Raw genomic sequence first — 51,954 nt, 5'->3', positions numbered from 1 at the left:
ATTGAATCCTCCTGAAGATTGGTCAGAAGGTGTAAACCTTATTCAGGACGCGACACTGGCCAAAGAAAAGCCCGCTGAGGATCGCTCCTCAGCGGGCTTTTTCATTCGGTCACCGATCAAGGCGCGAACGGCATGACCCGCTTGTGATGGGTCTTGTTGTAGGTGCTGACGATGATGTCGAACGCTTCCTGACGCACCGGCTCGCCGTGCAGGAAGGCGTCGATCTCGGCGTAGGTCACGCCGTGGGAGGCTTCGTCCGGTTTGCCCGGCGACAGGTCTTCCAGATCCGCGGTCGGCACTTTTTCCACCAGCGATTCCGGTGCGCCAAAGCTGCGGGCAATCGCCCGGACCTGGTTTTTCACCAGACCGCTGAGCGGGGCCAGGTCGCAGGCGCCGTCACCGAACTTGGTGAAGAAGCCCATCACCGCTTCCGCCGCGTGGTCGGTGCCGATCACCAGACCGTGCGCGGCGCCGGCGATGGTGTACTGGGCGACCATGCGCATCCGCGCCTTGGTGTTGCCGAGCACGAAATCCACCGACACCGCATGTTTGCCTTCGAACGCCGCGACTTCCTTGGCCAGGGATTTGACCGCCGGGCCGATGTTCACGGTGTGGCGTTCGTCCGGCGCGATGAAATCCACCGAAGCCTGGGCGTCGTGCTCGTCGAACTGGGTTTCGTACGGCAGGCGCACGGCGATGAACTTGTAGGCGTCGTCGCCGGTGCGCTCGCGCAGTTCACGCATGGCGCGCTGGGCCAGGAGGCCGGCGGTCAGCGAGTCGACGCCGCCGCTGATGCCCAGCACCAGGGTCTTGAGGCCGGAATTGACCAGGCAATCCTGGATAAAGGTGATGCGCCGGGCGACTTCCGCTTCGAGGGCCTGATGCCCGGCGAATGGCGGTTGCACCTTGAGCTGTTCAGCAATCTCACGCTGTACGGCTTGCATGAATTCACTCCTTGCTAGATAGACTGGAATCGGCAGGAACCTGGAACACATGTCGCAAATAGGCGACGAAATTCGGGTCTTTGCAGTGGGTCTTGCCGGGCTCGTCGGAGATCTTCGCCACCGGCTGGCCGTTGCAGGCGGTCATTTTAAGCACGATGCTCATCGGTTCGACACCCGGAATGTCACAGGTCAGGTTGGTGCCGATGCCGAAGCTGACGTTGATCCGCCCGTGCAGCGCGCGGAAGATCTCCAGCGACTTGGGCAAGGTCAGACTGTCGGAGAACACCAGGGTCTTGCTCATCGGGTCGATGCCGAGCTTGTGATAGTGGGCGATGCATTTTTCGCCCCACTGCACCGGATCCCCTGAATCGTGGCGCAGACCATCGAAGAGCTTGGCGAAGAACAGGTCGAAGTCGCCGAGAAACGCGTCGGTGGTGATGCAATCGGTGAGAGCAATCCCCAGCAGGCCACGGTATTCGCGCACCCAGCAGTCGAGCGCGGCGATCTGGCTGTCGATCAAGCGTGGGCCGAGTTGCTGGTGGGCCATGATCCATTCATGGGCCATGGTACCCAGCGGTTTCATGTCCAGCTCGCGGGACAAGTGCACGTTGCTGGTGCCGACAAAGCGCCCGGGGAAATCGTGCTTCAGCACATTGACCACTTCTTCCTGCACGCGGTACGAAAAGCGCCGGCGGGTGCCGAAGTCGGCGACCTGCAATTGCGCCAGTTCGTCAGCCGAGGCGTTGGCGCTGAGCCAGTCGAACTTGCGATACAGCTGTTCCCGCGCCTGCACCAGTTCGATTTCCCGGTAGCGATAGCGGTTGCGCACTTCGCTGACGATCGCCAGCAGCGGCACTTCGTAGAGGATCACATGCAGCCACGGGCCACGCAGACGGATGAACAGTTCGCCGTTCTCGATGCCGGTGTGCAGGTAGCGCAGGTTGAAGCGGAACAGGCCGAGAAAGCGCAGGAAATCCGGTTTGAGGAAGGTGATGCGCTCGAGAAAACTCAACTGGTCGGCACTCAGGCTCAGCTCGGCCAGACGCTCGATCTGGTAGCGAATCTCGGCCAGATACGGCCGCAGATCCTCGCTGTTACGGCAACGAAACTCCCATTCGACTTCGACGTTGGGGTAGTTGTGCAGCACCGCCTGCATCATCGTCAGTTTGTAGAAGTCGGTGTCGAGCAGGTTCTGCACGATGCGATCGGCAAACACACTCTCGCTCATAAACGGGGTCTCCAGGTGCACCGCGCGGTTGCGCGGGATCAATCAATGACGCTAGTGGCGCATATCAGCGGTGGGGATTGCCAGCAATTTTTTAGATCACCGCAGAACCCTTGTGGGAGCGAGCCTGCTCGCGAAGGCGTCATTTCAGTCGACATTGACATTGAATGTGCCGGCCTCTTCGCGAGCAGGCTCGCTCCCACAGTTTTCAATCGGGTCAGGCATTCGGGCTGTCGATCTGCTCCAGCATCCACTTCACAAAATCCCGCACCTTCGGCACTTCCGCCGCATGCTCCGGGTAGGCCAGGTAATAGGCGTCGGAACTGGGCATTGCATGCTGCCAGGGAATGACCAGTTTGCCGTCGGCCAATTCCTCTTCCACCAGAAACCGTGGCAGCAGCGCCACACCGCAGCCGACCTGGGCGGCGCGGATGCACATGTAAAAGGTTTCGAAACGCGGGCCGTGGTAGCTGTGTTCGGTGTGGTAACCCTGACTGTCGAACCAGTCATGCCAGGCCTGTGGGCGCGAGGCATTTTGCAGCAGCACCAGATCGGTCAGTTGCGTCGGGTCGGTGAAGGGCTGATCCGGCAGGCTGCCGGGCGCACAGACCGGCACCAGCTCTTCGCCGAACAGCTTCAGGCATTCGGTGCCGGGGCGTGAGCCCTGACCGAAATAGAACGCCAGATCGCTGCGCCCCTGTAGCAAATCGTCGGCCTCCTGCTCGTTGCACAAGTCGAGATGGATCGACGGATGGCGCAGACGCCAGCCCTTCAGACGCGGTACCAGCCAGCGCGCGCCGAAGGTCGAAGGGGTAGAAACGCGCAGGACTTCGGTCTCGCCGCCGTAGGAGCGCAGGTAATGCGTGGACATTTCCACCTGAGTGAGGATTTTTCGGACTTCCACCAGGTACAAATCCCCGGCCGGGGTCATCTGCAAGCGACGACGCACCCGACGGAACAACAAGTGCTGCAACAATTCCTCAAGCTGCGCCACCTGTTTGCTGACCGCGCTCTGGGTCAGGTTCAGTTCTTCGGCGGCCCGGGTGAAGCTCAGGTGCCGGGTCACGGCTTCGAAGCACTGCAGTGCGGTGATCGACGGCAAGTGGCGTTTGTTCAGCATGGGTGATCCCTTTTTCTTGTCTTTCTGTGCGCAGCATGAATAAACGGAATGATATCTCGCGTAAAGGTCGTTTGTTGCCTTGCCTTCGGGAAGCTACAACTAAAGGCCTGCCCGGTCGTGAGTATTCGGCCGCACACATTCAGTTTTTCGCTTGAGGAGTGACCCATGGTTGCCGCATTGCTTGATCGTCTTGGTGTGAACCCGGCCCTGTACCAGAACGGCAAAGTGCCGGTGCATTCGCCCATCGATGGCAGCCGCATCGCCACCGTGAACTGGGAAGGCCCGGCCGAAGTCGAGCAGCACATCAGTCGCGCAGATCATGCTTTCGAGCTGTGGCGCAAGGTGCCGGCCCCGCGTCGCGGCGAACTGGTGCGTCAGTTCGGCGAAGTGCTGCGTGAGTACAAGGCTGACCTCGGCGAACTGGTGTCGTGGGAGGCGGGCAAGATCACTCAGGAAGGCCTCGGTGAAGTGCAGGAGATGATCGACATCTGCGACTTCGCCGTCGGCCTGTCGCGTCAGTTGTACGGTTTGACCATCGCCTCCGAGCGCCCGGGCCACCACATGCGTGAAACCTGGCATCCGCTGGGCGTGGTCGGCGTGATCAGCGCGTTCAACTTCCCGGTCGCGGTGTGGGCGTGGAACACTACGTTGGCGCTGGTCTGCGGTAACCCGGTGGTGTGGAAGCCGTCGGAGAAAACCCCGCTGACCGCACTGGCCTGTCAGGCGCTGTTCGATCGTGTGGTGAAGAATTTCACCGATGCGCCGGCGCACCTGTGCCAGGTGATCATCGGTGGCCGTGATGCTGGCGAAGCGCTGGTGGATGACCCGCGTATCGCGCTGATCAGCGCCACCGGCAGCACCCGCATGGGCCGCGAAGTGGCGCCGAAAGTCGCCGCACGTTTTGCTCGCAGCATTCTCGAACTGGGCGGCAACAACGCGATGATCCTCGGCCCGAGCGCCGACCTGGACATGGCTGTACGCGCCATTCTGTTCAGTGCGGTCGGCACCGCCGGGCAGCGTTGCACCACCCTGCGTCGGCTGATTGCCCATGAATCGGTGAAGGAAGAAATCGTCACCCGCCTCAAAGCCGCGTACGCCAAAGTGCGCATCGGTCATCCGCTGGAAGGCAATCTGGTCGGCCCGCTGATCGACAAACACAGCTTCGAAAACATGCAGGACGCGCTGGAGCAGGCACTGAGCGAGGGCGGTCGGGTGTTCGGCGGCAAGCGTCAGCTCGAAGATCAGTTTCCCAACGCCTACTACGTGTCGCCGGCCATTGTCGAAATGCCGGAGCAGAGCGATGTGGTTTGCAGCGAAACCTTTGCGCCGATCCTCTACGTGGTCGGCTACAGCGACTTCCAGGAAGCACTGCGCTTGAACAATGCGGTGCCGCAAGGCCTGTCGTCGTGCATCTTCACCACCGACGTGCGCGAGGCCGAGCAGTTCATGTCGGCGGTCGGCAGCGACTGTGGCATCGCCAACGTCAACATCGGCCCGAGCGGCGCGGAAATCGGCGGCGCGTTTGGTGGCGAGAAGGAGACCGGCGGCGGTCGTGAGTCGGGCTCCGACGCCTGGCGCGCCTACATGCGCCGCCAGACCAACACCGTGAACTACTCGCTGGAGTTGCCGCTGGCGCAGGGCATTACCTTCGACTGACAGGTGGAGATCCCTCCTTAGTGGGAGCGAGCCTGCTCGCGAATGTGGTGTGTCAGTCGGTATAGATGTTGGCTGATATACCGCTTTCGCGAGCAGGCTCGCTCCCACAGGGTACGCAGTGTTTGTTAGGTTTCTGTTGGAGTCTGGCAATGCCGTTACGCGAAGAATGTCTGTGGGAAAAACTCACGCCGCAGCGCCCGGATAACACCGCGCTCAAGAGTGAGGTCAAAGTCGATGTCTGCGTGATCGGCGCCGGGTTTACCGGGTTGTCGGCGGCGCTGCATCTGTTGGAAAAAGGCAAAAGCGTCTGCGTGCTCGAAGCGCATCGTGCCGGGCATGGCGGCTCCGGACGCAATGTCGGGCTGGTCAACGCCGGCATGTGGATCCCGCCGGATGAGATCGAGGCCGGATTCGGCGAAGCGGTCGGCAGTCAGCTCAACCGCATGCTCGGGGCGGCGCCGGCGCTGGTGTTCAGCCTTGTGGATAAATACAACATCGATTGCCAGTTGCGGCGCGAAGGCACCCTGCACATGGCGCACAACGCCAAGGGCGAGGCGGATCTGCGCAGTCGCGAGCAACAATGGAAGCGCCGCGGGGCGCCGGTCGAGCTGCTCACCGGCAAGGCCTGCGAGCAAGCCACCGGTACGCAGAAGATTGCCGCCGCACTTCTCGATCGCCGCGCCGGTACGCTCAACCCGATGGCCTATGTCACCGGCCTGGCCAACGCGGTGAAGGGCCTGGGCGGGCAGATGTTCGATCACTCGCCAGTGACCCGTCTCGAACGCGTGGGCCAGCTATGGTCGGTGCAGACCGAGCTAGGTTCGGTACTCGCCGAGCAAGTGGTGATCGCCTCCAACGCCTACACCGAGGGCGACTGGACCGAACTCAAGCGCAACTTCTTCCCCGGTTACTACTATCAGGTCGCTTCGGTGCCGCTGACCGAAGACGCCGCCCATGACATCCTCCCCGGCGGGCAGGGCTCGTGGGACACGCGCCAAGTGCTGAGCAGCATCCGTCGTGACAAAAACGGCCGGTTGTTGCTCGGCAGTCTGGGCAACGGCAATCAGAAGCCGACGTGGTTCCTCAAGGCCTGGGCCGACCGGGTGCAGCAACACTACTTCCCCAACTTGAAACCGGTGGAATGGGAATGCACCTGGACCGGGCGCATTGCCTTTACCCCCGATCACCTGATGCGGCTGTTCGAGCCGGCGCCGGGACTGGTGGCCGTCACCGGTTACAACGGTCGTGGCGTGACCACCGGCACTGTGGTCGGCAAAGCCTTCGCCGACTACCTGTGTGACGGAAATCCTCAAGCCCTGCCGATCCCCTTCGCACCGATGCAGCCCCTGGCCGGCGTCGGCCTGCGCAGTTGCCTGTACGAGGCCGGCTTCTCGCTGTATCACGCGGGCCAGTGCCTGCGCATCGTCATTTGAGTGTTGAAATATGTTGCCGGAAGCGGCGCTTTTCGGCGTAGCGACTAGCCTCTAATGGTGCGGGTTGTAGCAGTCCCGCACCAGCAGTGTGCAGTTCGGTGACGCGAGCTGTTACAGGCTGGTTGCACGTCGTTTGGTGCCGCGGTTGCAATGATGGCGCAAGCGGGTTGCGCCTCAGATTTAAAAAGGTTTCACCTTCCGCGGTTTAGACGGTTGCACGCCCAATGAAAATGGGAACGAAACAGTCGAAATAACAAGAAAGCAGCGACTTTTTGAAGAATAAAAAACCGATGGCACGGCGCTTGCTCAGAGCATTCAGTGAAGTGAAGTCGCAGTGCCAACTAAAAAAAACCTTGGAGCACCACCTCATGTCCCAGACGTTTTACAAGAAAGGCTTTCTGGCCCTCGCAGTAGCTACTGCGCTGGGTGTTTCTGCGTTTGCTCAAGCTGATGTGAAAATCGGTGTAGCGGGTCCAATGACTGGCGCCAACGCGGCATTTGGCGAGCAGTACATGAAGGGTGCACAGGCAGCGGCGGACGCGGTCAATGCGGCGGGCGGCGTCAACGGCGAGAAAATCGTACTGGTCAAGGGCGATGACGCCTGCGAACCGAAACAGGCAGTGACAGTCGCCAAGGATCTGGTCAACCAGAAGGTAGCCGGCGTGGTCGGTCACTTCTGCTCCTCTTCCACCATCCCCGCCTCGGAAATCTACGACGAAGCCGGCGTTATCGCGATCACTCCGGGTTCCACCAACCCGCAAGTGACCGAGCGCGGCCTGAGCGCCATGTTCCGTATGTGCGGGCGTGACGACCAGCAAGGCATCGTCGCGGGCGACTACATCGTCGACGTGCTCAAGGGCAAGAAAGTCGCCGTGCTGCACGACAAGGACACCTACGGTCAGGGCCTGGCCGATGCGACCAAGGCTCAACTGGAAAAACGTGGCGTGAAGCCGGTGCTGTATGAAGGCCTGACCCGTGGCGAGAAAGACTTCAGCGCCGTGGTCACCAAGATTCGTGCAGCCGGTGCCGACGTTGTCTACTTCGGCGGCCTGCACCCGGAAGCCGGCCCGCTGGTCAAGCAACTGCGTACCGAAGGCCTGAAAGACGTCAAGTTCATGTCTGACGACGGCATCGTCACCGACGAATTGGTGACCACCGCCGGTGGCCCGCAATACGTTGACGGCGTGCTGATGACCTTCGGCGCCGACCCACGTCTGCTGCCAGACAGCAAGACCGTGGTCGATGCGTTCCGCAAGGCCGGCACCGAACCTGAAGGCTACACCCTGTACGCCTACGCGTCGGTTCAGACCCTGGCGGCCGCCTTCAACGGCGCCAAGTCCAACAGTGGCGAAAAAGCCGCCGAGTGGCTCAAGGCCAACCCGGTGAAAACCGTCATGGGCGAGAAAGCCTGGGACAAGAAGGGCGACCTGAAAGTCTCTGACTACGTGGTTTACCAGTGGGACAAGGACGGCAAATACCATCAGCTGGAAAAACAGAAGTAAGGGCTGACGCGATCGGTTGATCCCCACTCATCCAATGTGGGAGCGAGCCTGCTCGCGAAGACGGAATGACTGCCAACACATGTGTTGAATGATCGACCGCTTTCGCGAGCAGGCTCGCTCCCACAGGGACGGTGTCGGTCGGATAGGCTGATCGTATCTGCATTGCTCCGACGTAAATCTGTATTTTTCCTAGAAGAGCCGCCCGCTCCGGTGGGCAGGTTCTCATTGCGTGAGATTGCGTTATGGATGGTATTTTCCTGCAGCAACTGGTCAACGGCCTGACCCTCGGGTCGGTCTATGGCCTGATCGCCATCGGCTACACAATGGTCTACGGCATCATCGGCATGATCAACTTCGCCCACGGCGAGGTTTACATGATTTCCGCGTACCTCGCGGCAATCAGTCTGGCTCTGCTGGCTTACTTCGGTATCGAATCCTTCCCGCTGTTGATGCTTGGCACGCTGGTTTTCACTATCGTCGTCACCGGCGTCTATGGCTGGGTAATCGAACGCGTCGCTTACAAACCTCTGCGCAACTCCACCCGACTGGCACCGCTGATCAGCGCCATCGGTATCTCGCTGATCCTGCAAAACTATGCCCAGATCAGCCAGGGCGCCCGTCAACAGGGTGTTCCGACGCTGCTCACCGGTGCCTGGCGCATCGACGTCGGCAGCGGTTTCGTCCAACTGACCTACACCAAGATCTTCATTCTGGTCGCCGCATTTGTCGGCATGGGCCTGCTGACCTACGTGATCAAGTACACCAAGCTCGGCCGCATGTGCCGCGCCACCCAGCAAGACCGCAAGATGGCTTCGATCCTCGGGATCAACACCGACCGGGTGATTTCCTACGTGTTCATCATCGGTGCAGCAATGGCGGCGCTGGCCGGCGTGCTGATCACCATGAACTACGGCACGTTCGACTTCTACGCAGGCTTCGTCATCGGCATCAAGGCGTTCACCGCCGCCGTGCTTGGCGGGATCGGCTCACTGCCCGGCGCGATGCTCGGCGGGATCATTCTCGGGATCTCCGAGTCGCTGTTCTCGGGCCTGGTCAACTCCGACTACAAAGACGTGTTCAGCTTCTCGCTGCTCGTACTTGTTCTGGTCTTCCGGCCTCAGGGCCTGTTGGGCCGTCCTCTTGTGTCGAAGGTGTAAGCGATGTCTTCAACCACTCAAAAAAATATCGATATCAAAAAAAGCCTGGTTGAGGCGATTCTGGCCGGCCTGATTGCCCTGATCGTGTTCGGCCCGATTGTCGGCGTCGTGCTCGAAGGCTACAGCTTCAACCTCGAACCAACCCGCGTGGCGTGGCTTATCGGCATCGTGATGATCGGCCGCTTTGCCTTGAGTCTGTTTCTGCAGACGCCCAAGGGCCTGAAGATTCTCGACGGATTCGAGAGCACCGGCTCCGGTGTGCATGTGCTGCCTGCCGATCACAAATCACGTCTGCGCTGGATCATTCCACTGCTGATCGTGCTCGCGGTCATCGTGCCGTTTGTCTCCAACTCGTACCTGCTGGGCGTGGTCATCCTCGGGCTGATCTACGTGCTGCTGGGCCTGGGGCTGAACATTGTGGTCGGTCTGGCCGGCCTGCTCGACCTCGGTTACGTGGCGTTCTACGCCATCGGCGCCTACGGTCTGGCGCTCGGTTATCAATACCTCGGGCTGGGCTTCTGGACCGTGCTGCCACTGGCGGCAATCACTGCCGGTTTGGCCGGCTGCATCCTCGGTTTTCCGGTGCTGCGTCTGCACGGCGACTATCTGGCGATCGTGACTCTGGGCTTCGGTGAAATCATCCGCCTGATCCTCAACAACTGGCTGTCGCTGACCGGCGGGCCGAACGGCATGCCGGCGCCACTGCCGACCTTCTTCGGTCTGGAATTCGGCAAGCGGGCCAAGGATGGCGGGGTGCCGTTCCACGAGTTCTTCGGCATCGCCTACAACCCGGACGTGAAGTATTACTTCATCTACACGGTGTTGTTCCTGGTGGTACTGGCCGTGCTGTACATCAAGCATCGTCTGGTGAAGATGCCGGTGGGTCGCGCCTGGGAAGCGCTACGCGAAGATGAAATCGCCTGCCGCTCGATGGGCCTCAACCACGTACTGGTCAAGCTTTCGGCGTTCACCATCGGTGCATCGACCGCGGGCCTGGCCGGGGTGTTTTTCGCCACCTACCAGGGCTTCGTCAACCCGACCTCGTTCACCTTCTTCGAATCGGCGCTGATCCTCGCCATCGTCGTGCTCGGCGGCATGGGCTCGACCATCGGCGTGGTGATTGCGGCATTCGTGTTGACGGTTGCTCCGGAACTGCTGCGCGGCTTCGCTGAATACCGCGTGCTGCTGTTCGGCATCCTGATGGTGTTGATGATGATCTGGCGACCTCGCGGGCTGATTCGCATCAGCCGTACCGGGGTCACTCCACGCAAAGGTGCCATTCACTATGAGAGGACTGCGTCATGAGTGAAGTCGTACTCTCTGTGGAAAAACTGATGATGCACTTCGGTGGCATCAAGGCTCTGAGCGATGTCAGCCTCAAGGTCAAACGCAACTCGATCTTCGCCCTGATCGGCCCCAACGGCGCCGGCAAGACCACGGTGTTCAACTGCCTGACCGGGTTCTACAAGGCCTCCGGCGGCAAGATCGAACTCAACGTGCGCGGCAAGCAGACCAACGTCATCCAGCTGCTGGGCGAGTCTTTCAAACCGACCGACTTCGTCTCGCCGAAAAGCTTCCTCAGTCGCCTGTACTACAAGATGTTCGGCGGCACCCATTTGGTGAACCGCGCCGGCCTGGCCCGGACATTCCAGAACATTCGCCTGTTCAAGGAAATGTCGGTGCTGGAGAACCTGCTGGTGGCCCAGCACATGTGGGTCAACCGCAACATGCTCGCCGGCATCCTCAACACCAAGGGCTACCGCAAGGCCGAAAGTGATGCGCTGGACTGCGCGTTCTACTGGCTGGAAGTGGTGGATCTGGTGGACTGCGCCAACCGTCTGGCCGGTGAACTGTCCTACGGCCAGCAACGCCGTCTGGAGATCGCCCGGGCCATGTGCACGCGGCCGCAGATCATCTGCCTCGACGAACCGGCCGCCGGCCTCAACCCTCAGGAAACCGAAGCGCTGAGCGCGATGATCCGGCTGCTGCGCGACGAGCACGATCTGACCGTGGTGCTGATCGAACACGACATGGGCATGGTAATGAGCATTTCCGACCACATCGTGGTACTGGATCACGGCGTGGTCATCGCCGAAGGCGGTCCCGAGGCGATCCGCAACGATCCGAAAGTGATTGCCGCCTACCTGGGCGCCGACGAAGAGGAGCTGGTATGAGCAAACCGATCCTCGAACTCAAAGACCTAGACGTGTTCTACGGCCCGATCCAGGCCCTCAAGGGCGTGTCGCTGCAGATCAACGAAGGCGAGACCGTCAGCCTGATCGGCTCCAACGGCGCGGGTAAATCGACGCTGCTGATGTCGATCTTCGGCCAGCCGCGCGCGGCGGGTGGGCAGATCCTCTATCAAGGCGTCGACATCACCCACAAGTCCTCGCACTACATCGCCTCCAACGGCATCGCGCAGTCGCCGGAAGGGCGGCGGGTGTTCCCCGACATGACCGTCGAGGAAAACCTGCTGATGGGCACCATCCCGATTGGTGACAAGTACGCCAAGGAGGATATGCAGCGCATGTTCGAGCTGTTCCCGCGGCTCGAAGAGCGTCGCACTCAACGGGCGATGACCATGTCCGGCGGCGAGCAGCAAATGCTCGCTATCGCCCGCGCCCTGATGAGTCGGCCGAAGCTGTTGTTGCTTGATGAGCCGAGCCTGGGCCTGGCGCCGATCGTGGTGAAACAGATCTTCGCCACCCTGCGTGAACTGGCGAAAACCGGCATGACCATTTTCCTCGTCGAGCAGAACGCCAACCATGCGTTGAAGCTGTCGGATCGGGCGTACGTGATGGTCAACGGCGAGATTCGCCTGACCGGTACCGGCAAGGAGTTATTGGTGAACGAGGAGGTGCGTAACGCCTATCTGGGCGGGCACTGATTCTACTTGAGTTGTCCACAAAGCCCCGCGACGAAAGTCCCGGGGCTTTTTCATTCCTCAAATTCACCAAGGCCCCTGTGGGAGCTGGCTTGCCAGCGAAAGCGGTTTGCCATTCAGCAATGATGTTGGCAGTGACTCCGCCATCGCTGGCAAGCCAGCTCCCACAAGTAAGTTGTGACCTTCGGCAGAATTGTGGAAAACAAATTCCCATAGCTGCCAAAGCGCGACATATAGACGCTGCAAATGGCTGTTTTTCCACAGTTTTGACTTGTCCCCGTTTACTGTGGAGCTGGCTGTGAATAACGTGGGAGTAGCTGGCTGAAGCCCTTGTTTTCCGTGGCTTGCAGGCTGGTGATCGCTTTTTGATCAGGCGTTTTTGCTGGAGCTGAAGACGCTGTTGTCAACCTTTTTCTAGGCTGTTCTGTAGAAACAATTACGTGTGAGCAAGCCTGTGGATAAGTCTGTGACTAAACTCTGGAAAGACTCCGCTGAGGGCCGTAATTACTGGCCTCGCGCAATCACTGCGCTGGCCGGTCGGTCGTGCAAAATGCCATCTCCGGCACAACAGCGGCTTCAGGGTCAAGCAAAAAACTTTCTGTTTCCCGCGCAAAGCCTTGTATGGCGCGGCTTTGCGCGTTTCCACTTGCCCCCGGAAACTGTGGAAGGGACTGTGGATAACGTGCGTGCACATGGCTACAGGCCAAGCCACATACGGTGTAGCGACGATTGATCAAATTTTGATCGGAAGATGTCCCGGTGCGGGTGTTGCTCGTAAATGCCGGGCCGGGCATGCTGGCTGCTGATTTTCTATTCCAATGGCTGCGCTGGCGGCCGACGCAAGGAGAACACGATGTCCAACACCCTGTTTATTACCGGCGCAACCTCCGGTTTTGGTGAAGCCTGTGCCCGTCGTTTCGCCGAGGCTGGCTGGAAACTGGTGTTGACCGGCCGTCGTGCAGAACGTCTCGATGCGCTGTGCGCCGAGTTGTCGAAGCAGACTGAAGTGCATGGTCTGGTGCTCGACGTGCGTGACCGCAAGGCGATGGAAGAGGCAATTGCCAATCTGCCGCCGTCGTTCGCCAAGCTGCGTGGCCTGATCAACAACGCCGGGCTGGCGCTGGGCGTCGATCCGGCGCCCAAATGCGACCTCGACGACTGGGACACTATGGTCGACACCAACGTCAAAGGCCTGATGTACAGCACTCGTCTGCTGCTGCCGCGTTTGATCGCTCACGGCCGTGGCGCCGGTATCGTCAACCTCGGCTCCATCGCCGGCAACTACCCGTACCCGGGCAGCCACGTGTATGGCGCGACCAAGGCGTTCGTTAAGCAATTCTCGCTGAACCTGCGCTGCGACCTGCAGGGCACCGGCGTGCGCGTCAGCAACATCGAGCCGGGTCTGTGCGAAAGCGAGTTCTCGCTGGTGCGCTTTGCCGGTGACCAGGAACGCTACAACGCCACTTACGCCGGTGCCGAGCCGATCCAGCCGCAGGACATCGCCGAGACCATCTTCTGGGTGCTCAACGCCCCGGCGCACATCAACATCAACAGCCTGGAACTGATGCCGGTGAGTCAGACCTGGGCCGGGTTTGCGATCGAGCGTAACAAGGCGTAAGACCGCATAATGGCCATCGCTGGCAAGCCAGCTCCCACAGGATCGTCGGTATACATAAATCTTGTAATCGACTCGGTACCTGTGGGAGCTGGCTTGCCAGCGATGAGGCCGTAACAGGCAAAACATGGCGATAAGGTAAACTCTCTCCTCAACAACCCCACCGCACCCTGCGGTTTTCAAGGTTTTCGAGGAGTTAAAGTGAGTAACCGAGGTGAGCAGTCACTGCTCAAACAATCGACCATCCTGATGTTCGCGGTGTCGATTGCCGGGATCGTCACCGGTTTTGTTTCAGGTTCGCAATCCATCCTTTTCGATGGTTTTTTCTCGCTGATCGCAACGTTCATCAAAGTGCTGATGCTGATCACCGCCCGGCTGATCGCCAAAGAAAGCAATCACCGCTTCCAGTTCGGTTTCTGGCATCTCGAGCCGATGGTGCTGCTGATCGAAGGCAGCTTCCTGCTGTTGATCGCGATCTATGCCTTTCTCAATGGTGTGTTCGGCATCATCAACGGCGGCCGCGACATCGAGCTGGGGCTGGTGATCATTTATGCGGCGGTGTTCACCGTCGTCGAGTTCGCCTACTTCTTCTACGTGCGTCGGCGCAATCGCAAGCTCAAATCGAGCCTGATCCAGTTCGACAACATCAGCTGGCTGGTGGACGCGATGCTTTCGGTCGGCCTGTTGATCAGTTTTCTCGCCGCGTTGCTGCTCAAGGCCCAGGGCTTTGACGAGTGGGCGAAATTTGTCGACCCGCTGATCCTGATCGTGCTGGCGCTGACCATGTTGCCACCGGCGCTCAAGATCCTCGGCCCGGCACTGCGTGATGTACTGGGTATTGCCCCGGACACCCTGGATGATCAGGTGCGTCAGGTCATGGAAGCGGCGAAGGTCGAGCATGGTTTCGATGATTACGTGACCTATGTGCAGAAGCACGGGCGGGCGCGGTTTATCGAGATTCATGTGGTGTTGCCGGCGGATTACCGGCTGCAAAGCGTGGGGCAACTGGATGCGTTGCGTGAGGAAATTTCGGCGCAGCTGGGCGAGCCGGATGCGGCACGCTGGTTGACGATCAGCTTTACCGGTGACAGGAAGTGGATTGCCTAGAGACCGTGTAACGGCTATTCGCGAGCAAGCCCGCTCCCACAGGGATCCGAGCTGTACACAAATTTTGTGTTCGCCGAAATTCCCCTGTGGGAGCGGGCTTGCTCGCGAAAGCTATTTTTCAATCAACGCAGATATTCAGCCAGCCCGCTGTAACAAGTCGCCAAGTGATAAGGCGTCGTCGAAGGCATGTCCTTGCGGCTGACCTCTCCCAGCTCATCTCGGCATTCATGCCACCCGCCCGCGTGCAGAAAACGCTGCTGCAGCGCCTGCAACTGGCGCAGCACGGTGCCTTCGCTGTTCGGGCGCAAGGTCAGGGCGCGCAGGTATTCCGCCTGCGCCCAGATGCGCTGAGTCGAATCTTTCGGGCGACCGTCCAGTTGCAGATCGAGCATCGCCCGCACCGCCCCTGAAGGCTGTTCAACACCGAATTGCTCGGTGAAAGCGAATGCCCGGTCCAGCGCTGCATGCAGTTTCGAACCACGCAGCAGGGCTGAAGACTCAAGCAGGAAATACCATTCGAACTGATGCCCTGGCTCGTACCAGTTATCCACAGCCCCCAGTGGTTTTTCCATCAACACGCCATGTTGCGGGTCGACGAACTGCTTGTGCATGGCTGTGCATAATTCGAGCAGCGCTTGCTGCGTCGGCGCGTCTTCGCGCACGGCGAGGGTGGCGAGAAATGCTTCGGCCAGGTGCATCAGCGGGTTCTGCAGTGGCCCGGTTTGCAGGGTGATCCAGTCGCGGTCCAGGCAGGCTTCGTACAGGCCATCACCGGTGGCGAAGCGCCGACCGATGATTTCCAGTGCGGCGTTCAGCGTGGATTCCACCAGCGGCTCCCGGGACTTGGCCCAGTAATGGGCGCAGGCGAACAGGATGAAGGCGTGGGTATAGAGGTCTTTGCGCTGATCCAGCGGCTTGCCTTGCGCGTCGATGCTGTAGAACCAGCCGCCGTGCTCGGCGTCGTGGAAATGCCGTTGCAGCGAGCGGAACAGCGCGGCGGCGCGCGCCTCGGCGTTATCCACAACCCCGATCAGGCTGGAAAACAGGTACAGCTGCCGTGCGCAGGCCATCGCCCGATAGCGTTGCGGTGGCAAAGGTTGATGCGCCGCGTCGAGTGCCTCGTAGGGCAGCGCCATGTCGGCGTTCCAGCCCGGGCCTTGCCAAAGCGGCACGATCACGTTCAGAAAGTGCTGTTGCACGTTGCTGAACAGGGCGGTCAATTCGGGCAGAGAGGTGGAGCGGCAAGCATGGGGCATTGGCGGACGTCGTCACGGCTGGGGCGATTGCGCGACATGGTAGCAGAGCGGCGGGCCTTAGAGACGCGGAGTCTGTCAGTCCGCCTTCGCGAGCAGGCTCGCTCCCACAGTGGATTTGCAGCGTACACAAAACCTGTGGGAGCGAGCCTGCTCGCGAAGAGGCCAGTGGCAGGCGCTAGAGAATCAACCGGCCAGCAACCACGCGCCAGTCACAGCCGAAGCGGCACCCGCCACGCGCACCAGAGGCGCAGCAGCCTGAGGCAGAAAACGAACCACCGCATAACCCGCCGCATGCAGGGCAGCAGTCGCCGCCACGAAGCCGGCGGCATACGCCCAAGGGCTGCTCATGTCCGGCAGCTCCAGGCCATGCGCCACGCCATGGAACAGCGCAAACAACGCCGTTGCCGCCACCGCCATCACCAGCGGTGGGCGCACCGCCAGTGCCACTGCCAGACCCAGCGCCAGCACCGAAGCGGCGATCCCGCTTTCCAGCGCCGGCAGCTCCAGCCCTTCAAAGCCGAGCATGCCGCCGATCAGCATGGTGCCGACGAATGTGCACGGTAGCGCCCAGCGCGCCGCGCCTTGTTGCTGCGCGGCCCACAGGCCGACCGCGACCATCGCCAGCAAGTGGTCGAGGCCGCCGATCGGGTGGCTGATGCCGGCGACCAGACCGCTGTCGCCGTGGCCCGGGTGGGCGAAGGCCAGGGCTGGGGTCAGCAGCAGCGCCACAGCGCCGAGAATGCGTTTGAGTGTCATGGGTAAGCTTCCTTGTTGGTCAATAAGTCAGGCGGCGTTCAGCAGGCCCTGGCGCTCGATGAAGGCGATGATTTCTTCCAGGCCCAGGCCGGTTTTCTGGTTGCTGAAGACGAATGGCTTGCCGTTGCGCATGTGCTGGGTGTCGCTCTCCATCATTTCCAGCGAAGCACCGACCAGCGGCGCCAGGTCGATCTTGTTGATCACCAGCAGATCGGACTTGCAGATCCCCGGGCCGCCCTTGCGCGGCAGCTTGTCGCCGGCGGAGACGTCGATCACGTAGATGGTCAGGTCTGACAGCTCCGGGCTGAAGGTTGCCGACAGGTTGTCGCCACCGGATTCCACCAGAATCAGGTCCAGTCCCGGAAAGCGCCGGTTCAGTTGATCGACCGCTTCGAGGTTGATCGAGGCGTCCTCGCGGATTGCCGTGTGCGGGCAGCCACCGGTTTCCACGCCGATGATCCGCTCCGGGGCCAGCGCTTCGTTGCGCACCAGAAAGTCGGCGTCTTCGCGGGTGTAGATGTCGTTGGTGACGACGGCCAGGTTGTAGCGGTCGCGCAGCGCCAGGCACAGGGCCAGGGTCAATGCAGTCTTGCCGGAACCGACCGGGCCGCCGATGCCGACGCGCAGGGGTTGTGTGTTCATGTGCTTCTCCAAGATGACAGGCCCTAAGAGCGAAACAGACGGCTGTACTGGCGCTCATGCGCCATGCACGCCAGGGACAGGCCGAACGCGGCGCTGCCAATGTGTTCGGGATTGATGCGGGTGGCGTCCTGCTGCGCCTGTTGCAGCAACGGCAACAGTTCGCTGGTCAGGCGCTGGGCGGCTTGCTGGCCCAGCGGCAGGGTTTTCATCAGTACCGCGAGCTGGTTTTCCAGCCAGCTCCACAGCCACGCGGCGAGGGCGTCTTGCGGGCTGATGCCCCAGGCGCGCGCGGCGAGTGCCCAGCCGAGGGCCAAGTGCGGTTCGGCGCATTGCTCAAGAAAGCGGCGGGACGGCGCGTCGAGTTCCGGCAAACCGTTGAGCAATTGCTGCAGCGAGTAACCCATCTGCCGGCTCTCCAGATGTAACTCACGGGTCTCGCGGCTGGCGCGGTGGGTTTCGCAGAGATGCAGCAACTCGGGCCAGTTTTCCTCGGCCGCGGCCTGACAATGAGCCAGCAGCAGCGGCGCCTCGAAACGGGCGAGGTTGAGCAACAGTTGATCGCTGATCCAGCGCCGGGCGCTGTCCGGGTTGTTCACGCGGCCGTTATCCACCGCCATTTCCAGGCCTTGCGAATAGCTGTAGCCGCCAATCGGCAGTTGCGGACTGGCCAGGCGCAGCAGCGCCCAGGCCGGGTTCACAGACGTACGCCGAACTGATGGAGTTTGGGCGCGTAGTTGAAGTCTTCGTCGCCGTGTCGCGAATGATGATGGCCGCCGCCGTAGGCCCCGTGTTCCGGCTGGAACGGCGCTTCAATCGCTTCGACCTTCGCGCCGAGCTGTTCGAGCATGGCCTTGAGCACGTAATCGTCGAGCAGACGCAGCCAGCCATCGCCGACTTGCAAGGCGACGTGGCGATTGCCCAGATGATAGGCGGCGCGGGTCAGTTCGAAGGCATTGGCGCAGGTGACGTGCAGCAGTTGCTCGGGGCGGGCGCAGACGCGAACGATGCGGCCGTCCTCGGCCTGCAGGCATTCGCCGTCATATAACGGTGCCTGACCGCGCTCCAGAAACAACCCGACATCTTCGCCATCGGCACTGAAACAGCGCAGACGGCTTTTGCTCCGCGCTTCGAAGGTCAGGTGCAACTCGGCGGACCAGACAGGTTGAGGGTCGATTCTGCGATGAATCACCAGCATCGGAAAGCTTCCAGCAGTGGACTTGTAGGAGGGCTAGAGCAAGGGGCTTGCCAACCGGGCGAGATGTAGGAAATCCCTGTCGGAGCGTAGAGGATGTTTCAAGATGTTGCAGAATTTTGGAATGTTTTGGTGCGTGAAGATTTTTACATGCACCAATTTGTGGCTGTCACACAGAGCAATGTAGGAGTGAGCCTGCTCGCGATAGCGGTCTTCCAGTCAATTCTCGGCTGACTGAACGGACGCTATCGCGAGCAGGCTCACTCCTACAGGGGATTTGTGGGGTTTTGGGAAAGGGAATTACTCGGTACTGCCCAACCCTTGCCAGTGCTTGAGGCCGATAAAGATGAAGCGCAATTGCTGGGTGATCTTCGCCTGCGGCGTCAGATGCTCCGGCAGGGCCTCGGCGGGCGGGTCAATGATGTCCGGCAGAGTGGCGAACACCGATTTGACGATCAGGTCGGCGATTACGCTCAGGCCGGCCGCATCCAGATGTTGCAACTTGGGCATCAGCGTCAGATCGGCGGCGAGGTCGGCGCTAATGTTCTCGCGCAGACGACCAATCGCCTGACGCACCGGCTGCGAGCCGCCGTATTGCTCACGAGCGAGAAACAGGAACTGCGAACGGTTGGCGCTGACCACGTCGAGGAAGATCCGCACCGACGCATCGATGATCCCGCCCATGACGAATTCGTTGTGGCGCACCAGGCGGATGGTTTCGCGGAAGGTCTGGCCGACTTCACTGACCAGCACCAGACCCAACTCGTCCATGTCGGCAAAATGCCGATAGAAACCGGTGGGCACAATGCCGGCGGTCTTGGTCACTTCGCGCAGGCTCAGGCTGCCGAAACCTCGGCCGCTTTCCATCAAATGGCGGGCAGCGTCCATCAGGGCGTTGCGGGTCTGTTGTTTCTGTTCGGCGCGGGGCAGCATCGCAAAGGCGTTTTCTTGAGCGGGACAAGCGCCGCACTCTAGCAAATCGGCTTTGCTGGCGTCGAACGGCAGGGGGAAAAGTCAGCAGGAAAAAAGGTTTCGCAGATTGTCGGTACTGAAAAAGTCAAAAGCCCAATCCGGTGATTGGGCTTTTTTTCCAGGCCGCCATGGGCTTAGCTCAAAGCGCTGTTGCGTTCGATCACACGGTCACCACCGCCTTCGGCAACGGCTTGGCCCAGTGGGGTTTTATCGAAACCGTCTTCAGCCAGGGTCTGGCCTTGTGGAGTACGGTCGCTGCCATCGGAAGCCAGGGTCTGACCTTGTGGAGTTTTGTCATAGCCGTCTTCAACCAGACCTTTCTGTTCCAGGCGATCACGGCCGCCTTCTGCCACAGCTTGACCTTGTGGGGTCTTGTCGTAGCCATCTTCAACCAGACCTTTTTCTTCCAGACGATTACGACCGTTTTCAGCCAGGGTCTGACCTTGTGGGGTACGGTCGCTGCCGTCAGCCGCCACAGTCTGGCTGAACACCGAGTGGCTGGATTTCACTTGTGGGGTAGCCTGATCGGCAGCGGGCAGGGCGAAAGCAGTGCTGGCTAGCATCGACAGGGTAAGGCTGAGCAGTAATTGGCGTTTCATGATGGGTTGCTCCTTGGGAGGGCGATAAAGTGGGTACGAAGCCAATGCTACTCTCGATAAGTCGATATAAAAGTTCATAAACGCAATGGTAATAATCAACAGAATTGATTGTTCTGCGGAAGCGCTCTAGCTCGGGCATTTGCGGGCGGTGGTTTTGCACCGCAGTGGGTATTTTCGACTCACTCGCGCCTCGCAAATGTGCGGGCAGCGGTAACGCTGTTCGACCAATCGGTCAGCATTCGGGCGATTTTTTGCCGCGGAATCTATATTCCGATTAAACCTGCGCACTGTTTGCCAGTCGTAGAATTCATGAGGGCCGCTTTGGCCCGCCGTTTCAGCTGTGCGTCGCGAAATCGGCGTGCGGTCGTCATCAGGAGTTTTGTGCATGACGCGCACCGGAAAAATCTTCAGTTGGACCTTCGCCACTCTCGTACTGCTGCTGGCGGTACTGGTTCTGATCATCGTGTTCTTCGACTGGAACCGGATCAAACCGCCGCTCAACGCCAAAGTCTCGGAAGAATTGCATCGTCCGTTCGCCATCAATGGCAACCTCGCGGTGATCTGGCAGCGCGAGCCGGACGAGGGCGGCTGGCGGGCCTGGGTGCCGTGGCCGCACGTGGTAGCTGAAGACCTGACGCTGGGCAACCCGGATTGGTCGAAGCAGCCGCAGATGGTTACGCTCAAACGTGTGGAACTACGCATCTCGCCGCTGGCACTGCTGGCGCAACGGGTGACGATCCCGCGCATCGACCTGACCGAACCCAACGCGCAACTGCAACGCCTGGCCGATGGCCGCGCCAACTGGACCTTCAAGTTCGACCCGAAAGACCCGAATGCCGAACCGTCGAACTGGGTGGTGGACATCGGAGCCATTGGCTTCGACAAGGGCCACGTCACTCTGGATGACCAGACACTCAAGACTAATCTCGACGTGTTGATCGATCCGCTGGGCAAACCGATTCCGTTCAGCGATATCGTCGGCGCCAAAGCCGCGAAGACCGCCCAGGACAAGGGCGCCGCGCCGCAGGACTATGCGTTCGCGCTGAAGGTCAAAGGCCAATACCACGGCCAGAACCTTACCGGCCAGGGCAAGATCGGCGGGCTGCTGGCGTTGCAGGACGCGAACAAGCCATTCCCGCTGCAGGCTCAGGCGAAGATCGGCGCCACTAGCATCGAACTCGCTGGCACCTTGACCGACCCGCTCAACCTCGGCGCCCTCGATCTGCGTCTGAAACTGGCCGGCGCCAGCCTCGGCAACCTCTATCCACTGACCGGCGTGACCCTGCCGGACACGCCGCCGTACTCCACCGACGGCCATCTGATTGCCAAATTGCATGACGCCGCCGGTGCGAAATTCACCTATGAACAGTTCAACGGCAAGATCGGCGGCAGTGACATTCACGGCGATCTGACCTACGTCGCCAGCCAGCCTCGGCCCAAACTGAGCGGAGCGTTGCTGTCCAATCAATTGCTGTTTGCCGACCTCGCGCCGCTGATCGGCGCCGACTCCAATGACAAGCAAAAGGCCCGCGGCGGCGAGAGCAAGCAGCCGACCGACAAAGTGCTGCCGGTGGAAGAATTCAAGACCGACCGCTGGCGCGCGATGGATGCCGACGTCGAGTTCACCGGCAAGCGCATCGTCCACAGCGAAAAGCTGCCGTTCACCGACCTCTATACCCACCTGAAACTCAACGACGGCGAACTCAGCCTCGAGCCGCTGCGCTTCGGCGTGGCCGGCGGCAATCTGGACGCGCAGATCCGCCTCAACGGTCGCACCGAACCGCTGGAAGGCCGGGCCAAACTGACTGCGCGCGGCTTCAAGCTCAAGCAGTTGTTCCCGACCTTCGAACCGATGAAAACCAGCTTCGGTGAGCTCAACGGTGATGCTGATATCAGCGGTCGCGGCAACTCGGTGGCCAAGCTGCTCGGCGGCGCCAATGGCCAGTTGAAGATGCTGATCAACGACGGCGCGATCAGCCGTGAGCTGATGGAACTGGCGGGACTCAACGTCGGCAACTACGTGGTCGGCAAGATTTTTGGCGACAAGGAAGTGAAGATCAACTGCGCGGCGGCGGACTTCGACATCAAGACTGGCCTGGCGACCACGCGGCTGTTTGTGTTCGATACCGAGAACGCGATCATCTACATCGACGGCACCGCGAACATGGCCACCGAGCAATTGGACCTGACGGTGACACCGGAGTCCAAGGGCTGGCGTCTGATTTCGCTGCGTTCACCGCTGTACGTGCGCGGCAAGTTCATCAAGCCGGACGCCGGGGTCAAGGCCGTGCCGTTGATGCTACGCGGTGCGGGGATGGTTGCACTGGGCGTGATTGCTGCACCGGCGGCGGGGTTGTTGGCGCTGGTGGCGCCGAGCGGTGGGGAGCCGAACCAGTGTGCGCCTCTGCTTGAGCAGATGAAGGCGGGCAAGGCGCCAGTGACCGTCAAGCCAACAAAATGATCGGTGACTGACAGGGCCCCTTCGCGAGCAGGCTCGCTCCCACATTTGAAATAGATTCCAGTGTGGGAGCGAGCCTGCTCGCGAAGGCGTTTTTGGAGGGGTTACAAGTCTTTCAGGATGTCGGCCATGTCATCGGCATGCTCTTCTTCCTGCGCGAGGATGTCTTCGAAGATGCGCCGGGTGGTCGGGTCTTTCTCGCCGATGTACTGGATGATCTCGCGGTAGCTGTCGATGGCGATCCGTTCGGCCACCAGGTCTTCGTAGACCATTTCCTTCAAGGTGTTCCCGGCCACGTATTGGGCATGGGACATTTTCGACAGCAGGTCCGGATTGAACTCCGGCTCGCCGCCCAGTTGCACGATGCGCTCGGCCAGACGGTCGGCGTGTTGCGCTTCCTGGGTCGCGTGTTCGAGGAATTCTTCGGCGGCCACGTGGGCTTTGACGCCGTTGGCCATGAAGTAATGACGCTTGTAACGCAGCACGCAGACCAGCTCGGTGGCCAGCGACTCATTGAGCAAGCGCAGCACCTCGTCACGGTCGGCGCTGTAGCTTTCGGTTACCGCGCCGTTCTCGACGTGTTGTCGCGCACGTTCGCGCAGGGTTTTGACATCTGACAAGTGCAGGTCGTCGCTCATGTTGATCTCCAGGAGGCTAATCCAATGGCGCCACGCTCTACAGGCGTGATCGGTTACCCAAGTTGTGAGTCCTGAGCGACGCAAAAAGTTTTATGAGATTTCCGGCGACCTTGGTACCAGCCCGGACAACTGCGCTTCTTCGCGCAACCAGGCAAAGAACGCCCGCACCGGCGGATGCCGCTCCCGTCCCGGCACACACAGCGCGCTGTATCCGGCACCATCGACTTGCACCTGCCCCTTGTACGGCACCAGCAACCCACTGGCGACGCTCTGCGAGACCAGAATATTGCTCGCCAGCACTAGACCTTGCCCGGCAATCGCCGCTTGCAGAGCGTAATGCTCCTCATCGTATTCGCGGATCGCCGGATGCTGGTTCAGCCACGACTCGCCGGAGCGAGCGCACCACGCTTCCCAGCCATGGGCATACAGCTTCGAGTTGTGCCAGCGCACGCTGATCAGAGCTGGTGTGCGCCGGGCCGCCAGCGCCACCTGCTCCGGCGAGCCGTACACACCGAAGGACTCATCGAACAGGCACAGACCGTAGAGATTGGGGTAATCGTCGAGGCTGTAGCGCAGCACCAGATCGACGCTGGCGTCCTGATGCAGGTCGATGACTTCGCAGTGGGTATCGAGGCGCACGTTGATGTTCGGGTGTTGCGCATAAAACCTTCCGAGGCGCGGCACCAGCCACAGCGCGGCAAACGCGGCGGTGGTCGACAGTGTCAGGTTGCTGCCGCTGCGTTGCGGACGCAGGGTGTCGACGCTTTGCGCCACTTCCAGCAGCGCCCCGTGCAAGCTGCGAAACAGCCGCTCGCCCCCTTCGGTAAGGCGCACCTGACGCGGCAAACGCTCGAACAGCGCCACGCCGAGCCAGTCTTCCAGCGCTCGGATCTGATGGGAAATCGCCGTCGGTGTGACTGACAACTCTTCAGCAGCGGCCTTGAAGCTCAACAGCCGCGAAGCGGATTCGAAGGCGCGCAGGGCGGTCAGCGGCAACGAGGCGAACATTGAATACTCCATGGATGAAACAGATTCATCCCGAATGACTTTTGCTCATTTGAGACAGCGGTGGGTCTACGCCAATCTGGCGCTACACAGCCATTCAAGTCTAGTCCCAAGGAGATTCAGATGAGCAAAATTCTTGCGATCCATGCCAGCCCACGGGGTGACCGTTCGCATTCACGGCGTTTGGCGGAAAGCTTTCTCAGTGCCTGGCAATTACGTCATCCGCAGGCGCAGGTCACCCGTCGTGAAGTCGGAAGGGCGCTGATTCCAGCGGTCAACGAAGCGTTTGTGGCGGCGGCTTTTTACCCTGAACCCGAAGCACGGCCGTTGTCGATGCAGGCCGATCTGGCGCTCAGCGATCAACTGGTCGGCGAGTTGTTCGAACACGATCTGCTGCTGATTTCCACGCCGATGTACAACTTCAGCGTGCCCAGCGGCCTCAAGGCCTGGGTCGATCAAATCGTACGGTTGGGCCTGACGTTCGACCACACCCTGGACAACGGCGTGGCCCAGTACACGCCGCTGCTGCAAGGCAAGAAGGCCCTGATCGTCACCAGTCGCGGGGGTTTCGGCTTCGGCCCCGGTGGCGAACTGGAAGCGTTGAACCATGCCGATCCGTGGTTGCGCACCGCGCTGGGCTTTATCGGCATCAACGACGTCAACGTGGTCGCGGCCGAGGGCGAGGAATCGGCCGAGCGCACCTTCGCGGTATCAGTGGCCGAGGCCGAGCAGCGTTTGCTCGACCTCGCCCGGACGTTCTAAGTGGCCTGGCTGTGCCTGCTGATCGCCGCCGGCTTCGAGGTGACTTTCGCCATGGGCATGAAGTACGCCGAAGGCTTCACCCGCTTGTGGCCGTCGCTGATCACGGTGGTGGCGGCGATTGGCGGGATTTACTTCCTGACGTTGGCGATGCGCGAGTTGCCGGTGAGTATCGCCTATCCGATCTGGACGGCGATCGGCTCGCTGGGCACGGTGTTTCTCGGTTTTGCCCTGCTCGGCGAGAGCCTGACCCTGGTCAAACTGCTGTCGGTGGGGCTGATTGTGGCGGGGGTGGTGGGCCTGAAGTAGGCTGATGGTGCAGTTGTCATCATCAGGGAGGAGGCTTGGCGGGCGTTTTGCACGTCTGGCATCCACTCAGCGACCACAAGGATGTTTGCCCATGTCACAAGGTTCGGCGACACGTTATCCACTGGTGCTGGTGCCGGGCATGCTCGGGTTTATCCGGCTGGTGCTGTATCCGTACTGGTACGGGATCATCAAGGCGTTGCGCCGTGGCGGGGCGACGGTGATTGCGGTGCAGGTATCGCCGCTCAATTCCACCGAGGTGCGTGGCGAGCAGTTGCTGGCGCGCATCGACGAAATTCTGCGCGAGACCGGCGCCGCCAGGGTCAATCTGTTCGGCCACAGCCAGGGCTCGTTGACCGCGCGTTATGCCGCCGCCAAACGACCGGATCTGGTCGCGTCGGTAACGTCCGTGGCCGGGCCCAATCACGGTTCGGAACTGGCCGACTATCTGCAGAAACACTACCCGGCGAACAGCGCCAAGGGCCGCTTGCTTGAGGTGCTGTTGCGTTTTGTCGGCTGGCTGATGGCGTTGCTGGAAACCGGTTACCACGGGCCGAAACTGCCGGTGGACATCCACGCTTCGCATCAATCGCTGACCAGTGAAGGCGTGGCGCTGTTCAATCAGCGTTATCCACAGGGCCTGCCCGAGACATGGGGCGGTCACGGGCCGGAAGAGGTCAATGGCGTGCGGTATTACTCGTGGTCGGGGACGTTGCAACCGGGCAAGACCGATCGCGGCGGCAACCTGTTCGACGGCACCAACCGCAGCTGTCGCTTGTTCGCGAAAACCTTCGTGCGCGAGCCAGGGCAGTGTGACGGGATGGTCGGGCGCTACAGCTCACACCTCGGCACGGTGATTGGCGACGACTATCCGCTGGATCACTTCGACATCGTCAATCAGTCGCTGGGGCTGGTGGGCAAAGGGGCGGATCCGCTGCGGTTGTTTGTCGAGCATGCGGCGCGGCTAAAGGCTGCCGGGGTTTAACCTGCTTTTGTGGCGAGGGAGCTTGCTCCCGCTGGACTGCGCAGCAGGCCCCGGCTTTTAAAAGGGGCCGCTTCGCGCCCCAGCGGGAGCAAGCTCCCTCGCCACAGGAATTTGTCAGGCAACGCTGAGTTTGCGGCCCAGCACGGTGGTCCAGCGTTCGGAAAGAATCACCCCACCCAACGTCAACACCCCACCCACCAGGTGATACAGCGCCAGCTCTTCCTTCAACACCACCGCCGCAATCAGCGCGGTAATCAGCGGCAGCAGGTTAAAGAACAACGTCGTGCGGCTCGGTCCCAGGCGCTGCACCGCCTGCATCCACGCCAGCGGCGCGAGCATCGAGGCTAGCAGGCACGCGTACAGCACCAGCGGAATGTTCTGCGCGGTGAAGCCGGTTTTCGGCGAGGCGGCGTACAGCGGAAACAGCACCACAATCGCCACCAGCACTTGCAGGTACAACAACACCAGCGGCGGCAAACGCAGTTGCCATTTTTTCAGCAAGGTACTGTAGATCGCGTAGGCCAGGGTGGCGATCAGCATCATCGCGTCACCCAGGTTCACCCCGTGTTGCAGCAAGGCGCCGAGGCTGCCGGACGACACCACCACCAGCACGCCGGCGAATGACAGCACCGCGCCGAACAATGCGCCAGCGGTCAGGCGCTGGCCGAGGCTGATGATGGCCATGGCCAGCGACATCAGCGGCATCAGCGATAGAATGATGCCCATGTTGGTCGCCGTGGTCAGGGTCGCGGCGAAGTAGGCGAGGCTTTGATAGACCGCCATCCCGAGCACGCCGAGGATAAAGATCTTGCCCAGGTTCGGGCGGATCTGCGGCCAGTGCGCGATCACCGCTTTGAGCATGAACGGGGTGAACAGCAGCCCGGCCAGCAGCCAGCGGTAGAAACCGATCTCGGCGGGGAAGATCGCCCCGACCGCCAGTTTGTTGATCACGGTATTGCCGGCCCAGATGAAAATCGCCAGCAGGGGAAACGCGTATTGCATGGGGTTAAAACCAGTACGTTGATGAACGCTGATTATCCCTTGTCTGGATGTAGGCCTATACTGCGAAACGGCCAACCTGCCTCTGCAACCGGACAGCATGAACAGTAAACATATCGATCTGCTGGATTTCAGCGAACTGCCGTCGGCGGTGTACTTCCGCTACGCCGATTTCAACACCCATGAATATGCGGCGCCGCACCGCCATCCGTGGGGCACGCTGGAGTACGCGGCCCACGGCGTGCTGCACATGGACGTCGACGGCAGCCGCTTCATGTCGCCGCCGCACTACGCGGTGTGGGTGCCGCCGCAGGTCGAGCACAGTTTCTACAGCCATCAACCGGTCAACTACCGCGCGGTGTGCCTCGATCCGAAGGTCTGCGCCGATCTGCCACCGCGCGCCTGCACCCTGGCGATCAGCGACATCCTCAAGGCAATTCTCAAGGACTTCGCCGCCCGCGACGTGAAGATCCCCGAACTCGACGCTGACCAGCGTCTGGCCCAGGTGTTGGTCGATCAATTGCAACAGGCGCCGGTGCATGAATGTTATCTGCCGTATGCAAGCAATCCCGGGTTGCTGGCGATCCTCGACGCCTTGCAGGCTGATCCGGGCAATAACCTCCCGTTGGCGCACTGGGCGGCGCAAGTGCACGTCAGTGAACGCACGCTGGCCCGGCAGTTCGTGCGCGAACTGGGACTGAGTTTCGGCGAATGGCGTCAGCGCCTGCGTTATCTCGCGGCCATCGAGGCGCTGGAAGGTACCCGCAGCGTGCAGGAAATCGCCTTCGATCTCGGCTACAGCAGCGGCTCGGCGTTCATTGCCATGTTTGCCCGGCAGGCCGGGTGTACGCCGGAACAGTATCGGCGTAGCCACCTGGAAGGCAGGAAGGTGTAACAAGATTTGGCTACACTTCAGCGGAGGCCGCATCCATCGATGCGGCGACAAGGAGAAAACTCCATGAAGATGTTGCGTGTCCCTTTGTTGATGATCGGTCTGCTCCTGTGTTCCCAGGGTTTCGCCGCCACGGCGCAACAGAACAAAATGACCACCTGCAATGCTGACGCTACCGCCAAAAGCCTCAAGGGCGACGAGCGCAAGACTTTCATGAGCACCTGCCTCAAGGCTGCACCGGCCGCCAATGACGGCAAAGTGCTGACCCCTCAGCAGGAAAAAATGAAAACCTGCAACGCCGATGCGAAAACCAAGGCGCTGACCGGCGATGCGCGCAAGACCTTCATGAGTGATTGCCTGAAGAAAAAATAATCAGCAAGGATTGCGGTGAACGGGCCGGCCTCTTCGCGAGCAGGCTCGCTCCCACATTGAAATGCGTACCCCCTGTGGGAGCGAGCCTGCTCGCGAAGGGGCCATTGAGCACGACAATAGCCCCTGCATATCCCTAGTGCTCTCCCCGGATCGCTGGCAGACTGCCAATCCTTTTACGCCGTTCGTTTTGAGGCTGTATGCCAACGTTTTCTGAGCGTCATGTTGTGTTTTGGGTCAGTTGCATCATCATCTGCGGCGGCTTGCTGCTGGCATTGCCGCTGCGCTTGTTGCCCAGCCTGCTGGCTGGTTTGCTGGTGTTCGAGCTGGTCAACATGCTCACCCCGCAACTGCAACGGTTGATCGAAGGTCGGCGTGCGCGCTGGTTGGCGGTGGCGCTGCTGGGCACTTTGGTGGTCAGTGTGTTGGCGCTGATCTTTGCCGGTGCCATCAGTTTCCTGCTGCACGAAGCGGAAAATCCGGGCGCCTCGCTCGACAAATTCATGGGCGTGGTCGATCGCGCGCGTGGCCAACTGCCGCCGTTTCTCGACGCCTACCTGCCGGCCAGCGCAGCGGAATTTCGCGTGGCCATCGGCGAATGGGCGAGCAAGCACCTGTCCGAGCTGCAACTGGTGGGCAAGGACGCGGCGCATATGTTCGTCACCCTGCTGATCGGCATGGTCCTCGGCGCGATCATTGCCCTGCAGCGAGTACCGGATCTGACCAAACGCAAACCGCTGGCCGCCGCCCTGTTCGACCGTCTGCATCTGGTGGTTCAAGCCTTTCGAAACATCGTCTTCGCGCAGATCAAGATTTCCCTGCTGAACACGTTCTTCACCGCGATTTTCCTGGTGGTGGTCTTGCCGCTGTTCGGTATCAAGCTGCCGCTGACCAAGACCCTGATCGTCCTGACCTTTCTGCTCGGCCTGCTGCCGGTGATCGGCAACCTGATGTCGAACACGCTGATCACCATCGTCGGCCTGTCGCTGTCGATCTGGGTGGCGGTGGCGGCGCTGGGCTATCTGATCTTTATCCACAAGCTCGAATACTTCCTCAACGCGCGCATCGTCGGCGGGCAGATCAGTGCCAAGTCGTGGGAATTACTGCTGGCAATGCTGGTGTTCGAAGCCGCGTTCGGCCTGCCGGGAGTGGTGGCGGGGCCGATTTATTACGCGTACCTGAAGAGTGAGTTGAAGCTGGGCGGGATGGTTTGATCCAGAATTTGTAGTGTTTGAGCTGGCCTCTTCGCGAGCAGGATCGCTCCCACATTTTGAGCGCATTCCTTCAGTTGAAATGCGATCCACTGTGGGAGCGAGCCTGCTCGCGAATGGCGCACTGTCGATTCCGGATCAGGCCGTCGCGCCGTAGCGCTTCATCGCCTCGATCGCCAGACCGCTGCCGATGCTGCCAAAGATATTGCCTTCCACATGTCGCGCATTCGGCAGCATCGCCGAAACGCTGTTGCGCAATGCCGGAATGCCGCTAGAACCGCCGGTGAAGAACACCGTATCGACCTGCGCCACCGACACGTTGGCATCGTTCAACAGCTGCGTAACGCTGCCGCGCACGCGTTCAAGCAAGGCGTCGATCGACGATTCGAACAGCGCGCGGCTCAGTTCCACGCTCAGGCCCGGCTCAATCCGATCCAGCGGTACGTGGCGGCTGTCGGCGTGGGTCAGCTGGATCTTGGTTTCTTCGACTTCCATCGCCAGCCAGTGCCCGGCGCGCTGTTCGATCAGCTTGAACAACCGGTCGATGCCGCCGGTGTCCTCGATGTCGTAGCGCATGCTGCCCAGCGCCAGGGTGGATTTTTGCGAGTACACCGAGTTGATGGTGTGCCAGGTCGCCAGGTTCATGTGGTGGCTGGTCGGCATGTAGGCGCCGCTCTTCATCCGGCTGCCGTAGCCGAACAGCGGCATCAGGCCTTGCAGGCTCAGCTGTTTATCGAAATCGGTACCGCCGATGTGCACGCCGCCGGTGGCGAGGATGTCGTCGTGACGGTTGTCCATGCCGCGGCGCTCGGGCGACAGGCGCACCAGCGAGAAGTCCGAGGTACCACCGCCGATGTCGACGATCAGCACCAGCTCTTCTTTTTCGATGGTCGACTCGTAGTCGAATGCCGCGGCGATCGGTTCGTACTGGAACGACACGTCCTTGAAGCCGAGCTTGCGCGCCACTTCGACCAGGGTGTCTTCGGCTTCCTGGTCAGCCAGCGGGTCGTCATCGACGAAAAACACCGGACGCCCCAGCACCACTTGTTCGAACTCGCGACCGGCGGCCGTTTCGGCACGGCTCTTGAGCTGGCCGATGAACAGCCCCAACAGATCCTTGAACGGCATCGCCGTGCCGAGGACGCTGGTGTCGTGCTTGATCAGCTTGGAACCCAGCAGGCTCTTGAGCGAGCGCATCAGCCGGCCTTCGTAGCCTTCCAGGTATTCGTGCAGGGCCAGACGACCGTAAACCGGACGGCGCTCTTCGATGTTGAAGAAGACCACCGACGGCAGGGTGATCTTGTCGTCTTCCAGCGCGATCATCGTTTCCATGCCGGGGCGCAGCCAGCCGACGGTGGAGTTGGAGGTGCCGAAGTCGATGCCGCAGGCACGGGCTGGAGAGGCGTTGTTCATGTCTTTCGGGTTCCGGTCAAAAAACGGCCGCGCAGTGTATGTCAGTGCGCGGCAGATTCGAAGGCCGGTCATCTGCTATTTCACGACTAAGCTTCTTGAAAGTCGCAGCTTCGCCCCAAACTTGCTGGCATGGGCCGGCAGACATACCGGCGGTCGCAAGAACCGTCGTCCACTGCCGATAAACTTCTGCTGCGCCACCCGGTCACAAAGTTGAGATCGGTCAACCCGGCACGCGCGAATGAGCGCATGCTGGCCTCGGCGCGAAATCGATAACGGATGGTGATTCCTTCGATGGACTTCAAAGACTATTACAAGATACTCGGCGTGGAGCCGACAGCGGATGACAAGGCGATCAAGGCTGCCTATCGCAAGCTGGCGCGCAAATACCACCCCGATGTCAGCAAGGAAAAAGACGCCGAGGCCAAGTTCAAGGACGCCTCGGAAGCCTATGAAGCGCTGAAAAGCGCCGACAAACGCGCCGAATATGACGAGCTGCGCCGTTATGGCCAGCACGGTCAGCCGTTCCAGGGCCCGCCGGGCTGGCAGAGCCGTGGCGGTTTTGGCGGCGGCGGTGGCGACACCGGCGACTTTTCGGACTTCTTCAGTTCGATCTTCGGCAATCGCGGCGCCGGTTTCGGTGGCGACGGTCGGCAACAACGCAGTGCAGGGCGCCGAGGGCAAGACGTGGAAATGGAACTGCCGGTCTTCCTTGAGGAGACCCTGTCGGACGAGTCGAAGAAGGTCAGCTTTCAGGTCCCGCAATACAACGCCAACGGTCAGCACGTCAGCAATACCAGCAAGAGCCTGAACGTAAAGATCCCGGCGGGCGTCACCGACGGCGAGCGCATCCGCCTCAAAGGCCAGGGCGCACCGGGCATCGGTGGCGGGGCCAATGGCGATCTGTACCTGACCATTCGCTTTGCGCCGCACCCGAAATTCGATGTCGAAGGCGAAAACCTGATCATCACCTTGCCATTGGCACCGTGGGAGCTGGCGCTGGGCACCGAGGTGGCCGTGCCGACCCTGACCGGCAAGATCAACCTCAAGGTTCCGGCCGGCAGCCAGAATGGCCAGCGCATGCGCGCCAAGGGTCATGGCTTGAAAAACAAGGCCGGTGAGCGCGGTTATCTGTTCGTGCAGCTCAAGGCCGTGATGCCGAAAACCTCCGACGACGAGGTCAAGGCGCTGTGGCAGGAACTGGCGAAAAAAGCCGCGTTCAACCCGCGCGAGAACTTCTGAATCCGACGACGGAGTAGCCCATCATGAGCAGCCCCCTGATCGTTCAACTGGACATGGCAGAATTCTGTGAGGCGGCCGATCTGTCGGACGTCTACGTGATCGAAATCGTCGAACACGGCATCCTCGAACCTCAGGGCGCGCAGCCCCGGGAATGGCGGTTCACCGACTACGAGCTGAGCCTGGCCAAGCGCGCCGCGAAGTTGCGGCGCGAGCTGGAGCTGGAGTGGGAGGGCGTCGCCCTGGCACTGAATCTTTTGGAGGAAGTGCACGAGTTGCGGGCGGAGAACCGGATGCTCCGGCAGCGCTTGGGGCGCTTGGTGGTCGAATAGGTTTTCAGTGGTATGGGCCGGCCTCATCGCTGGCAAGCCAGCTCCCACAAGGAACTATGTCGTACACAAAGTTTGTATTCGACGCCGGACCTGTGGGAGCTGGCTTGCCAGCGATGAATTCAGCGCAGATTTTTCTGCTTAAACCTTTCTCGGCAATACCACACTGAACAACGTCCCGTCAGCCTCGCTCGAGCTGACATCGATCGTCCCGCCATGAGCGGTCACCACTTCCTTGACGATAAACAGACCCAACCCGAGGCTGGTCGACGGCTGCCCGAGTTCTTCGTCGGCGCTGCGCACCAGCGGGTCGAAAATCGTACCGATCGCCTCTTCGGAAATCGGTGTGCCGTAGTTGTGCACCGACAGGCACACGTGGTCGCCCTCGCCACGCAGATCGAGGGTCACGTCGCGCTGGCTGGTGCCGTGCTGCAAGGCGTTGCCGATCAGGTTTTGCAATAACTGGTCGATTCGCCCGGCGTCCCACACCCCGCGGGTGTCGCCGTGCACCGTGAGCTTGGGATCGGATAGCGGATTACCGGCGCAGGCTTCGGCGATCGCCGCTCGCGCCGCAACGGCCAGATCCATCGGTGCAGGCTCGATCGGCAAGCTACGGCCCAGGCGACTGCGCACCAGTTCCAGCAGATCGCTGACCATCGTCGCCATGTGCCGCGCGCCACGCTTGATGTGCTGGGCGCAGGCCAGGGCATCGCCTTCAAGGCTGGATTTGCGCAGCAGCAGTTCGGTGGACATGCTCACCGCCTGCAGCGGCGCACGCAGGTCATGGCCGAGGATGGCGAGGAAAATGTCCCGCGAGCGATTGACCTGCTCGGCGTAGGCCGCGGTGGATTCGGCGAGGGCTTCGTCGATGGCTTCGTTGAAACGGATCATGTCCTGAAAATAGGTCATGTCCGGCGATTCAAGGCTGTTGACCCACAGGCGGATCACGCAGGCACGCAAATGGCGGAATTCACTGGTCATCTGCACCAGGTCAAAACCGACGGTGTGGCGCAGTTCGCCATGGCTGGCGCCGGCCTCGTCCAGGCTCGGGGTCTTTTCCGGGCCTTCGCCCTTGGCTTTGGCAGCCTGTTCGGCGGGGCTTTGCGGCTTGTTCATGTCGCGGGCGGCGGCCCGCAGAATCTCGCTGGCGTGATCGCGCAGCGCAGTGGAATCCAGATAGTCGGCGGCCGGCGTGATGGTCGCGGCGAACTGTTCCCACTCATCGACGATAGGGTCGATATTGGCCACGATGAACTCGGAAAGACGCATGGGCAGTTCCTGAAAAAAGGCGGAGCGAATCGAATATTAGCCCCTTTGGCGGGAAATACACGACCGTTTGCACATCGGTTTTCCTGCCCCATGAAAAAGGCCCCCGGCCCGTGCGCAAGACGCGGGTCGGGGGCCTTTTGTCGTGTGTCAGAACAGGAAGTAACGCTGAGCCATCGGCAAGGTTTCCGCCGGCTCACACCAGAGCAGCACGCCGTCGGCCTTGACCTGATAGGTCTGCGGATCGACGTCGATGTTCGGCAGGTAATCGTTGTGGATCAGGTCGGTTTTCTGCACGTCGCGGCAGCCTTTGACCACGCCGATTTTCTTCTTCAGGCCCAATGCCTCGGGCAACCCCGCCTCCTGCGCGGCCTGACTGATGAACGTCAGGCTGGTGGCGTGCAGCGAGCCGCCGTAACTGGCGAACATCGGGCGGTAGTGCACCGGTTGCGGGGTTGGAATCGACGCGTTGGCGTCGCCCATCAGACTGGCGGCGATGGCGCCGCCCTTGAGGATCAGCGTCGGTTTCACACCGAAAAACGCCGGACGCCAGAGCACCAGGTCGGCCCATTTGCCGACTTCGATCGACCCCACTTCATGGCTGATGCCATGGGTGATCGCCGGGTTGATCGTGTACTTGGCGATGTAGCGCTTGGCGCGGAAGTTGTCGTTGCCTGCGCCGTCCTGGGTCAGCGGGCCGCGCTGCTTTTTCATCTTGTCGGCGGTCTGCCAGGTGCGCGTGATGACTTCGCCGACACGGCCCATGGCCTGGCTGTCCGAGCTGATCATCGAGAACGCGCCGAGGTCGTGGAGGATGTCTTCGGCGGCAATCGTCTCGCGGCGGATACGGCTTTCGGCGAACGCCACGTCCTCGGCAATGCTCGGGTCGAGGTGGTGGCAGACCATCAGCATGTCGAGGTGTTCGTCGATGGTGTTGCGGGTGAACGGTCGGGTCGGGTTGGTCGAGCTCGGCAGCACGTTAGGGAAACCGCAGGCCTTGATGATGTCCGGCGCATGGCCGCCGCCGGCACCTTCGGTGTGATAGGTGTGGATAGTGCGACCCTTGAACGCGCCGAGGGTGGTTTCGACGAAACCCGATTCGTTGAGGGTGTCGGTGTGGATCGCCACCTGCACGTCATACTGGTCGGCGACGCTCAGGCAGTTGTCGATGCTCGCCGGGGTGGTTCCCCAGTCCTCGTGCAGCTTGAGGCCGATAGCCCCGGCCTTGACCTGCTCGATCAGCGGCTCCGGCAGGCTGGCGTTGCCCTTGCCGGTGAGGCCGATGTTCATCGGGAACGCGTCGGCGGCCTGCAGCATCCGCGCCAGGTGCCACGGCCCGGAGGTGCAGGTGGTGGCGTTGGTGCCGGTGGCAGGCCCGGTGCCGCCGCCAATCATGGTGGTGACGCCGCTCATCAGCGCTTCTTCGATCTGCTGCGGGCAGATGAAGTGAATGTGCGTGTCGATGCCGCCGGCGGTGAGGATCATGCCTTCGCCGGCGATCACTTCGGTGCTGGCGCCGATGGCGATGGTCACGTTGGGCTGTACGTCCGGGTTACCGGCCTTGCCGATCGCGGCGATGCGCCCGTCCTTGAGGCCGACGTCGGCTTTGACGATACCCCAGTGGTCGATAATCAGCGCATTGGTGATCAGCGTGTCGACCACTTCGGCGGCGAGCAGCTGGCTCTGGCCCTGACCGTCGCGGATCACTTTGCCGCCGCCGAATTTGACTTCTTCGCCGTAGGTGGTGAAGTCCTTTTCGACTTCGATCCACAACTCGGTGTCCGCCAGGCGCACCTTGTCGCCGACGGTGGGGCCGAACATGTCGGCGTAGGCTTGACGCGAGATCTTCATGTGTTCGCCTTGGAATTCAATTGGTTTTGAGATCGTTCGCTGCGCTCACTTTCGCGAGCAGGCTCGCTCCCACAGGGGATCGGATTCCAGCTGGAGGAACTCGGTTTAATGTGGGAGCGGGCTTGCTCGCGAAGGGGCCAGAGCAGACACCGCATTACTTAGAGATCACCCATGACCCGCCCGGCAAAGCCGAACACCCGCCGATGCCCGGCGTACTCCACCAGCTCGACCTCGCGGCTCTGCCCCGGTTCGAAGCGCACCGCGGTGCCGGCCGGGATATTCAGGCGCATGCCACGGCTGGCCGCGCGATCAAAGGTCAGCGCGTCGTTGGTTTCGAAAAAGTGATAGTGCGAACCGACCTGAATCGGTCGGTCGCCGCTGTTGGCTACTTTCAGGCTGAGGGTGCGGCGGCCGACATTCAGTTCGATGTCGCCGGGCTGGATCTGGTACTGGCCGGGAATCATGGCCGGGCTCCTTGCAGAATCTTGTAGTAGAGGGCGGTCGGGCGATACGTGCCGTGCGGGTCGCAGGCGTAGTCGGGAATTTCGCCGGCGCGGGTGTAACCCAGGGCCTTGTAGAAATCTTCGGCGGGGGAGCCGGCCTCGGTGTCGAGGTAGAGCATGCCGCGCTTGTGCTTGGCCGCTTCGAGCTCCAGCGCATTCATCAACTGCTGGCCGAGGCCACGGCGGCGCGCCTGTTCACGCACCAGCAGCTTCTGCACTTCGGCGCGATTGAGGCCGTTGGCCTTCTGGCACAGACCCAACTGCACGCTGGCCTGCACCTCTTCATCCTTGACCACCACCCAGAGCAACACGCTGCCCTTGTTCACTTGTTGCTGCACTTCATCGAAATAGGCGCGGGCCTGCGCGGCATCGAGGTCGGCCATGAAACCGACGCTGGCGCCATAACCCACGGCGTCGAGCAGCAGATCAATCAGGCCCTGACGATAGTGCGCAAAACTTTCCGCATTGACGCGTCGCAGTTGGGCGGGGTTCATCGCGTATCACTCCTTGTTGGCGACCGGCGGCTGGGCGCCAGGATTGAGGGTCAGTTGCATGAAGGTCAGATCGAGCCAGCGACCGAACTTGGTGCCGACTTGTGGCATTTGTCCGGTGATGCTGAAACCGGCGCGCTCATGCAGACGAATGGAAGCGGAATTGCCACTTTCGATGGCGGCGACCATCACGTGCTTGTCGCAGGCTTTGGCCCGCTCGATCAGCACACTCATCAATTGCGGGCCAAGGCCATTGCCGCGCTGGTCGCTACGGACGTAGACCGAGTGCTCGACGGTATGGCGGAAACCGTCGAACGGCCGCCAGTCGCCAAAGGAAGCGTAGCCGAGCACAACGTTGTCGGCGTCGACGATCACCAGAATCGGGTAGGCCTGGGCCTGACGGGCGCTGAACCACGCCTGGCGGTTGCCGAGGTCGACCGCCGATTCGTTCCAGATCGCCGTGGTGTTGAGCACCGCGTCGTTGTAGATGTCGCGGATTGCAGGGAGGTCGGCGTGCAGGGCATCGCGAATGGTGTAGGTCATGGCGCGGCCTCAGACGATCGGTTGGTGGACGGTGACCAGTTTGGTGCCGTCGGGAAACGTCGCTTCGACCTGGATCTCCGGGATCATTTCCGGGATGCCTTCCATCACCTGCTCGCGGCTGAGCAGGGTGGTGCCGAAGTGCATCAGCTCGGCCACGGTCTGGCCATCACGGGCGCCTTCGAGCAGGGCGGCGGAGATATAGGCCATGGCTTCCGGGTAGTTGAGCTTCACGCCACGGGCCAGTCGGCGTTCGGCGACGAGGCCGGCGGTGAAGATCAACAGCTTGTCTTTTTCGCGTGGGGTCAGGTCCATTGCGGGTATCCATCAGGGCAGATTGAAAAGGGTCGGGACTGTTGGCACAGATCCCTGTGGGAGCGAGCCTGCTCGCGAAGGCGCCGGCACATTCAATATTTGAGGTGACGGATAAATCGCTTTCGCGAGCAGGCTCGCTCCCACATTGGAGTGCATTTCAGGTATTCCAGATTCGTGGTGGCTGGGCCTCGCGGCCGAGCAGGGCCGGGCGCAGCAGGCGCCACAGGTCGATCAGCCAGGCGCGGGCCAGCAGTGCCTCGCTCGCCAGGCAACGGGCAACCAACAGCCCCGGCAACTGGGTCAGATCACCGCGCACTGCATGCCCCAGCGAGCGGCAACGCTCCAGCAACTCGGCATCAATTTCACCGGTGACCAACAGCGTCGCAAACACCGGATTGCCATCCAGACCGATCGGCGAATCCAGCAAACCGTCATTGCCGGTGATCCTCTGACGCTCGTGCCAGAGCAATCGCCCGTCGCGGCGGATGTCCAGATGCGCTTGAAAGTGTCCGAGGTCGAAGCGCTCGCCACTGGCCGGTCGGCCCAGCGCCACCACGTCCCAGTAGAACAGCCGCGCATCGCCCTCAAGCTCGATCGAGGTGCTGAGTTCGGCCTGAGCGGCGCTGTAGACGATGGTTTCCTGCGGCAACCATTCCAGCGTCGCACCGGCAGCGACTTTCAGGTCAAGCTGCTGATACGCCGGCCCCGCTGCGCGATACCACTTGGCCGCGCCGGGGCTGGTGATCTGCGCCCAGGCGTCTGCTTCGACGCGGGCGCTGATGTTCAGCCGGTCACCGCCGGCGATCCCTCCGGGCGGATGGACGATGATGTGCTGGCAGACCTCGGGGCCTTCGGCATACAGGTGCTTTTGCACGCGCAACGGGCCAAGGTGCCGGCGCTGAACCGGGCGCGTGCAGTCGCCGAAGCGGGCGTAGGCCAGCTCCAGCTCGGCGTGCCAGCTCGGGGTAAACAGGGCAGTGGAAAGCGCTAAGTTCATGGTTTGTAATTATCGTTAGGAAGCTACAGATTAAATTGTTACCAGACCTCGTACACCCTCGGCCTCCATATTTTCACCGCGACCCTGCTGCACGATCTCGCCCCGGGACATCACCAGGTACTGATCGGCCAGCTCCGCAGCGAAATCGTAGAACTGCTCAACCAGCAAAATCGCCATGTCGCCCCGCGCCGCGAGCTTCTTGATCACCGCGCCGATCTCCTTGATCACCGAGGGCTGGATGCCTTCGGTGGGCTCGTCGAGGATCAGCAAACGCGGACGACTGGCCAGGGCGCGACCGATAGCCAGCTGCTGTTGCTGACCGCCGGACAGGTCGCCGCCGCGGCGCTGCTTCATTTGTAGCAGCACCGGGAACAATTCGTAGATGAAACCTGGTACTTCTTTCGCTTCGCTGCCGGGAAACCGTGACAGGCCCATCAGCAGATTCTCCTCTACGGTGAGCCGGCCGAAGATTTCCCGGCCCTGTGGCACATAGGCGATCCCGGCGTGTACACGCTGGTGCGGCTTGAACGTGGTTATGGGTTGGCCTTCCCAGTTCACCACACCTTCCTTGGCCGGCAACAGGCCCATCAGGCATTTGAGCAGGGTGGTCTTGCCCACGCCGTTGCGCCCGAGCAGGCAGGTGACTTCGCCGACTTTTACGTCGAATGAGAGGCCACGGAGGATGTGGCTACCGCCGTAGTACTGGTGCAGCTTGTCGACTTGCAGCATGTTCAAATTCCTTCTGTTGCACACAGAACCCTGTGGGAGCGAGCCTGCTCGCGAATGCGGCGTCACATTCAGCATTTTCAGCGCCTGATGCACCGCTTTCGCGAGCAGGCTCGCTCCCACAGGTTTTGCATTCGCAAAATTCAGCGGCCGAGATAGACCTCGATCACCCGCTCGTTTTCCTGCACCTGCTCCAGCGACCCTTCGGCCAGCACGCTGCCCTGATGCAGCACCGTCACATGATCGGCAATCGAGCCGACGAAGCCCATGTCGTGCTCCACCACCATCAGCGAATGCTTGCCGGCCAGCGACTTGAACAGCTCGGCGGTGAATTCGGTTTCGGCATCGGTCATGCCCGCCACCGGCTCGTCGAGCAGCAGCAGTTGCGGGTCCTGCATCAGCAACATGCCGATTTCCAGAAACTGTTTCTGCCCGTGGGACAGCAAGCCCGCCGGGCGATTGACCGAGGTGGTCAGGCGAATGGTGTCGAGCACTTCGCTGATCCGGTCTTTCTGCTCGCCGCTCAAGCGTGCGCGCAAACTGGCCCACACCGACTTGTCGGTTTTCTGCGCCAGTTCCAGGTTCTCGAACACGCTCAGCGCTTCGAACACTGTGGGTTTCTGGAACTTGCGACCGATGCCGGCCTGGGCAATCTGTACTTCGCTCATCTGCGTCAGATCCAGGGTTTCGCCGAACCAGGCCTTGCCGTGGCTGGGGCGGGTCTTGCCGGTGATCACATCCATCAGCGTGGTCTTGCCCGCGCCGTTGGGGCCGATGATGCAGCGCAGTTCGCCGACGCCGATGTACAGGTTCAGATTGTTCAGCGCGCGAAAGCCGTCGAAGCTGACGCTGATGTCTTCCAGGGTCAGGATCGTGCCGTGGCGGGTGTCGAGGCCCGGGCCGACGCGTTGGCCGAGGCCGATCGAGTCACGGCTGGTGCCTTCGTCCTTGTTCGGTTCCACGGGGAAAAACGCCGGCTCGAGCATGAATTCAGCACTCGCAGTGACTCTCATTGTTCACCTCGTTTCTTCAGCAGGCCGATCACGCCTTTGGGCAAATACAACGTCACGACGATGAACAGCGCGCCGAGGAAGAACAGCCAGTATTCGGGGAAAGCCACGGTGAACCAGCTCTTCATGCCGTTGACCACACCGGCGCCGAGCAGCGGCCCGATCAGCGTGCCGCGACCGCCGAGGGCGACCCATACCGCCGCCTCGATCGAGTTGGTCGGCGACATTTCGCTGGGGTTGATGATGCCGACCTGCGGCACGTACAGGGCCCCGGCCAGACCGCACAGCACCGCGCTCAAGACCCAGACGAACAGTTTGAAACCGCGCGGGTCGTAGCCGCAGAACATCAGGCGGTTTTCTGCATCGCGCAGCGCGGTCAGCACCCGGCCGAACTTGCTCTGTGCAAGACGCCAGCCGATGAACAGACTTGCCACCAGCAACAAAACCGTCGCCAGAAACAGCACCGCGCGAGTGCCGGGTTCAGTGATGCCGAAACCGAGAATCGTGCGGAAATTGGTGAAGCCGTTGTTGCCGCCGAAGCCGGTCTCGTTGCGGAAAAACAGGAGCATCCCGGCGAAGGTCAGGGCCTGGGTCATGATCGAGAAATACACACCCTTGATCCGCGAGCGGAAGGCGAAGAAGCCGAACACCAGCGCCAGCAGACCCGGTGCCAGCACCACCAGACACATCGACCAGATAAAGCTGCTGGTGCCGCTCCAGTACCACGGCAGGTCGGTCCACGACAGAAAAGTCATGAACGCCGGCAAACCATCACCGGCGGCCTGACGCATCAGGTACATGCCCATCGCATAACCGCCGAGGGCGAAGAACAGGCCGTGGCCCAGCGACAGCAGCCCGGCGTAGCCCCAGACCAGATCCAGCGCCAGAGCGACGATGGCGTAGCAGAGGATTTTGCCGACCAGCGTCAGGGTGTAGGCCGAGACATGCAGCGCGCTGTCTGCCGGCAACAGCGAGAGCAACGGTAGAGCGATCAGCAGCGCGAGGATCACCGCGCCGATGGCGAGGGTGACTTTCGGGCCGGCCTTTTGCGTGGCCGTGACAAGTAGAGGCTGGTTCATCAGTCGATCACCCGTCCTTTCAGTGCGAAGAGGCCTTGCGGACGTTTCTGGATGAACAGAATGATCAGCGCGAGGATCAGGATCTTGCCGAGTACCGCACCGATCTGCGGTTCGAGAATCTTGTTGGCGATGCCCAGGCCGAACGCGGCGAGCACGCTGCCGGCGAGTTGGCCGACGCCACCGAGCACCACCACCAGGAACGAGTCGATGATGTAGCTCTGGCCGAGGTCCGGGCCGACGTTGCCGATCTGGCTCAGCGCCACGCCACCGAGGCCGGCGATGCCCGAACCGAGGCCGAAGGCGAGCATGTCGACGCGGCCGGTGGGCACGCCGCAGCAGGCGGCCATGTTGCGGTTCTGCGTGACCGCGCGGACATTGAGGCCGAGGCGGGTCTTGTTCAGCAGTAGCCAGGTCAGCACCACCACGAACAAGGCGAAAGCGATGATCACGATGCGGTTGTACGGCAGCACCAGATTCGGCAGCACCTGAATCCCGCCGGACAGCCACGCCGGGTTCGCTACTTCAACGTTCTGCGCGCCGAACAGCAGGCGCACCAACTGGATCAGCATCAGGCTGATGCCCCAGGTGGCGAGCAGGGTTTCCAGCGGGCGGCCGTAGAGATGACGAATCACCGTGCGTTCCAGCGCCATGCCGATCGCCGCTGTGACAAAGAACGCCACCGGCAGTGCGATCAGCGGATAGAACTCGATGGCTTGCGGGGCGTAGCGCTGGAACATCAGCTGCACCACGTAGGTCGAGTAGGCGCCAAGCATCAGCATCTCGCCATGAGCCATGTTGATCACCCCGAGCAGGCCGAAGGTGATCGCCAGCCCGAGGGCCGCGAGCAGCAGGATCGAGCCGAGGGACATGCCGCTGAACGCCTGACCCAACACTTCGCCGATCAGCAGTTTGCGCTTGACCTGAGCCAGACTGGTTTCGGCGGCGGTGCGCACCCCGGCATCGCTTTCCACGCCGGGTTCGAGCAGGCCTTCGAGGCGGGTGCGGGCCAGCGGATCGCCGGTTTCGCCGAGCAGGCGCACGGCGGCCAGACGCACCGCCGGATCGCTGTCGACCAGCTGCAGATTGGCCAGCGCCAGGCTCAGGGCGGCGTGGACGTTCTCGTCTTTTTCGCCAGCCAGTTGCTGGTCGAGGAATTTCAGCTGCGCGGGTTTCGCGCTTTTCTGCAATTGCTGCGCGGCAGTCAGACGGGTTTTGGCGTCGGCGGCGAGCAATTGGTGGCTGGCCAACGCGGTGTCGATCAGACCCCGCAGGCGGTTGTTCAGGCGCAGGGTTTTCGGCTGGCCGTCGAGGGTCAATTCGCCTTGTTGCAGGGCGTTGATCAGCTCGACACGCGCCGGCTCGGGCTGCGCGGCCCAGGCTTCCAGCAGTTTGGCTTGCTGCACGGGATTGGCGGCGACGAAGTCTTCGGCGTCGCTGGCGTGGCCGGCCATCGGCACCAACAGTGCGAGGGCGAGGATGAGACGGTAAAGGGCGGTGGGCATGGTAAGTCGCCTTGACACGGACATTGTGGGAGCTGGCTTGCCAGCGATGCAGGCGACTCGGTGTGCCTGCTGCACTGAGGTGATGCCATCGCTGGCAAGCCAGCTCCCACAGGGAATTGCGTCGGGCCGGACGATTTCGTCAGGCCCGACACCCAATGGCTCAGTTGCTCTTCACCGCATAATCCGGCTTCTTGTCGTTGCCATCGATAAACGGACTCCACGGCTGCGCGCGGATCGGGCCTTCGGTCTGCCACACGACGTTGAACTGACCGTCGTTCTGGATCTCGCCGATCATCACCGGTTTGTGCAGGTGGTGGTTGGTCTTGTCCATGGTCAGGGTGTAACCGGACGGCGCGGCGAAGGTCTGGCCGGCCAGCGCTTCGCGAACTTTGTCGACGTCGGTGGACTTGGCTTTTTCCGCTGCCTGCGCCCACATGTGGATGCCGACGTAAGTAGCTTCCATCGGGTCGTTGGTCACCGCTTTGTCGGCGCCCGGCAGGTTGTGTTTCTTCGCGTAAGCCTTCCAGTCAGCGACGAACTTCTTGTTCACCGGGTTCTCCACGGACTCGAAGTAGTTCCACGCCGCAAGGTTGCCCACCAGCGGTTTGGTGTCGATGCCGCGCAGCTCTTCTTCACCCACCGAGAACGCCACCACCGGTACGTCGGTAGCCTTCAGGCCCTGATTGGCCAGCTCTTTGTAGAACGGCACGTTGGAGTCGCCGTTGACCGTGGAGATCACCGCAGTCTTGCCGCCGGCGGAGAATTTCTTGATGTTGGCGACGATGGTTTGATAGTCGCTGTGACCGAACGGGGTGTAGACCTCTTCGATGTCCTTGTCGGCCACGCCTTTGGAATGCAGGAACGAGCGCAGGATCTTGTTGGTGGTGCGCGGGTAGACGTAGTCGGTGCCGAGCAGGAAGAAACGCTTGGCGCTGCCGCCTTCTTCGCTCATCAGGTATTCCACCGCCGGAATCGCCTGTTGGTTCGGTGCGGCGCCGGTGTAGAAGACGTTCGGCGACATCTCTTCGCCTTCGTACTGCACCGGGTAGAACAGCAGGCCGTTGAGTTCTTCGAACACCGGCAGCACCGATTTACGCGACACCGATGTCCAGCAACCGAACACCACGGCGACCTTGTCCTGGGTCAGCAACTGCCGGCCTTTTTCGGCAAACAGTGGCCAGTTGGATGCCGGGTCGACTACCACCGGTTCGAGCATCTTGCCGTTCACGCCGCCCTTGGCGTTGATCTCGTCGATGGTCATCAGCGCCATGTCTTTGAGCGATGTTTCGGAGATCGCCATGGTCCCGGACAACGAATGCAGAATCCCCACCTTGATGGTCTCGGCGGCCTGGACAGTCCAGGTCATGCCCATCGCGGCAATGGATGCCGTGAGTGTGAAAGCCTTGATCAAACTGCGACGCTTCATTGTGCGATCTCCATGAACGTTAAAGTTTTTTATGGTTGGCAGATGCGGACGACTGAAGGTGTGTTTTGCAAGGGCTGTGCCCGGTCGGGATCGGGCAGGAAAATGTCGGTTTAGAGCGGTTGCGCGCGGGCGGGGTGCACCATGAAGGAACGAGTCGCGTGTGACGGTGCATTCGTGTGCGCCAGATTAGGGCGCCGATTTCGCAAACAGTGCCATTCACTGTGGGAGCGGGCTTGCTCGCGAATGCGGTGGGTCATTCAAAAATGAAGTTGGCTGGCACGGCCTCTTCGCGAGCAGGCTCGCTCCCACAGTTTTTTATGTTTGTTGTGTCAGCGGCGGCGCATCAGGCCGATGAAGAACAGACCGCCGATAGCCGCGGTGGCAACGCCGATGGGCAGGTCTTCCGGCGCGATCAGAGTTCGCGCGGCAACATCGACCCACACCAGAAACAGGCTGCCGAGCAGTACGCAGGCCGGTAGCAGTCGGCGGTGTTCGGCACCGACCAGACGCCGGGCAATGTGCGGCACCATCAGCCCGACAAAACCGATCGAGCCGCTGATCGACACCAGCACCCCGGTCATCAAGGACGCGATCACAAACACCCGCAGGCGCACCGCACGGGCATTCAGACCGAGGGTGACGGCGGTCTGTTCGCCGGCCATCAAGGCGTTCAACGGTCGGGCCATACCCAGCAGCAAACCGAGGCCGAGCAACACGCTCAGGGCCGGCACCGTCAGCAACTCCCAACGCGCGAGGCCGAGGCCGCCGAGCATCCAGAACATCACCGCCGAGCTGGCGCGATGGTCGCCCATGAACAGCAGCAGATTGGCGATCGCCATCATCACGAACGACACCGCTACGCCGCACAGCAGCAAGCGGTCGCTGTCGAGCCGACCCTGACGGTTGGCAATCCCCAGCACCAGAAACATGCTCAGCAAGGCGCCGATGAATGCGGCAATCGGCAAGGTCAGCAGGCCGACGACTTCACCGATGTGCAGCACCACGATCACTGCGCCGAGTGTCGCGCCGGAGGTGACGCCGAGCAGGTGCGGATCGGCAAGAGGATTGCGCGTCACCGCTTGCAGCACCGCGCCAATCAACGCCAACCCGGCACCGACCAACGCCCCGAGCAACATGCGCGGCACACGGATCAGCCAGACAATGTGCTCCTGCCCGGCGCTCCAGCTCACCTCGCCGAAACCGAAGGTCTTGTGCAGCAGAATCCGCCAAACCACCTCCACCGGCACCCGCGCCGGACCAAAACCGAGCGAGACCACGCACGACACCAGCAACACGGTGCCGAGGGCGATCAGCAACAAGGCGTAGCGACGGTCGATCATTCGCCGTGGAATCCTTTGGCCAGGGTTTCCACCGCCAGCACGTTATCGATCCCCGGCGTGGCCTGCACGTAAGGGATGACGATGAAGCGCTGGTTCTTGATCGCATCGACCGATTGCAGCGCCGGGTTCTTCAGCAGAAATTCGATCTTCTGTTCAGCGGTGATTTCGCTGTAGTCGACGATCACGATCACCTGCGGATTGCGTTCGACCACGGTCTCCCAGTTGACCCTCGTCCAGCTCGCGTCGACGTCGTCGAGAATGTTGCGCCCGCCTGCAGCATCAATCAGCGCCTGCGGCATGCCGAGACGCCCGGAAGTCATGGCGCGGTCTTCGCCGCTGTCGTAGAGAAACACGCGCGGCTTGTCGGCGGGCAGGTCTTTGCGGATCTCGGCGACCTGATTCTGCATGTCGGCAATCAGTGCGTTGGCGCGATCCTGCACGTCGAAAATTTTCCCGAGGTTGCGCAGGTCGTTGTAGGTGTCGTCCAGTGTCGCCGCCGGGCGCTTCATCACGAAGGCGCAGGATTCGGTCAGCTCATACACGTTGATGCCCAGCGGTTGCAGGGTCTGCGGCGTGAGGTCGCCACCGACGCGCATGCCGTAATCCCAGCCGGCAAAGAAAAAATCGACGTTGGCGTTGAGCAGGGTTTCCACCGATGGATATTTCGCAGCCAGCTCCGGCAAGCCGTCGAGCAGCGACTGCATCTCGGGCGTCACCGACTTCCAGCCACTGACTCCGCTGTAACCGGTCATGCGCGATTTGAGGCCGAGGGCGAGCATCATCTGGGTCATGTTGATGTCGTGGCTGACCGCGTGCTTCGGCGCTTCGTTGAAGGTCACTTCGCGGTTGCAGCTATGGATGGTCAACGGGTATTTCGTGGCTTCGGCGAAGGCCTGGGCACTGCCCAACAAAAGAGCGACACAAAGCAGGGAACGCACAGTCATGGTCGGGTTATCCAGGTGATTCGCGGGTAGCCGTGAAGAGGGTGGGAATCGATCAACGCCTCGACGCCGAACACGTCGCGCAGCAGCTCGGTGGTGAGTACCTGTTGCGGCGTGCCGCTGGCGACGATCCGCCCGTGATTGATCACGTACAGTCGGTCACAGAACGCGGCGGCCAGGTTCAGGTCGTGAATGCTGGCGAGGGTGCCGATCTGCAGACGTTTGACCAGTTGCAGCAGTTCGAGCTGATAACGCGGGTCGAGGTGGTTGGTCGGCTCGTCGAGGATCAGCAGTTGCGGTTGCTGAGTCAGGGCGCGGGCAAGGATCACCCGCTGCTTCTCACCGCCGGACAGGGTGGCGAACGCATGGTCTTCGAAGCCGTCGAGGCCGACGGATTTGAGCGCTTGCGTCGCCAGATTGCGATCTTCCAGCGTGTCGCCATCGAACAGGCCTTTGTGCGGCGTGCGGCCCATGGCGACCACTTCTTCGACGGTCAGGCCAAAGGCGTCGGGGAATTCCTGCAGGACCACGGCGATGCGTTTCGCGCACCAGCGCGAGGATTGCTTCCATACGTTGTGATGATCGAGTCTGACCTCGCCGCTCTCCGGCTGGCTGAAGCGATAGGCGCAGCGCAGCAGGCTGGTCTTGCCGCTGCCGTTGGGGCCGATCAGCCCGACAAACTCACCGGCGGCCACCTGCAACGAGGCGTCACGCAGCTGGAACTGGTGATGGCAGTGGCCGTGGCCCAGAGGTGTCCAGGCGAGGTTGGCGAGATTTAGCGAGGTCATCAAATTCCTGAATTCATTACATCATTTGTGGTGAGGGGATTTATCCCCGATGGACCGCGCAGCGGTCCCAAAACCTGTAATCACGATTTGTCAGAAGACTGTATTCATCGGATTGCGACGGCTTCGCCGCCGATCGGGGATAAATCCCCTCACCACAGGAATGTTTGAGCTTTTAAAAGGTGTAATCAGCGGTGACGAAGAACGATCTCGGCTCGCCGAGAATCCACTGCTGGCCCGCATTGTATTGGCTTTGTGCGTACTGGCGGTCAAACAGATTGTTCAGCTGTAGACCGAGCGTGGTGTTGCGCAGGGCTTGCCACGACAGCGTCGCATCGACCACGGTGTAACTCGGCAGCTCGTTGCGGTTGGCCATGTCGGCGTAACGCGCATCGACATAACGCATGCCGGCCCCGGCCTTCAGATCATCACTGAGGTTTTTGTTCAGCCACAGATTGGCGGTGCGCCGTGGCACATCCACCGGGCGATTGCCGTCGTACGACAGGGTTTGCCCGTTGACCACTTCGGAGAAGTCATCGTACTTGGCCTTCACAATCGCCGCGTTGGCCTGCAGTTGCCAGGCGTGCGGCAGTTGCAGATCGAGGCTGGCTTCCAGGCCGTTGGAAGATTGCTGGCCAACTTGCTGCTTGAGCGTCGGGTTGCCCGGATCGTCGGTCAGCAGTTTCTTTTTGACGATGCGATAGGCCGCCAGGGTGAACTCGCCGCGCTGATCCCAGAACAACTGCTTCAGGCCGATTTCTGTCTGGCGCGCGGTCGACAGGTCGTATTGCTGCTGGCTCGGACTGAGGGATATCAGGCCGCCGATGCCGTCGGTGCTGGTCGCGACCTGACCGTAGAACGAAGTCTCGGGCGTCAGGGCAAACACTAGTCCGGCCTTCCAGTTGTTGCCGGTCAGGGTCTTGTCGCTCTGGCTGTCGTCGATCAGATTGTTGCGATCAACGTGCACGTAATCACGGCGCACGCCGGTCACCAGCGACCAGCGCTCGCTCAGTTGCGTGCGGTTTTCAGCGAACACTGACATCTGTTTGGTGGTGCTGTCGAACTGGTCGCGGTACGGGTTGGCGCTTTCGAAATAGCCCGGCTGCGGGTGATACAGATCCAAGGGCTGACCGTTGGGCAGCACGTCGTTGAACGGCGAGTTGCTGTTGAGCTGGAAGCGGATGCGGTTGTAATCGACGCCGGTCACGGTCTGGCTGTCGAGGCCGAACAGTGAGTGCTTGAAGGTGAAGGTCTGGCGGTCGCCGACCTGCTCCTGCTGGTGGCCGATGCCGAAGTAGCCGCTGCGGCTGAGTTGTTGGCTGTCAGCATCGAAGTTGTAGTTCTCGGCGTTCTGCCAGCGGCGCTGGGCCTTGAGGTAGTACAGCTCGTTACTGGCACTGACGGCGTCGTTGATCTGCCAATCGGTGGTCAGGCGCGTCCACTGATCGTTGTAGTGCTGCTTGTCGTCGCGCACGTTGTAGTTCTTGTTGCGCAGGCTGTCGCGCAATTGGCCGTTGATCAATGGCGTGCCGAAGTAGTTCTGTGGGCGCTGGTCGCCGTAGTCGTGGGCGAGGGTGAAGGCCAGATCATCAGTAGCCTGCCAGCGCAGGGCGGCGCTGATGAAATCGCTTGATGAATCACCGCGATCGATCCAGCCGTTGCTGCGCAGACGATTGAGATTGAGCCGATAGCTCAGGGTGTCGCTCAGCGAACCGCCGCTGTCGAACGCCTGCTGCTGGCTGTCGTAGGAACCGTAGCCGACGCGCAGGTGATTTTCTATTTCGCCCTCGAACGGCTTCTTCGGAATCACGTTGACCACCGCGCCGGTCGCGCCTTCGCCGTACAGCACCGAGGCCGGGCCGCGCAGTACGTCTACGCGCTGCACCGACCAGGTGTCGACCGGAAAGGTCACGGTGCCCATGCCGGTGTACATCCGATTGCCGTCATACAACTGCATCACCGAACTCTGCCCGGTAAAACCGCGTGCCTGCAACGAGGTACCGCCATCGCCCGGGGTGCCGGTGCGGCTGATGCCGGTGCTGCGCGACACGGCGTCCTGCACGCTGCGATCACCACGGGCGCGAACCTGCTCGCCGCTAAGGCTTTCGACGCTGGCCGGAGTTTCCATGGCCGTCAGGTTCAGGCGCGAGCCGGCGGTGGTCGGCGTGGTCAGGCTGACACTTTCTGCGTCAACCGCAGGTGCGGAGATGGTGCCGGTGGGCAGCGTCAGCGGCTGGCCGTCGGCGTTGGCGTTGTTCAGGGCGAACAGGCAGAGGCTGGACAAGAGGTACTTGTTCATCGGGACGGTGAATCACTTCTTCAAAAGAAAGCCCGCAACTTTTGGTTGCGGGCAGGGCGGCCTATTTGCGTTATGCAGTAACACTAAAAAATGCCGGAGTTTAAGCCCCGGCAGTTTAAAGATCTGTCTGAAACGCGCATCTCGCCTGCTTCACGTTGAAGTTGAGGCAGATTCAGCTTGGCGGCCCAGACGCGACAACAGCAGCCGATCCAGCAGCCAGACCAGCACCAGCGAAGCGCCCACCAGCGGAAAGATCACGGCCAGAGCGAGCATGATCGCCACGCCGGTTTTCCATTTCGGCAGGTCATGGCGCAGCGGCGGCACGCCGAACTTGCCCTGCGGACGCCGCTTCCACCAGATCACCACACCGCTGACGGCGCTGAGCAGAATCATCAGGCAGATCAGCAGCACGACAATCTGGTTGAAGGTGCCGAACATCTTGCCCTCATGCAGCATCACACCGATTTCCGTGGCCCGTGCCACCGCGCCGTACTGCTCGAAACGCACATCAGCGAGGACCTTGCCGGTGTACTGATCGACATGCAGGGTCGCGTCGTTGCGCGGGTCGTCGGCGAACACGGCAATGGTGAACACACCGGTTGCGGTGGTCGGCAGGGTGATGCTGTAGCCCGGTTCGACCTTGCGTTCAATGGCGATGTTCTGCACCTCTTGCAGGCTGATCGCGGGTGCGGCGGGACCGTGTTGCATGCCGCCGTGGGGCATGTGTTCGGCGTGGTCGCCGGACATCGGCATCGGCGTGTTTTCCATTGCCCATGGCACGGTCTGGCGCGCGGCGTTATTGAGGCTGCCGGCCTCGACGTCGGAGGTCGGCACGTTGTTCCACATCGCGGCCGGGAACACGTTCCACACCTGGGCGTACTGCTTGCCCCAGAAGCCGGTCCAGGTCATGCCGCTGAGCAGCATCACCAGCAGCAATGCCGCGCCCCAGAACCCGGTGACCGCGTGCAGATCACGCCACAACACCCGACCGCGACTGTTCAGGCGTGGCCACAGAATCCCGGCGGCCTGACCGCGCGGCCACCACAGAAACACCCCCGACACCACCAGCACCACGCCCCAACCGGCGGCGAGTTCGATCAGGCGATCACCGAGCGTGCCGATCATCAATTCGCCGTGAATGGCGCGGGCGACGGCTTGCAGATTTTTCTTCGCATCCTGCTCGCCAAGGATGTCGCCGTGGTACGGGTCGATGAACACATTGAGTTCATGACCCTCATTCTTCACGACAAACTGAGCGCTGCGTTCGGCGTTGGCCGGCGGCAGGTACTGGGTGATCTGGCCTTGTGGATAAGCGCTTTTCACCCGTTGCAGCAGATCATCGGCCGGCACCATGTGATGCCCGGCGGGGACGTTGAGCAGGCTGCTGTACATCAGCGAATCGAGCTGCGGTTTGAACAGGTAGATGATGCCGGTCAGGGCCAGCATTACCATGAACGGCGCGACGAATAGGCCGGCATAGAAATGCCAGCGCCAGGCCAGGTTGTAGAAGTTCGGTTTGGGCTTTTGCATCACGTTTGCTCCGCTTGGCTTGGATCTTTTCTTTGTTCTGTATGGGGAGTTTCACCACTGCACTCCTATGGGAGCGGGCTTGCTCGCGAAAGCGTCGTGTCAGGCGCCACCCATGCTGGATGTACCGCCGTCTTCGCGAGCAAGTCCGCTCCCACAAGGGCAAGGCGTGCCGCTCGGTTAGAAACTCATATCGACCTTGGTCCAGAGCGTGCGCCCCGGCTCGTTGATCGCTTGCGGGTCGTTGGCCGGGTAGCCGAAACCGGCGTTGCCCGCCAGGTTCAGGTGCTCGGCGTAAGCCTTGCCGAACAGGTTGTCGACGCCGGTGCTGACCTTCCAGTTTTTGTTGATCCGGTAGGCGCCGTTGAGCGAGAACACGCCAAAGCCGCCGCTCTTGTCGTAGTCCTTGCCGACCACGTTGCCCTTGTTCTGGTCGATGCGGTTTTGCGCCGCGACCACGCGCCACAGCGCCCCGGCGCTCCAGTTGTCTTCGCTGTAGGTCAGGCCGAAGCGCGCATCCAGCGGCGGCATTTGCGGCAGGGCTTTGCCGTCGCTGCTGTTCTTGCCCCAGGCGTAAGCCAGGGTCGCGTCGGCTTTCCAGTTATCGGTGAGTTTGTAGGCGGCACCGAGCTCGCCACCCATGATCCGCGCGTCGATGTTTTCCGCGCGCGAAGTGCTCATGCCCATCATCGTCGG

50 protein-coding genes (1 of these 50 running past the window's edge) are annotated in these 51,954 nt (G+C 61.4%); 18 read left to right on the top strand and 32 right to left on the bottom strand.

What is annotated here, in order from left to right; all coding sequences use genetic code 11:
* Window positions 1–116: 116 nt before the first annotated feature.
* The 3 genes from nadE to QRN61_RS20990 form a co-directional block, all read right to left on the bottom strand.
* Window positions 117–944, bottom strand: a complete 828-nt coding sequence (gene nadE / locus QRN61_RS21000) for an NAD(+) synthase (protein ID WP_098966951.1) — start codon at window positions 942–944, stop codon at window positions 117–119.
* A gap of 4 nt (window positions 945–948) precedes the next feature.
* The gene (gene pncB, locus QRN61_RS20995; protein WP_003221154.1) at window positions 949–2,172 is read right to left on the bottom strand and encodes a nicotinate phosphoribosyltransferase; all 1,224 of its coding nucleotides are present in this window, start codon (window positions 2,170–2,172) and stop codon (window positions 949–951) included.
* 214 nt (window positions 2,173–2,386) lie between these two features.
* Window positions 2,387–3,289: a LysR family transcriptional regulator gene (locus tag QRN61_RS20990; RefSeq protein ID WP_096794776.1), complete on the bottom strand. Its 903-nt coding sequence runs from the start codon at window positions 3,287–3,289 to the stop codon at window positions 2,387–2,389.
* A gap of 165 nt (window positions 3,290–3,454) precedes the next feature.
* On the opposite strand from QRN61_RS20990, the gene amaB reads away from it, so the two are divergent.
* The 9 genes from amaB (at window position 3,455) to QRN61_RS20945 (ending at window position 14,643) form a co-directional block, all read left to right on the top strand.
* A complete protein-coding gene (gene amaB / locus QRN61_RS20985) occupies window positions 3,455–4,945 on the top strand; it encodes an L-piperidine-6-carboxylate dehydrogenase (protein WP_285375231.1) in 1,491 nt (496 codons plus the stop codon).
* 149 nt (window positions 4,946–5,094) lie between these two features.
* Window positions 5,095–6,378, top strand: a complete 1,284-nt coding sequence (amaA, locus tag QRN61_RS20980; RefSeq protein WP_285375228.1) for an L-pipecolate oxidase — start codon at window positions 5,095–5,097, stop codon at window positions 6,376–6,378.
* Between the two features lie 368 nt (window positions 6,379–6,746).
* A complete protein-coding gene (locus QRN61_RS20975) occupies window positions 6,747–7,880 on the top strand; it encodes an ABC transporter substrate-binding protein (RefSeq protein ID WP_027613531.1) in 1,134 nt (377 codons plus the stop codon).
* 242 nt (window positions 7,881–8,122) lie between these two features.
* Complete coding sequence (locus tag QRN61_RS20970) at window positions 8,123–9,037, top strand: ABC transporter permease subunit (protein WP_027613532.1); 915 nt, start codon at window positions 8,123–8,125, stop codon at window positions 9,035–9,037.
* 3 nt (window positions 9,038–9,040) lie between these two features.
* A complete protein-coding gene (livM, locus tag QRN61_RS20965; RefSeq protein ID WP_027613533.1) occupies window positions 9,041–10,342 on the top strand; it encodes a high-affinity branched-chain amino acid ABC transporter permease LivM in 1,302 nt (433 codons plus the stop codon).
* Window positions 10,339–11,211 carry an ABC transporter ATP-binding protein gene (locus tag QRN61_RS20960; RefSeq protein WP_027613534.1) on the top strand — a complete coding sequence of 291 codons (873 nt, stop codon included), beginning with the start codon at window positions 10,339–10,341 and terminating at the stop codon, window positions 11,209–11,211. Before livM ends, QRN61_RS20960 begins: the two co-directional genes overlap by 4 nt.
* Window positions 11,208–11,924: an ABC transporter ATP-binding protein gene (locus QRN61_RS20955; RefSeq protein WP_047600666.1), complete on the top strand. Its 717-nt coding sequence runs from the start codon at window positions 11,208–11,210 to the stop codon at window positions 11,922–11,924. Before QRN61_RS20960 ends, QRN61_RS20955 begins: the two co-directional genes overlap by 4 nt.
* Before the next feature lie 850 nt (window positions 11,925–12,774).
* A complete protein-coding gene (locus QRN61_RS20950; RefSeq protein WP_027613536.1) occupies window positions 12,775–13,539 on the top strand; it encodes an SDR family oxidoreductase in 765 nt (254 codons plus the stop codon).
* A 198-nt stretch (window positions 13,540–13,737) separates the two neighbouring features.
* The gene (locus QRN61_RS20945) at window positions 13,738–14,643 is read left to right on the top strand and encodes a cation diffusion facilitator family transporter (RefSeq protein ID WP_285375218.1); all 906 of its coding nucleotides are present in this window, start codon (window positions 13,738–13,740) and stop codon (window positions 14,641–14,643) included.
* Between the two features lie 122 nt (window positions 14,644–14,765).
* On the opposite strand, the gene QRN61_RS20940 is transcribed toward QRN61_RS20945, so the two are convergent.
* From QRN61_RS20940 to QRN61_RS20910, 7 genes are all read right to left on the bottom strand, one after another.
* Window positions 14,766–15,899 (bottom strand): AGE family epimerase/isomerase, encoded by a 1,134-nt coding sequence (locus tag QRN61_RS20940; protein ID WP_285375216.1) that lies wholly within the window; start codon window positions 15,897–15,899, stop codon window positions 14,766–14,768.
* A gap of 183 nt (window positions 15,900–16,082) precedes the next feature.
* Entirely contained in the window at window positions 16,083–16,655 is a 573-nt protein-coding gene (locus QRN61_RS20935) for a HupE/UreJ family protein (RefSeq protein ID WP_097089885.1), read from the bottom strand.
* Window positions 16,656–16,682: 27 nt separating this feature from the next.
* Window positions 16,683–17,297: an urease accessory protein UreG gene (gene ureG / locus QRN61_RS20930; RefSeq protein ID WP_285375212.1), complete on the bottom strand. Its 615-nt coding sequence runs from the start codon at window positions 17,295–17,297 to the stop codon at window positions 16,683–16,685.
* A gap of 23 nt (window positions 17,298–17,320) precedes the next feature.
* Window positions 17,321–17,995, bottom strand: coding sequence for an urease accessory protein UreF (locus tag QRN61_RS20925; protein ID WP_285375209.1), 675 nt, complete (start codon window positions 17,993–17,995; stop codon window positions 17,321–17,323).
* On the bottom strand, window positions 17,992–18,492 hold the full coding sequence (gene ureE, locus QRN61_RS20920) for an urease accessory protein UreE (protein WP_285375207.1): 501 nt from the start codon (window positions 18,490–18,492) through the stop codon (window positions 17,992–17,994). Before ureE ends, QRN61_RS20925 begins: the two co-directional genes overlap by 4 nt.
* A gap of 297 nt (window positions 18,493–18,789) precedes the next feature.
* Window positions 18,790–19,422 carry a TetR family transcriptional regulator gene (locus QRN61_RS20915; protein ID WP_027613541.1) on the bottom strand — a complete coding sequence of 211 codons (633 nt, stop codon included), beginning with the start codon at window positions 19,420–19,422 and terminating at the stop codon, window positions 18,790–18,792.
* A gap of 173 nt (window positions 19,423–19,595) precedes the next feature.
* Window positions 19,596–20,060: a hypothetical protein gene (locus tag QRN61_RS20910; protein ID WP_027613542.1), complete on the bottom strand. Its 465-nt coding sequence runs from the start codon at window positions 20,058–20,060 to the stop codon at window positions 19,596–19,598.
* Between the two features lie 385 nt (window positions 20,061–20,445).
* On the opposite strand from QRN61_RS20910, the gene QRN61_RS20905 reads away from it, so the two are divergent.
* Window positions 20,446–22,521: an AsmA family protein gene (locus QRN61_RS20905; RefSeq protein WP_097089886.1), complete on the top strand. Its 2,076-nt coding sequence runs from the start codon at window positions 20,446–20,448 to the stop codon at window positions 22,519–22,521.
* 101 nt (window positions 22,522–22,622) lie between these two features.
* On the opposite strand, the gene QRN61_RS20900 is transcribed toward QRN61_RS20905, so the two are convergent.
* Both QRN61_RS20900 and QRN61_RS20895 read right to left on the bottom strand, forming a co-directional pair.
* Entirely contained in the window at window positions 22,623–23,156 is a 534-nt protein-coding gene (locus QRN61_RS20900; protein ID WP_027613544.1) for a ferritin-like domain-containing protein, read from the bottom strand.
* A gap of 90 nt (window positions 23,157–23,246) precedes the next feature.
* The gene (locus tag QRN61_RS20895; RefSeq protein WP_285375202.1) at window positions 23,247–24,176 is read right to left on the bottom strand and encodes a LysR substrate-binding domain-containing protein; all 930 of its coding nucleotides are present in this window, start codon (window positions 24,174–24,176) and stop codon (window positions 23,247–23,249) included.
* A gap of 108 nt (window positions 24,177–24,284) precedes the next feature.
* Here QRN61_RS20895 and QRN61_RS20890 point away from each other — a divergent pair, with 108 nt between their 5' ends.
* The 3 genes from QRN61_RS20890 (at window position 24,285) to QRN61_RS20880 (ending at window position 26,211) form a co-directional block, all read left to right on the top strand.
* Window positions 24,285–24,923 (top strand): FMN-dependent NADH-azoreductase, encoded by a 639-nt coding sequence (locus QRN61_RS20890; RefSeq protein WP_285375200.1) that lies wholly within the window; start codon window positions 24,285–24,287, stop codon window positions 24,921–24,923.
* On the top strand, window positions 24,924–25,229 hold the full coding sequence (locus tag QRN61_RS20885) for a DMT family transporter (protein WP_277760395.1): 306 nt from the start codon (window positions 24,924–24,926) through the stop codon (window positions 25,227–25,229).
* Between the two features lie 91 nt (window positions 25,230–25,320).
* On the top strand, window positions 25,321–26,211 hold the full coding sequence (locus QRN61_RS20880) for an esterase/lipase family protein (protein WP_285375196.1): 891 nt from the start codon (window positions 25,321–25,323) through the stop codon (window positions 26,209–26,211).
* Between the two features lie 114 nt (window positions 26,212–26,325).
* On the opposite strand, the gene QRN61_RS20875 is transcribed toward QRN61_RS20880, so the two are convergent.
* A complete protein-coding gene (locus tag QRN61_RS20875; protein WP_115988320.1) occupies window positions 26,326–27,213 on the bottom strand; it encodes a DMT family transporter in 888 nt (295 codons plus the stop codon).
* Window positions 27,214–27,310: 97 nt separating this feature from the next.
* On the opposite strand from QRN61_RS20875, the gene QRN61_RS20870 reads away from it, so the two are divergent.
* From QRN61_RS20870 to QRN61_RS20860, 3 genes are all read left to right on the top strand, one after another.
* On the top strand, window positions 27,311–28,105 hold the full coding sequence (locus QRN61_RS20870) for an AraC family transcriptional regulator (RefSeq protein WP_285375194.1): 795 nt from the start codon (window positions 27,311–27,313) through the stop codon (window positions 28,103–28,105).
* A 63-nt stretch (window positions 28,106–28,168) separates the two neighbouring features.
* Window positions 28,169–28,474: a PsiF family protein gene (locus QRN61_RS20865; RefSeq protein WP_007966973.1), complete on the top strand. Its 306-nt coding sequence runs from the start codon at window positions 28,169–28,171 to the stop codon at window positions 28,472–28,474.
* Window positions 28,475–28,671: 197 nt separating this feature from the next.
* Window positions 28,672–29,685, top strand: coding sequence for an AI-2E family transporter (locus QRN61_RS20860; RefSeq protein ID WP_027613551.1), 1,014 nt, complete (start codon window positions 28,672–28,674; stop codon window positions 29,683–29,685).
* Between the two features lie 135 nt (window positions 29,686–29,820).
* Here QRN61_RS20860 and QRN61_RS20855 read toward each other — a convergent pair whose 3' ends face one another.
* The gene (locus QRN61_RS20855) at window positions 29,821–31,095 is read right to left on the bottom strand and encodes an Hsp70 family protein (protein WP_027613552.1); all 1,275 of its coding nucleotides are present in this window, start codon (window positions 31,093–31,095) and stop codon (window positions 29,821–29,823) included.
* Window positions 31,096–31,386: 291 nt separating this feature from the next.
* Here QRN61_RS20855 and QRN61_RS20850 point away from each other — a divergent pair, with 291 nt between their 5' ends.
* Together QRN61_RS20850 and QRN61_RS20845 are read left to right on the top strand one after the other, a co-directional pair.
* Window positions 31,387–32,334: a DnaJ C-terminal domain-containing protein gene (locus QRN61_RS20850; RefSeq protein ID WP_285375189.1), complete on the top strand. Its 948-nt coding sequence runs from the start codon at window positions 31,387–31,389 to the stop codon at window positions 32,332–32,334.
* Window positions 32,335–32,357: 23 nt separating this feature from the next.
* Window positions 32,358–32,663 carry a chaperone modulator CbpM gene (locus QRN61_RS20845; protein ID WP_003221201.1) on the top strand — a complete coding sequence of 102 codons (306 nt, stop codon included), beginning with the start codon at window positions 32,358–32,360 and terminating at the stop codon, window positions 32,661–32,663.
* 138 nt (window positions 32,664–32,801) lie between these two features.
* Here the strand turns inward: QRN61_RS20845 and QRN61_RS20840 are convergent, their stop codons facing one another.
* The 18 genes from QRN61_RS20840 to QRN61_RS20750 all read right to left on the bottom strand — a co-directional run.
* Window positions 32,802–33,929, bottom strand: a complete 1,128-nt coding sequence (locus QRN61_RS20840; RefSeq protein WP_096794788.1) for a sensor histidine kinase — start codon at window positions 33,927–33,929, stop codon at window positions 32,802–32,804.
* A gap of 147 nt (window positions 33,930–34,076) precedes the next feature.
* Window positions 34,077–35,777 (bottom strand): urease subunit alpha, encoded by a 1,701-nt coding sequence (gene ureC, locus QRN61_RS20835; protein ID WP_096794789.1) that lies wholly within the window; start codon window positions 35,775–35,777, stop codon window positions 34,077–34,079.
* A 158-nt stretch (window positions 35,778–35,935) separates the two neighbouring features.
* Window positions 35,936–36,241, bottom strand: coding sequence for an urease subunit beta (locus QRN61_RS20830; RefSeq protein WP_098966985.1), 306 nt, complete (start codon window positions 36,239–36,241; stop codon window positions 35,936–35,938).
* Complete coding sequence (locus QRN61_RS20825) at window positions 36,238–36,774, bottom strand: GNAT family N-acetyltransferase (RefSeq protein WP_027613558.1); 537 nt, start codon at window positions 36,772–36,774, stop codon at window positions 36,238–36,240. Before QRN61_RS20825 ends, QRN61_RS20830 begins: the two co-directional genes overlap by 4 nt.
* Window positions 36,775–36,780: 6 nt before the next feature.
* Window positions 36,781–37,314 (bottom strand): GNAT family N-acetyltransferase, encoded by a 534-nt coding sequence (locus QRN61_RS20820; protein WP_027613559.1) that lies wholly within the window; start codon window positions 37,312–37,314, stop codon window positions 36,781–36,783.
* A 9-nt stretch (window positions 37,315–37,323) separates the two neighbouring features.
* Window positions 37,324–37,626, bottom strand: coding sequence for an urease subunit gamma (gene ureA / locus QRN61_RS20815; protein WP_007915951.1), 303 nt, complete (start codon window positions 37,624–37,626; stop codon window positions 37,324–37,326).
* Window positions 37,627–37,783: 157 nt separating this feature from the next.
* Window positions 37,784–38,623: an urease accessory protein UreD gene (locus QRN61_RS20810; RefSeq protein WP_285375178.1), complete on the bottom strand. Its 840-nt coding sequence runs from the start codon at window positions 38,621–38,623 to the stop codon at window positions 37,784–37,786.
* Window positions 38,624–38,653: 30 nt separating this feature from the next.
* Window positions 38,654–39,352 carry an urea ABC transporter ATP-binding subunit UrtE gene (urtE, locus tag QRN61_RS20805; RefSeq protein WP_098966990.1) on the bottom strand — a complete coding sequence of 233 codons (699 nt, stop codon included), beginning with the start codon at window positions 39,350–39,352 and terminating at the stop codon, window positions 38,654–38,656.
* A gap of 140 nt (window positions 39,353–39,492) precedes the next feature.
* Window positions 39,493–40,362: an urea ABC transporter ATP-binding protein UrtD gene (urtD, locus tag QRN61_RS20800; protein ID WP_414888950.1), complete on the bottom strand. Its 870-nt coding sequence runs from the start codon at window positions 40,360–40,362 to the stop codon at window positions 39,493–39,495.
* Window positions 40,359–41,438: an urea ABC transporter permease subunit UrtC gene (gene urtC, locus QRN61_RS20795; protein WP_098966991.1), complete on the bottom strand. Its 1,080-nt coding sequence runs from the start codon at window positions 41,436–41,438 to the stop codon at window positions 40,359–40,361. The genes urtD and urtC overlap by 4 nt, the downstream gene beginning before the upstream one ends.
* The gene (gene urtB, locus QRN61_RS20790; RefSeq protein WP_285375173.1) at window positions 41,438–42,940 is read right to left on the bottom strand and encodes an urea ABC transporter permease subunit UrtB; all 1,503 of its coding nucleotides are present in this window, start codon (window positions 42,938–42,940) and stop codon (window positions 41,438–41,440) included. The genes urtC and urtB overlap by 1 nt, the downstream gene beginning before the upstream one ends.
* A 160-nt stretch (window positions 42,941–43,100) precedes the next feature.
* On the bottom strand, window positions 43,101–44,366 hold the full coding sequence (urtA, locus tag QRN61_RS20785; protein WP_027613564.1) for an urea ABC transporter substrate-binding protein: 1,266 nt from the start codon (window positions 44,364–44,366) through the stop codon (window positions 43,101–43,103).
* A 329-nt stretch (window positions 44,367–44,695) separates the two neighbouring features.
* Window positions 44,696–45,706, bottom strand: coding sequence for a FecCD family ABC transporter permease (locus QRN61_RS20775; RefSeq protein ID WP_285375171.1), 1,011 nt, complete (start codon window positions 45,704–45,706; stop codon window positions 44,696–44,698).
* Entirely contained in the window at window positions 45,703–46,650 is a 948-nt protein-coding gene (locus QRN61_RS20770) for an ABC transporter substrate-binding protein (protein ID WP_285375169.1), read from the bottom strand. The genes QRN61_RS20775 and QRN61_RS20770 overlap by 4 nt, the downstream gene beginning before the upstream one ends.
* Entirely contained in the window at window positions 46,647–47,435 is a 789-nt protein-coding gene (locus QRN61_RS20765) for an ABC transporter ATP-binding protein (protein ID WP_115988310.1), read from the bottom strand. The genes QRN61_RS20770 and QRN61_RS20765 overlap by 4 nt, the downstream gene beginning before the upstream one ends.
* A 172-nt stretch (window positions 47,436–47,607) precedes the next feature.
* Entirely contained in the window at window positions 47,608–49,731 is a 2,124-nt protein-coding gene (locus QRN61_RS20760) for a TonB-dependent receptor (RefSeq protein WP_285375166.1), read from the bottom strand.
* Window positions 49,732–49,881: 150 nt separating this feature from the next.
* Window positions 49,882–51,261, bottom strand: a complete 1,380-nt coding sequence (locus QRN61_RS20755; RefSeq protein WP_285375164.1) for a PepSY-associated TM helix domain-containing protein — start codon at window positions 51,259–51,261, stop codon at window positions 49,882–49,884.
* A gap of 177 nt (window positions 51,262–51,438) precedes the next feature.
* On the bottom strand, window positions 51,439–51,954 hold the 3' portion of the coding sequence (locus QRN61_RS20750; protein ID WP_285375162.1) for a TonB-dependent copper receptor. The gene runs 1,605 nt beyond the window's last position; the window shows 516 of its 2,121 coding nt (coding positions 1,606–2,121); the start codon falls outside the window, past its right edge; it ends in the stop codon at window positions 51,439–51,441.

Source organism: Pseudomonas sp. lyk4-TYG-107 (assembly GCF_030209055.1).
Lineage (GTDB): Bacteria > Pseudomonadota > Gammaproteobacteria > Pseudomonadales > Pseudomonadaceae > Aquipseudomonas > Aquipseudomonas putida_A.
The sequence above is the reverse complement of the archived record's forward strand: the minus strand, read 5'-3'. Positions and strand labels throughout refer to the sequence as shown.

Excerpts from the sequence above, each read along its gene's own strand:
- nadE (WP_098966951.1), bottom strand. The coding sequence starts at position 944 with ATGCAAGCCGTACAGCGTGAGATTGCTGAACAGCTCAAGGTGCAACCG.
- pncB (WP_003221154.1), bottom strand. The coding sequence starts at position 2,172 with ATGAGCGAGAGTGTGTTTGCCGATCGCATCGTGCAGAACCTGCTCGAC.
- QRN61_RS20990 (WP_096794776.1), bottom strand. The coding sequence starts at position 3,289 with ATGCTGAACAAACGCCACTTGCCGTCGATCACCGCACTGCAGTGCTTC.
- amaB (WP_285375231.1), top strand. The coding sequence starts at position 3,455 with ATGGTTGCCGCATTGCTTGATCGTCTTGGTGTGAACCCGGCCCTGTAC.
- amaA (WP_285375228.1), top strand. The coding sequence starts at position 5,095 with ATGCCGTTACGCGAAGAATGTCTGTGGGAAAAACTCACGCCGCAGCGC.
- QRN61_RS20975 (WP_027613531.1), top strand. The coding sequence starts at position 6,747 with ATGTCCCAGACGTTTTACAAGAAAGGCTTTCTGGCCCTCGCAGTAGCT.
- QRN61_RS20970 (WP_027613532.1), top strand. The coding sequence starts at position 8,123 with ATGGATGGTATTTTCCTGCAGCAACTGGTCAACGGCCTGACCCTCGGG.
- livM (WP_027613533.1), top strand. The coding sequence starts at position 9,041 with ATGTCTTCAACCACTCAAAAAAATATCGATATCAAAAAAAGCCTGGTT.
- QRN61_RS20960 (WP_027613534.1), top strand. The coding sequence starts at position 10,339 with ATGAGTGAAGTCGTACTCTCTGTGGAAAAACTGATGATGCACTTCGGT.
- QRN61_RS20955 (WP_047600666.1), top strand. The coding sequence starts at position 11,208 with ATGAGCAAACCGATCCTCGAACTCAAAGACCTAGACGTGTTCTACGGC.
- QRN61_RS20950 (WP_027613536.1), top strand. The coding sequence starts at position 12,775 with ATGTCCAACACCCTGTTTATTACCGGCGCAACCTCCGGTTTTGGTGAA.
- QRN61_RS20940 (WP_285375216.1), bottom strand. The coding sequence starts at position 15,899 with ATGCCCCATGCTTGCCGCTCCACCTCTCTGCCCGAATTGACCGCCCTG.
- QRN61_RS20935 (WP_097089885.1), bottom strand. The coding sequence starts at position 16,655 with ATGACACTCAAACGCATTCTCGGCGCTGTGGCGCTGCTGCTGACCCCA.
- ureG (WP_285375212.1), bottom strand. The coding sequence starts at position 17,297 with ATGAACACACAACCCCTGCGCGTCGGCATCGGCGGCCCGGTCGGTTCC.
- ureE (WP_285375207.1), bottom strand. The coding sequence starts at position 18,492 with ATGCTGGTGATTCATCGCAGAATCGACCCTCAACCTGTCTGGTCCGCC.
- QRN61_RS20915 (WP_027613541.1), bottom strand. The coding sequence starts at position 19,422 with ATGCTGCCCCGCGCCGAACAGAAACAACAGACCCGCAACGCCCTGATG.
- QRN61_RS20910 (WP_027613542.1), bottom strand. The coding sequence starts at position 20,060 with ATGAAACGCCAATTACTGCTCAGCCTTACCCTGTCGATGCTAGCCAGC.
- QRN61_RS20905 (WP_097089886.1), top strand. The coding sequence starts at position 20,446 with ATGACGCGCACCGGAAAAATCTTCAGTTGGACCTTCGCCACTCTCGTA.
- QRN61_RS20900 (WP_027613544.1), bottom strand. The coding sequence starts at position 23,156 with ATGAGCGACGACCTGCACTTGTCAGATGTCAAAACCCTGCGCGAACGT.
- QRN61_RS20895 (WP_285375202.1), bottom strand. The coding sequence starts at position 24,176 with ATGGAGTATTCAATGTTCGCCTCGTTGCCGCTGACCGCCCTGCGCGCC.
- QRN61_RS20890 (WP_285375200.1), top strand. The coding sequence starts at position 24,285 with ATGAGCAAAATTCTTGCGATCCATGCCAGCCCACGGGGTGACCGTTCG.
- QRN61_RS20880 (WP_285375196.1), top strand. The coding sequence starts at position 25,321 with ATGTCACAAGGTTCGGCGACACGTTATCCACTGGTGCTGGTGCCGGGC.
- QRN61_RS20875 (WP_115988320.1), bottom strand. The coding sequence starts at position 27,213 with ATGCAATACGCGTTTCCCCTGCTGGCGATTTTCATCTGGGCCGGCAAT.
- QRN61_RS20870 (WP_285375194.1), top strand. The coding sequence starts at position 27,311 with ATGAACAGTAAACATATCGATCTGCTGGATTTCAGCGAACTGCCGTCG.
- QRN61_RS20865 (WP_007966973.1), top strand. The coding sequence starts at position 28,169 with ATGAAGATGTTGCGTGTCCCTTTGTTGATGATCGGTCTGCTCCTGTGT.
- QRN61_RS20860 (WP_027613551.1), top strand. The coding sequence starts at position 28,672 with ATGCCAACGTTTTCTGAGCGTCATGTTGTGTTTTGGGTCAGTTGCATC.
- QRN61_RS20855 (WP_027613552.1), bottom strand. The coding sequence starts at position 31,095 with ATGAACAACGCCTCTCCAGCCCGTGCCTGCGGCATCGACTTCGGCACC.
- QRN61_RS20850 (WP_285375189.1), top strand. The coding sequence starts at position 31,387 with ATGGACTTCAAAGACTATTACAAGATACTCGGCGTGGAGCCGACAGCG.
- QRN61_RS20845 (WP_003221201.1), top strand. The coding sequence starts at position 32,358 with ATGAGCAGCCCCCTGATCGTTCAACTGGACATGGCAGAATTCTGTGAG.
- QRN61_RS20840 (WP_096794788.1), bottom strand. The coding sequence starts at position 33,929 with ATGCGTCTTTCCGAGTTCATCGTGGCCAATATCGACCCTATCGTCGAT.
- ureC (WP_096794789.1), bottom strand. The coding sequence starts at position 35,777 with ATGAAGATCTCGCGTCAAGCCTACGCCGACATGTTCGGCCCCACCGTC.
- QRN61_RS20830 (WP_098966985.1), bottom strand. The coding sequence starts at position 36,241 with ATGATTCCCGGCCAGTACCAGATCCAGCCCGGCGACATCGAACTGAAT.
- QRN61_RS20825 (WP_027613558.1), bottom strand. The coding sequence starts at position 36,774 with ATGAACCCCGCCCAACTGCGACGCGTCAATGCGGAAAGTTTTGCGCAC.
- QRN61_RS20820 (WP_027613559.1), bottom strand. The coding sequence starts at position 37,314 with ATGACCTACACCATTCGCGATGCCCTGCACGCCGACCTCCCTGCAATC.
- ureA (WP_007915951.1), bottom strand. The coding sequence starts at position 37,626 with ATGGACCTGACCCCACGCGAAAAAGACAAGCTGTTGATCTTCACCGCC.
- QRN61_RS20810 (WP_285375178.1), bottom strand. The coding sequence starts at position 38,623 with ATGAACTTAGCGCTTTCCACTGCCCTGTTTACCCCGAGCTGGCACGCC.
- urtE (WP_098966990.1), bottom strand. The coding sequence starts at position 39,352 with ATGCTGCAAGTCGACAAGCTGCACCAGTACTACGGCGGTAGCCACATC.
- urtD (WP_414888950.1), bottom strand. The coding sequence starts at position 40,362 with ATGAGAGTCACTGCGAGTGCTGAATTCATGCTCGAGCCGGCGTTTTTC.
- urtC (WP_098966991.1), bottom strand. The coding sequence starts at position 41,438 with ATGAACCAGCCTCTACTTGTCACGGCCACGCAAAAGGCCGGCCCGAAA.
- urtB (WP_285375173.1), bottom strand. The coding sequence starts at position 42,940 with ATGCCCACCGCCCTTTACCGTCTCATCCTCGCCCTCGCACTGTTGGTG.
- urtA (WP_027613564.1), bottom strand. The coding sequence starts at position 44,366 with ATGAAGCGTCGCAGTTTGATCAAGGCTTTCACACTCACGGCATCCATT.
- QRN61_RS20775 (WP_285375171.1), bottom strand. The coding sequence starts at position 45,706 with ATGATCGACCGTCGCTACGCCTTGTTGCTGATCGCCCTCGGCACCGTG.
- QRN61_RS20770 (WP_285375169.1), bottom strand. The coding sequence starts at position 46,650 with ATGACTGTGCGTTCCCTGCTTTGTGTCGCTCTTTTGTTGGGCAGTGCC.
- QRN61_RS20765 (WP_115988310.1), bottom strand. The coding sequence starts at position 47,435 with ATGACCTCGCTAAATCTCGCCAACCTCGCCTGGACACCTCTGGGCCAC.
- QRN61_RS20760 (WP_285375166.1), bottom strand. The coding sequence starts at position 49,731 with ATGAACAAGTACCTCTTGTCCAGCCTCTGCCTGTTCGCCCTGAACAAC.
- QRN61_RS20755 (WP_285375164.1), bottom strand. The coding sequence starts at position 51,261 with ATGCAAAAGCCCAAACCGAACTTCTACAACCTGGCCTGGCGCTGGCAT.